The sequence below is a fragment of the Mesotoga sp. Brook.08.YT.4.2.5.2. genome (genome assembly GCF_003351125.1).
Classification (GTDB): domain Bacteria; phylum Thermotogota; class Thermotogae; order Petrotogales; family Kosmotogaceae; genus Mesotoga.
This window is the reverse complement of sequence record NZ_JPGZ01000016.1, coordinates 1-57,671: the sequence shown is the minus strand read 5'-3', so window position 1 is coordinate 57,671 and position 57,671 is coordinate 1. Positions and strand designations below refer to the sequence as shown.

Genomic DNA, 57,671 nt, shown 5'->3' with positions numbered 1-57,671 from the left:
AACCATTAATTACTTAGACTGTTATAATTACTTCACAGGAGGTGCACAATGAATGCAGAAGGCGAGGGAATAAGTCCTGAAAAGATACTTGAGTCTGTGTTTGATCTGGTCAGGAACTTCACAAAGTTCTTTTCTTTCACCATAGAGGCCGAAGAGATGAAGACAATCGAGCTCTATATCCTTTTGTTTGTTGCGCTCAAAGGGCCCCGGAGCATGTCCTCACTTGCGAAGGAGTACTCGATGACAAAGAGCAATATCACCGTTCTTGTGGACGATATGGAGAACAAGGGCTATCTTGCCCGTGTCCGTTCTGAAGAAGATAGACGGGTGATAATGATTACACTAACCGAGCGTGGCAAGGCTTTCTTTGAAAGCTTTTTGGCGAACTTTTCCAAGTTGATCTCCACGTTCATAAAGAAAGTTGGTTCCGAAGACCTTGCGATAATCACCGAAGGGTTCGAAAGAATCACTCGGATCGTCATAGACGAAGAACTCGTGAATTCCGATGAAGGGAGCAGAGTTGATAAGTCATGATACTAGTAACCGGTTCTACGGGGCATGTAGGCAACCTTCTCGTCAGAGAGCTTGTCAACCACGGTGAAAGTGTGAGGGCTGCTGCTCTGCCCGGTGAAGACACCTCGATGATCGAGCAGGAGGGAGTGGAGATACTCCATGGCGATATACGCGACAGGGAGTTTGTGGTCAGAGCCTGTGAAGGAATCGATACAGTCTATCATCTTGCCGCGCTCATATCCATAATGCCCAACATGAAGAAACAGGTGAGAAGCGTCAACGTAGGCGGCACGGAAAACGTGATTCACGCGTGCAAGGTTCAGCGGGTGAGAAGGATGATCTATACAAGCTCTATTCATGCCTTCACCGAGCTGGAGCCGGGAAGCACAATAGATGAAAACGTGCCGTTCAATCCGGCCCGCACTAGCGGGGTCTACGGGAAATCCAAGGCCGAGGCCGTGCTGAGCGTACTAACTGCAGCCAGGGAAGGTCTGGACGCAGTCGTGCTCTGCCCTACGGGAATCATAGGACCTTTCGACTACAAGCTTTCCGAAATGGGAAACATGATAAGGCTCTTCGCAAGCGGTAAGTTGAGAGTCGGGATCGATGGCTCTTTCGACTTCGTCGATGTCCGCGATGTGGTGAGTTCGGAGATCGCAGCTTCGAAAGTGGCAAAGCCTGGCGAGGTCTACATTCTCGGCGGAGAGTGCGTAACGATACAGGAGCTTACGGACATGCTGCACCATATAACCGGTAGAAAGAAAACCTACACCTTCTTGAAAAGTACTAGCGCTTACGTCCTTTCGGCCCTGAGCACACTGTATTACATGATCTCGAAGACCAAAGCCTGTTTCACCCCTTATACAGTACACACACTCACCAGAAACTACAAATATTCTCACGAGAAAGCTACGAAAGTATTGGGCCACAATCCCAGAAAGGTCCCGGAATCGTTAAGGGACGCCGTCGAATGGCTATCCGAGTACGGCACGATAAAACTGCGGTGAAAGCTCAATTCGGCAGGTCAGATGTAGATCATCCCACCTGGCAAACTCCAGTCTTATCTATTATTCAATGCACGAGAACCCATTCTTGAAAAGAAGAAAAAGCTTCTGAATATCTTTCTCTGATTCCTTTTCGTCTATCCTGTTGAGCTGAACCAAAGCACCCCTGAATGAGACGTTCATCCGACGCTGTGCGCCCAGGTTCTTGGTCTGAGGGGATGTAAGAGGCAGAGGGAAGAGGTTGGAAGAGCGGGAAGATCTTGATCTTCTTACCTCTAACCTCATTCCTGTCGCCTCTATAGGGTTTAGAGAGCGCGCGATACGGGCCAGATGAGACCCCTCAGAATCCCTGAACAGGAACCCCAAACAGAAGCATATTGGGGCAGGCTCTACTGGATGACAAGGTGAAGGGCTTCCTGAACATCCACAGTTATATTGGGAGGCTTCCTGAACATCCATTATAATGAGGTTATCAGCCGACGACCCTCATTGTCTTGTTCCAAACGCAATTGGCAAGTTCTATAGAATCTCCGTGAGGCGATACCATTCAGGATCTGAAAATATGCAAAAATTGCGAAGAAGCCTTTACTTAATTATGATCAAGTCTAACTAAGCTCTTCGCTACATCGAATAGCTCTTTGCTTTTTACTTTCAGAGATTGCTTGACTTCTTTCCAGGTAAGGACTGCTCCTAATGGATCTGGGGAGTCCTCTACATCATTGAAAAAGGCTACAGCCCTTACTATATGGTACAGATCGACTTCTCTACCATACTTCTTGACAAAAGCTTGAAGAACTCTTTCCGAAGACTCTCTCTTCAGGATTTCTGCGAGATCAAAGTAGTCCTTTTTCTCTGCTCTTGCGGCGATAGCGCTAAGCTTCATGGCGGCGATATCGATTACCGAAGCCACATCCAGAGACCCATACTTGTTGAAAGGTTCAATTAGTGCATAATGGTATTCAAAAAAGCTTGCTCGAACACCGTCAATTTCAGCTTCAAGGGTCCCTGTCTGAACCCTTACTTTCTCCACCAAAACACCAAACTGCTTCAAATACTCCAGCAATACTTCTGGCCAATAAGGCTGAGCTGTAAAGAAATCCAGATCGAAACTCACACGGTGTTCATAGTACATCGCCAGAGCCGTGCCCCCTGCAAGATAAAAATCAGTGAGTTTACTCTCAAGAATATTTAGAAGATTCAGCGTCTTTGATGAGAGTTTTCCGCTTCTAAGCATCTAATTATCTCCGATCTAGGAATATTCAGAATAAGGCTCCAGAAATTTGCGGTCGCCCTGCCGATTATTCTGCTTCTTCTAACTACCCCCGCGATCTCGGCTGAGTCATATTCAGAGAGAAGATTGACAACATCCTCCATCGTTCCGTACTCCAGAACCCTGGAGATGATGAAGAACTTGTCCTTCTCCTTATCAAGTTCTCTAACATTTACATCCCAGAAACATGTATTCCGCAAGTTTAGAGCCATATACTTCACCAAATCAATTCTATCATTTCAAGCTTCACAAACCTTCCAACTTCCCTGTAAACCTCCTGCTGTGGAGATCTCTCACAACCGCCATCTCGTAGAGCCTGCCCTGATGTATGCGCCTGTTCAGGGTACCTGCATGGGATGTCGCATGTAAGAAGCGCTATACACTAACAACAAGAACGCGCTGAGCGCTGAAAGGCCCGCTTGAAAAAACGCTGCTTGCTGCTCAAAACAACGTTGTCGGTCATCGGTCCACCGTCCATCGAGAAGACCGATGTCTGACAATCTCTATGCCCTATTTCTGCAACATGCATCTGGAGCATGGACCCGTCCTTGGAAGAGCGGGAGAAAAGCAGTTCTTAGTTCAGACGCTGTGCGTCCAGGTTCTTCGCAAAGAGAGAAGTTCATTATTCTGGTGCTTTGCACAAAAAGTTCTTCGTTCCGACACTTCGTGTCCAAGTTCCTGGTACGAACCGGATCTCGGGTATTGGGTCTCGGGTCTCGTAAGGGCATTGAGAGACGTCCGTCGTCCAACGTCCAAGAGCATGGACCCGTCCTTGGAAAAGCGTTACGAGGCGAGGCCGACTTCGTCGGTAAGTGATGCTGCTGCACAGGAAGTGATGCGCCGAAAGATCACCGGCGAAAGTGATGCTGACGCTTACGCGCCAGGAGGCAAAAAGCGTTAGTCTGCTTACGCAGGACGAAAGGCTGGCGAAGATCAAAGAGACGCTGAGCGCTGAACGCTGGGTAGACCATGGACCCGCTGGGAAGATCAAAGAGACGCTGAAGGCCGTACGCTGGGTAGAGCAAAGCAGCAGGAAGAAAGGTCAACGGTCCACCGTTCTCCGAAGGGAGAGAGCAGTTGCAAGTTCCAAGGTGCAAGTTGCAAGAATTAAAAGAACGGTTATCCTCTTTCGGGGGTGCCTTATCCGAGAAGACCGGAGCCGGAGAGCGAGAAGACGCTTTGAGTTTGAGATGAAGCTCCGCTTCGAGAGAAACCATTCAAAACTATGAATAGCAAAGAGAAGGGAGATCCGCATAGGAGATCTGAATGGGTGCCTGAAACAGAATGCCTGAACAGGCAGTTTTCAGAACAGACTCTACGGGATGACTGTCTTTTCTTACTTCAAGTCATCCTCGTGGTCCAGGCCAGGATCTCGATCTTTGAAACAGTTGCAAGTGACAAGTTGCGAGTTGAATAAGAAACGGTTATCAGTTATCGGTTCGCCGTTCTCCGATAGTATCAAAAGATCGTTCCGGCGCGTTGCGCCCAAGTTCCTCGTTCAGGAGCTAGGAGCTTTGTTCTTGTTTCATAAGAGCGGGAAGGTACGAGATAAAGAGAGAGAAAGAGACAGAGGGGAGAGTTCTCGTCTTCTCGTGAGCGAAGCGAACGGCTCGACATTGCTCTTTCTCGATTGATCTTATCGGAGGACGGGTCCTTGCTCTTGGACGGCTGACGGAGGACTTCTCATCAAAGCGTACAGTGGCTCTTCCAGCGATCAGCGGGTTCACCGTTTTTAAGCGTGCAGCGGATCTTCAGGGCGAGATTTCGTACACGAACACTACGGATGACAGTGTTTATAGTTCGGGAGAGCGAAACATGTCAGAGATAGAAAAAGGCGGGCTACTTCGCCCGCCGGATCGGTTTAGTGTTGAGATTTATTTCTCTCTTGCTTATACAGCCTCTACAAAGTCGCTTTCGAACTGACTGGTGTAAAGCTCGGCGTAGAACCCACCACGTGCAAGAAGTTCTTTGTGGGTTCCCTGTTCGACGATGTCGCCTTCGTTCATGACGAGTATGAGGTCGGCATCTCTTATTGTTGATAGTCTGTGGGCAATCATGAAGCTTGTCCTGTTTTTCATAAGGTTTTTCATGGCTTGCTGTATCAGGGCTTCCGTTCTTGTGTCGACTGAACTTGTTGCTTCGTCGAGTATGAGGACCTTTGGATCTGCCAGGATTGCCCGGGCTATCGTTATCAGCTGCTTCTGGCCTTGCGAGATGTTGCTCTGCTCTTCGTTCAGCACGAGGTTGTAGCCTTCGGGGAGGGTGTGAATGAATGACTCGACATGAGCAGCCTTAGCCGCTGCCAGTACTTCTTCATCTGTTGCGTCAAGCCTTCCGTATTTTATGTTGTCCCAGATGCTGGCGTTGTAGAGCCAGGTGTCCTGGAGCACCATTCCAAAGTTTTCTCTCAGGTCGTGCCGGGTGTAGTCTTTTATGTTGTGGCCGTCCAGGAGTATTTCTCCGGAGGTGACATCGTAAAAGCGCATCAGGAGTTTGACGATTGTCGTTTTTCCCGCTCCCGTGGGTCCGACGATGGCTATATTGTGTCCCTTGTCTACCTCGCAGGAGAAGTTTTTTATGATTGTCTTTTCCGGGACGTATCCGAATCTGACATTTCTGAACTCAACGTGGCCGTGATGATCAACCCCTTTGACGGGGTTCGTTGTCTCTGGTATTTCCTCTTCCTCTTCCAGAAATTCAAAGACTCTCTCTGCTGCCGCAGCCGTCTGCTGGAAGACGTTCATGATATTGGCGATCTGAGCGATAGGCTGAGTGAACGACCTCACATACTGTATGAAGGCCTGGATGTCACCGACCGTGATCATATTTCTGACGGCAAACCAGCCACCCATTATGGTTATGAGGACGTATCCGAGATTGCCCACAAAGGTCATGATAGGCATCATCATACCGGAGAGAAACTGGGATTTCCAGGCGGAGTCGTACAGTTCAGCGTTCAGTTTGTCGAAGGTTTCTATGCTTTTCTCTTCTCCGTTGAAGGCCTTTACGACGACGTGACCACCGTACATCTCCTCTACGTGGCCGTTTACCTTTCCGAGATACTCTTGCTGCTTCTTGAAGTATCTCTGAGACAGCTTAACCACAAAGGCGATGAGTCCCATCGAGACAGGCAGTATTAGCAAGGCTATCAGCGTGAGCTGCCAGCTTATCGTGAACATCATTATGGTGACCCCGACTACTGTCGTGATGGACGTTATGATCTGGCTCAAACTCTGGTTTAGCGTTCTGCTTATGGTGTCGACGTCGTTGGTTACCCTTGACAGGACATCTCCCTGGGAGCTCTTGTCGAAGTATTTGAGGGGAAGCCTGTTTATCTTATGGGAGATTTCCTCCCTGAATTTGTATGTGACCTTCGCAGATATGCCCGACATTATCCATCCCTGGATATACATAAACAGAGCGCTAAGTGCGTACAGTCCGAGAAGAATAAACATGGTTCTAGCTATCGAGTCGAAGTTTATTCCTTCGCCAGTTCCGGTGATCTTGGCCATTATTCCTTCGAAGACTTCCGTTGTCACCGTGCCGAGTATCTTTGGCCCCATGATGGAGAAAAGAGCGCCGGCCGCTGCGAAACAGAACACTATGATTATCAGGATCTGGTACTTCTTAAGGTATTGAACGAGTTTTTTCAGCGTTCCTCTGAAGTCTTTGGCTTTCTCTCCCGCACGCATCATGCCGGGGCCCATCGGACCTCCGCCGCGACCTCGATGACCTCTACCCTTTTCTCTGTTATCACTACTCATGCTAATTCTGCCTCTGAAAGCTGTGATTGTGCGATCTCTCTGTATATCTGACAGCTTTTCATCAGTTCGCGGTGCTTGCCGATTCCAACAAGGTTGCCCTCGTCAAGAACAAGTATCTGATCGGCGTTTTTTATCGTCGCAATTCTCTGGCCGACTATTATCATCGTGCTATCTCCCGTTTCCTGCTTCAGTCTTCTTCTCAGCGCAGCGTCTGTCTTGAAGTCAAGTGCAGAGAAGCTGTCATCGAAGAGGAGTATTTTCGGTTTCTTCAGCAGCGCCCTAGCTATGGAAAGCCTCTGCTTCTGCCCTCCAGATACGTTCGCGCCACCCTGGGAAATGGCTGCGTCATATCCTTCTTCTCTCGCGGTTATGAATTCGTCGGCCTGGGCGATTTCGACAGCCCTTTCAATTTCTTCTTCAGAGGCCGTCTCATTGGCATATCTCAGGTTGGATTCTATGGTTCCGCTGAAGAGTACACCCTTCTGGGGGACGTAGCCTATCTTTTCTCTCAGTTCATGCTGGTTCACTTCCCGGATGTCTATTCCGTCAACAAGCACCTGGCCGCCGCAGACATCGTAGAACCTCGGTATCATGTTCAGCAAAGTCGACTTTCCCGAGCCGGTCGAGCCTATAATCGCCGTCGTCTGTCCGGGAAGGGCTGTGAAGCTTATGTCGTTCAGGATATTTTTCTCGGCTCCCGGGAAACGGTAGCAGACGTTTTTGAACTCGACAGTTCCCTTGAAATCACTGCCGAATTTCTTCGGGTTCTTGGGGTCTTTTATCTGGGGATCAACCTCTAGGATTTCAGAGACTCTACCTGCCGAAACGGAGGCCCTTGGGATCATGATGAACATCATCGTCAACATGAGGAAGGCGAAGATGATCAACATGGCGTATTGTATATAGGCCATCATGTCTCCAACCTGCATCGTCGAAGCCTCTATCTGGTGCGCGCCCACCCAGACGATGAGGAGCATGGTCCCGTTCATAACAAACATCATCGCCGGCATCATCACTACCATCACCCGGTTTACGAATAGGTTGGTTCTTGTGAAGTCCTTGTTCGCGGAGTCGAATCTCTCTTCTTCAAACTTCTGGGTGTTGAAGGCTCTGACGACCATGAGGCCGGAGAGGTGTTCCCTTGTAACGAGATTCAGCCTATCGATAAGCTTCTGCATCTTCTTGAATTTTGGAAGGGCTATGACGAACACGATTCCCACAAGGCCTAGCATTATGATGACGGCGAGCGCTATGATCCAGGACATGGAGGTGCTCTTCTCGAGAGCCCTCATGACTCCTCCGACACCAATGATTGGGGCGTAGAATGCCATTCTAATTATGAGAACAATCACGAGCTGTATCTGGGTAATATCATTTGTCGTTCTAGTTATGAGCGAAGCCGTAGAGAATCTTGCAAATTCAGAGTTCGAGAAGTTTTCGACTTTCTCGAAAACGTCTCTTCTCATCGATCTCGCCGAGGCGGCAGCTATCTTCGAGGCGATGAAGGCGACCATGATGGTACTCAGCGCGCTAAGCAAGGTCACGAGAACCATGACTAAACCGGTGCGGAGCACATAGCCGCTCTGCAACTTTTCGGTGTCCACGCCAAGCTCCTCGTAGATTTCCTTCACGGAAAGTGCACCCGACTGGTTGACGATGTTTTCACCCATGACTTCGACCATGCTGTCAACCTGACTTAGCATTTCGAGCCTCTGGGCCTCCGGCATGAGCCGCAGCAGCAGGAAGACGTTTGCACCTTCGGGGATGTTGAAGCCGTCCGGGGGCGAAAAGGTCCCAGCTGCCCCGGTCATGCCGTTCTTGATTCCAGAATACGCCATGAGGGCTTTGCCGAAGAGCAGATTGAGAGCCTGTCGGTCTTCAATCTCTTCACTTTTCAGGACGTAAACATCTTTGCTCTCCAGCAAAGGGTACTTCTTGAGGTTTTCTTCATAAGTCGCCGAGTCTTTGTTTATAAGATCGTAGTAGCTCAGGACTTGTTGCCTCTCTTCTCCGCTCATGAAAAGCGAGACATTATCGAAGGCCTCTTTGCTTATGGCCTCAGGAATAGCGTCTTCGATACCGCCCTGCTGAATACCGACGTTTACGATATTCGACATGTAATCTGGAAGGGCCAATTCTGCCATTGCCTGAACAAAGAGCAGCGCCACCGCAACGATGATGAAGACAGTATAGGGTTTAAGGTATCTTATAAGTTTGAGCATCAGCTTAGTCCTCTTTCTTCGGATTCTTGCGATTCTTCGAGTATCCTCTCCAGCTTCTCAAGCCCTTGCATGATAGAATCAAGGTCTTCTTCAGTTGCCGTAGACAATGTCCTTCTCATCTTAAGGGCAAAGGCATTGAGCTGTTTCTTCACGGGTTTGCAATACTCTTCCGCAAGACTTATCATAACTATTCGCCTGTCCTCTTCGCTTCTCTTTCTTTTGACGATCTTCTTTTCGACGAGTCTGTCGATTATCCCCGACACCGTGCTGTTTGAGAGATCTAGCTCCCTGCTTATATCGCTCATCTTCATATCGCCGTATTGGTTGAGCACTCTCATAACAAGGATCTGGGATTGGGTTACGTGCATCTTCTTGAAATCCCTTTCGAAATTCTGCTTTATGAGAGACACGATCCGCTTGATCGCTGTCAGCATCTCTTCTATTCTTGAGCTTTCTTCCAACAGAACCACCTTCTTCTTACATTATCAGAACTTTCGCGTCCGAATACTCAGAGTCCGAATATTTCGTATGCGAAATATATTGTACTGCAATAAACGGCCAGTGTCTACGAAGAAAGAAAGAAAGTTCGTAAACTTTGCGAGAACATGAGCGGTTTTTTCAGCTACGCGATCTCTCGTGCCGAGGCAAAACGGGTCTCGGGGTTGGGGTCTAGGGTCTGGCAAGAGCTGAAAGCGCGGGAAGAACCGTCCCTCGTACTTCGTCCAAGAGCATGGACCCGTCCTTGGAAAAGCGAAAAAAGAGCAGTTCTTAGTTCCGACGCTGTGCGTCCAGGTTCTTGGTCAGAGGGGATGTAAGAGGCCAGAGGAAAGAGGTTCGAAGAGCGAAGAGATCTTGATCTTCTTACCTCTAACCTCATTCCTGTCGCCTCTATAGAGCGCGCGCGATACGCGCGAGATGAGACCCCACAGAATCCCTGAACAGGAACCCCCAAAGGGGCATATTGGGGCAGGCTTTCAGGGCGGGCTCTACGGGATGACATGAGGGGGAAGAATTTCGGGCGAAACGAATTTGGTGCTTCTTTTCTTGCTCTTACAACAACCAAGAACCTCTCTTACTAGGAGCTCTACGAGCTCTACGGCGATGAAAGTTTTTTCTGACTTTCAGTCATTCTGGCGTGAACCTGGCCAGAATCTCGTTCTTTAAAACAGTTGCAAGAGACAAGTTGCGAGTTGAATAAGAAACGGTTATCCGTTATCGGTTCGCCGTTCTCCGACAAGAATGAAAAGATCGGTAAAGGCGTGACTAGGGTCTTGGCTTTTCACAGCGTACAACGAGTTTTCTGCTCTTAAGCGTTCAGCGGTTCTTTCCAGCGAACAGCGGGTCTTCGTTGTTGAGCGCGCAGCGGATCTATGACTCGAGATCCCGATCAGTTGCATATCGGGATGACAGCCGTTTTCTTATGTGATTCTGACATGATACCGGTCAGGATCTCGGTTCTCTCGTGAGCGCAGCGACCGTCTCTAACAGCTCTTTCTCGATGCTTCTTATTGGTCTCGCAAAGCCGAAACTGGTCTGTGCGAACAGACAGGCTTAATAATCGTCTCCTGCCGAAGGCAGCATTGCGACCTGGCGTGGTCTTTGCCAGCCTTGCGTCCGTCGATGTTCTTCGGCGCCTTGCGTCCCGCCGAATGCGGCATTGCGTCTTCTTTCACCAGTGACTGGTTCTTCTCTCTTCTCGTGAGCGCAGCGATCCTCTCGAAAGCGCTCTTTCTCGATTGACCTTTTCGGTGAACGGGTTTATGATCTGGGACGGTCAACAGAGAAGAGCATCTCACAGCGTTCAGTGACCAGAGAAGAACGTATCTTTCATAGTACAGTGTGTCGCTTCGAATAAAAGAAGTAGGTAGTATTTATGTTTCGTTGGATTCACGGCAAACGACATCTTCGCTCTCTTTTTCTCTTAAGGTCAGCTTCTCTCTGCGTATGAAACCTAGTTATGGTAACTGCGCAAGAACTTGACTCACCTCTTGCTCACCTAACCCTGCATCGTTCTTTTGCGTCTAACTGAGCATTTTGCAGATATTCGATCTAGAGTGCCCCTCTTTGGTTTTGAGGAGAGATTTCCACGTTTTTCGAGTTGGATAACAGAATGTATAATGTTAACGTTAACTGTTAACGTTAACACGATCAAGGAGGGTAAGTAGTGAAGAGAGCCACCTTACGAGAAGTAGCACAGAAGGCGGGCACATCAATGATGACTGTATCTAGAGTGATTAACTCTAGGGATTCAGTGAGCGATGAAACAAAGTCCAAAGTACTAAGTGCAATACAGGAGCTTGGGTACGAGCCTCACAAAGATGCGCGAATTCTCAGGGGTGGAAAAACTGGGAGAATCGGGATTGTGGTCTCCGATATTAGAAACCCCTTTTATTCGCAGGTAGTTGGGGACCTCGAGGACCTTGCAGAAGAGAATAACATGGCAGTCATTGTGTCGGACACGAGCAAGAGACTTGACCAGGAGAAGAAGGCATTGAAGTCTCTTCTCGATATCAAGGTTGACGCCATTGTAGTTGCTCCTGAAGGATATGAGAGTTCTCATCTTATAGATGTAATCAGTTCGGGAACTGATGTGGTGTCCTTTGGAGTTCATTTTGAGCATGATTTGATTTCCGAGGTCTCTATCGATGAGATCGCCGGTGCTGCAAAGGCGGGCTCCTATCTCAGGAGTGCCGGAATCAGTGATGTCGTGTTGATCATGGGGAATCCGAGAAAGTTCACTACTAGAGGCAGAATGGAGGGTTTTTTGAGGGGCTTTGGAGACGTACGACAAGAGAGAGTGTTGTATCTTGAAGTTGATTGGAAAGCTTCTTACGGAACAGTGAAGGAACTGCCCAAGCTTCCCGAAGCCTTTTTCTGCTACAACGACATGATGGCAATGGGTGTCATTAGGGCTATAGAGGAAAGAGGAGCTGAAGTCGGAAAAGACGTCAAAGTAATTGGATATGACGATGTGTATATGGCAGAAATAGCAGGCATAACAACTTTAAGAATTCCGATTCGCAGCATGGTGGAGGAAGCCTTCAAAACAATACTGAGTGAAGATGTTAGAAAAAGAGTTTTCACCCCGGAATTCATACTGCGCAAGAGCGCATAAATAGGAGGTGGCGAAATGAAAAGAGTCTTATTGGCTGTTCTTTTTGTTTCAATTGCTTTGGTTGGTTTGGGAGTCCAGAAACTCGTTGTTAATTCCTACATGTCAGACCCGGAACCGAAGAGGGTATTTGAGGAACTGGTAGAACAGTTTGAGTCTATGTACCCAGACTATGAAGTGACTGTCAACACATTTGCTCATGAAGACTTCAAAGTTCTCCTCAGAACGTGGCTTACTTCATCCAATCCACCAGACGTTGTAACTTGGTTTGCAGGTGAGAGAATGAGATACTTCGCCAGCAAGGATCTCCTCGAACCAATTGGTGATATCTTTGAAGATGGCTTTGAAGCAGATTTTCCAAAGGCATTTGTGAGCGCTTCCAGCTACGAAGACGAGATCTACTTTCTGCCGCAATCGTGGTACTGGTGGGGTGTGTATTATAGGAAATCTGTTTTCGAAGAACTTGGAATTACCGTACCTGTCACTTGGAAGCAATTCCTTGACGTTTGCGAGACTCTCAAGACAAACAACATGATCCCGATAACTATAGGAACAAAGTATCTCTGGACTGCAGCAGGGGTCTTTGATTATCTAAACATGAGAGTAAACGGAATCGAATACGCACTTAAGCTCACAAATGGAGAAATCCCATATACGGATGACGGAATGAAGGCGGTTTTTGCATACTGGAAACAGCTTGTAGATAATGGGTATTTCATAAAGGATGCAACGTCCTACACATGGCAGGAAGCTGCCAACTATCTTTTCACCGGTGAAGCAGGTATGTATCTGATGGGACAGTTCATAAAGGATGTTGCTCCAGCCGGCGTGAAGGAGGATCTTGACTTCTTCAGGTTCCCTGTAATTGACGGAAATATCGGCTTGTTTGAGGATACACCAATCGATGGCTTCATGATGCCAGCCAATGCCAAGAACAAAGAAGCAGGAAAGACATTCCTCAAATTTATCGCTTCGAAGGAAGCGCAAGAATACTTTGCTACAGAACTGGGAAGACTAGCTGCAAACAAGCATGTTCCTGCGCCGGACGACCATTCCAAGAAAGGCCTGGAAATGATACTTTCATCTGATGGAGTAATGCAGTTCTATGATCGAGATACCGATCCAGAGATGGCTAATGCCGGAATGAATGGCTTTGTTGAGTTCATGACCTTCCCTTCCAGACTCGACACAATCCTGAAGAATCTCGAAAACGAACGAAACAGAATCTACAAGTAAGAATTACATGAAGGGCGGTTTGTGAAGAGCCGCCCTTCATGTCCTTATTATTTACGATAAGTCAGGAAGTACGTCATCGTTCTTGAAAACTGACATGATTATTCGCATGCTGTCAGTGGCATCAGATAATGTTGTCTTGATCTGTACTTAGGGCTGGCGGACAGTGGTGCTTGTGAAAACGACTTAGCTACTGTCAAGAGATCAGAAAAGTTACTAGATCTTGACTTCAAGACATCTAGGTGTTTCTCTGAGCACTTCTCTTTGCTTAACTGCACAGTCACGCAAGCAGACAGGACTCAGTTGCGGGGGAAACATGGAAAGTAGGGTCTTGAAACAGAGAGGACACGCATTGGGAATCGTAAGTTGGATAATAGGCTTCAAGAGAAGGATATGAGCAAAGATTACCTTGGTTTGGAGGAAACAATGAAAAGCAGAAGATGGGTTCCTTGGGCTTTTTTAGCCCTTCCTCTCACAATGTATTCTATATGGGTCATTTATCCCTTGATCAGTACGCTTCTTCTCAGTTTTACCAACTGGGACGGGGTCTCAATGTCTATGGAAATAATTGGCCTGGACAACTTCAGAGAGTTGTTCAGGGACCCATATTTCATTGTTTCCCTAGTAAACAACATTAAGTGGCTGATTGGATTTGCTTTGATATGCGTACCTGCCGGGCTCGGAATTGCTATTTTGCTCGACCAAGGCTTTAGAGGAAATAAGGTGTACAAGACACTGATCTACCTCCCTATGACACTTTCGTTCGTTGTGATTGGACAAATCTGGTCCTGGATTCTCGAACCAAGAAGCGGCGTTTTGAACAGTTTTTTGGCCTTGCTCGGATTCAAAGGTGTTTCATGGTTGAGCGATCCCTCCATAGTAACTTACTCATTGATAATGGCAGCGTCTTGGAGGCAGATTTCTTATGCTATGGTTCTCTTTCTTGCCGGGCTTAAGGGTGTTCCGAAGGAACTGGTCGAAGCTGCCACGGTCGATGGCGCTGGTCCTTGGAAGAGATTCTGGAACGTCGTGCTTCCGATGCTTAAGCCTGCAACCATAGTGGCTGTCACAGTAAGCGTTATCGATTCGCTCAGAGCCTTCGATATCGTCTATGTTCTGACTCGCGGAGGGCCCTTCTATTCTTCGTCTGTCATGGCAAATTACATGTATATTAAGACATTCAACAATTACAGGATGGGCTATGGATCATCTATTGCTACTGTCCAGTTCCTTATCACCCTGGTGTTCATAGTGGTTTATATGCGGAACGTGTTGAAAAGGGAGGTCGAAAACGAATGAAGAGGACCCTTTTCTACATATTCGCCACCCTCCTCGTTCTTGTCTGGCTAATGCCTTTTGTCATAACTGCTTTTACTTCATTGAAGAGCATGGATGAACTCATGTTAGGAAGAAGATGGTGGGAACCGCCAAAAGAAGTTCGGCTTGAGAACTATGCAACTGCCTGGAATGACGCGAATATGGGTAGGTATTTCCTGAATACATTCATAATTACCGTGCCTTCAGTTCTTGGCGCTCTATTCCTTTCTAGTCTGGGCGCATTCGCGCTGGCATGGTACGATTTCAAGCTTTCCAAAACTATCTTGATGATCTTTGTCGGCGGTATGTTGATTCCTTTTCAGATGCTTTTGATACCCGTGTATCGTATGTCGATGTCTTTCGGAATCTACGATAGCTATATCGGTGTAATTCTCTTTCATATTGCGTTTCAGCTTGGGTTCTGCACGTTCTTCCTGAGAAACTTCATGAAGACAATACCTGAAAGCATATTCGACGCCGCGATGATTGACGGAGCGGGTCACTTCTTGATCTACAGAAGAATTGTCTTGCCTCTCGTGGTACCTGCTATGGCAGCTCTGGGAATTCTCGAGTTTACATGGATCTGGAACGATTATCTTTGGTCTCTGATACTTATACAAAGTGATAGATTTAAGCCTGTAACCTTGGGTCTTGTCAATCTTCAAGGTCAGTGGGTTACGAGCTGGAATGTGATGGCTGCAGGGTCTATAATTGCAGCAGTTGTTCCTCTGGTAGTTTTTCTTCTTTTCCAGAGGTACTTCATAGAAGGACTTACAGTTGGGAGTGTTAAAGGATGAAATGGTTTGGAGCGGCTTATTATCCAGAGCACTGGCCTCGCGAGCGCTGGAAAGAAGATGTAAAAGTGATGAGGGAAATGGGAATGAACGTGGTACGTATAGGAGAGTTCTCCTGGAGCATAATCGAAAGGGAACGAGGCAAAATAGACTTTTCTGTCCTTGACGAAGTTATTGATCTTCTCGATTCAGAAGGGATAAAAGTTATAATGGGGACTCCCACCTGCACGCCTCCACCCTGGCTGATAAAGGAGTTTCCCGAGATACTTCAGAGGGATGTCAACGGATTGTTGATCGCAAGCGGCAGTCGCAGGCATTACTGTTTCAACTCGACCATCTATCGCAAGGAAACGGCAAGGATTGTTGAGGCTTTTGCAGACCACTTTGGTAGAGACCCCAGGATAGTCGCATGGCAAATCGATAACGAATACGGATGTCATAATTCCACGGTCTGCTACTGCGAGAACTGTGCCACTTCATTCAGACATTGGCTTAAGAGAAAGTATGGTTCCATCGAGAACCTCAACAGAGCCTGGGGGACAGTCTTCTGGAGTCAGACATTCAATAAATGGGAAGAGATAGACCCGCCCAGAAGAACCCTTACATCTCCAAATCCTTCGTTGGTACTAGATTATAGGAGGTTTTCTTCTGACTCTGCGATTAATTACCATAATCTGCAGAGAGAGATCATTGAGCCAAAGAGCGAGGCTCCAATAACTCACAATCTTATGGTCAATTTCACAGAGATCGACTATAAGAAGCTTTCAGATTCCATCGACTTCGTATCTTGGGACAATTACATAGCGGAGGATTATGATCCGGATCTCCAGGCGCTTAACCATGACCTAATGCGTTCTCTCAAGAAGAAGCCTTTTCTCGTAATGGAGCAGCAACCCGGAAGGGTAAATTGGCGTTCCGTGAACACTTGGCACAGTGCTGATCAGCTTTCTTTTTGGGTGAAGCAGTCTTTCGCCCATGGAGCATTTGGTTCACTGATTTTCAGGTTCAGGCAATTGCCGTTCGGTTCGGAGCAGTTTCACACAGGCCTAATCGACTATGACGGCGATCCAACTGAACGCGCAAAAGCCTTTTCAGAAGTAATAGCCGGACTGGCAGACTGGAGCGTGGTCGTTCCGCAGAGAGAAGCGGCTGTTTACATTGATTATGAGAATTTCTGGATAAACGAGACAGACAATCTTAACAATAGATTTGATCTCTTGCTCGATGCGATTTTGCCAGTTTACAAGGCAATCAGGAGTCTCGGTTACAACGTTGATTTCGTTTTTCCAGGTGACTCTTTGGACGGGTATTCATTTGCTTTCGTTCCTTCGAGTTTCAAGCTTGAAAGCAGTTTTGTCGACCAGCTGAAGATATTCAAGGGGAGAGTCTTCTTCACTGCTATGAGTGACCAAAAAGATTGTCACAACTTCATAAAGAAAAGCAAAGACAGCTTTCTTAACGAACTTATTGGTATAAGGGTCATTGATGCAGGTGGTATAGAAGAGACTGTGAGCATATCTTTCGCTGGCCAGATTTTCTCCTGCTCTTATGTTGCTGAAAGAATCCTCCCTGCGGATGACTGCGAGATACTGGGAGTTTACTTGGACGGCCCATATAAGGGCAGTTCAGCCCTAATAAAGCGTGAAAACAAGTACTACTTAAGCTCTATCCCGGACACCGAGTTTCTTGAAAGACTGCTTGTCGAAGCAGGGGTAGAGAAGAGAGTGGAGCAATCGGGGAGGATCATTAAGGATGGATCGCAGACAATTCTTTTGAATCCCTTTTCGCACGTTACAATGATAAAACTAAACGGGAAGGAGCATATCCTCAGGGAACACGAGGTCAGGAAACTCTGATCATTATAAAACACGCTCTCAAAGATTAAGTGATAAGCAATCCTTTCAAGTGACAACTTGGGACCAGATTGTTTTCGTGCTTCTCAGGTATTATCGTTAAGAAGGAGGTAAAATCGGCGGTAGAGGACGATGGCACTCTCACCGTTCACCTGAACTTAGTCGAAGGGCTGCGAGAAAACGGTTTCGATGTAATCACCAGCGCGGGCGAGCCTGAAGAGAACAAGATCGGCAGCAACTGCGGCCTCTTTATTCGCAGACCTCTTCAGGGCTCAAAGGGTAACCCTGAGATATATTCTTCAGTTAAGTCCAACACCAATTCACAGAAATCGTGAATCCCTTAGCATTAACGGGAATACAGCACTTCTGCTAGCAACGCTATTATGACGTTTGGCTGGTCTGAATCTCGATCTCTGATGCAAATGATTTTTGCCAGTCCTCCGATCTTTGACTGCAGCGAAGAAGCTAACGGTATGCCAGAAAAGCGCACCCCCTGAAACTCAGTTACTCTTTCTTACTTCCGATGCTTTTGAAAGCTTGCTTGATATGATAGCAAAAACCCTTCTTCTCAGGTGTTGAGTGGTATCTTGCAACGTGAGAACTTAACAGCGCGGAAAGTGAGTCAATGCTTCTTGAGAGTTTTTCGATTCTCTGCTCCATCTCTTCAAGTTTCTTTGAGTCCAATTCGTCACCCTCTCTTATTGTTTCAATTGCTTCTTTAAGAGATAGTCCTTTGCTGTGAATCGCATCGAGCCTTGAGACTAACTCAGGACTTTCAAGCGGAAAGTGTTTTTCGCCCTCAATAGTCTTGGATAAGCAGATACCTGATTTCTCCAATTTATCCAGGTACTCTTCCGTTCTGTCAACAGGCAACCCGGATCTTTCGCTCACCTTCTGGAGAGTCAAGAAGTTGATGTCAGCAGGATGACCTTCATTGCCTATTCCTTCCTTGATAGACTCATCTTCACTTCTCTTCACATCGGCCATATTGGCATCATTAGATGCTTGTGAAGCGCTCTCGTGCTCGAAGATAATCTTCTTGATCCGCTCCTCCGGGAATTCAGTGCCGATTACTCCTTTGAGTCTCTCGTAGAGAGCAATCATTCCCAGCAAGTCTGTCTTAAGTGTTTCATCTCCTGGTACCATTCCCTTCTCATACTTCTTTCCGTAAATGTGACCCAACTCGTAAGCGACTCCCAGTTCTCAATCTGTTCCCAGGGTTATGCTATCGTAGTCGAAGCTCTCTTCCTGCCCCAGCACTTTTCTATAGGCTTCCGCCGCTATAGAAATCTTTTGCTTTGACTCTGCGCCGAACGTTTCCTTAAAGAATAACCAGCCTTGATTCAGCGAGAGATAGACGGCCGACATGTCTGCAGTAAAAATGTACATCACGAAATAACCCTCTGTAGGAGATTCTGTTATGTCTTTGTCGAAAACACCTATCCAGGGAATCTCTGCCCACTGCCCCTGTCCGGGGGACGCAGATACCTTGAACCTATCAGGATACTCCGAGTCCACCATTTCCTGAACCATGGCGCTAACATCACTTCTCAGAAAGTGTGCAAGCTTGTTCTGTGCAAACTCTTTGTGCTTTTCGATGAGATACTTATTGAGGATTCGGTTGATAGCTTCCCGCGTAAGCCCTCCTTACGATAACTGCCCACGCATGGAACAATAACGTTTGAAGAGACTATCCGGCTAACTAGAGCCTACACCACAACTGTTCCGATTCCTAATGAAAATTGGACTCCCTAGAACAACCTCCCTATGGGAGTAAACGCTTTCCTTTGTTCCCCCCCTAATAGTGTCCTAACTACAAGGGTAGGTAATTCCGGGGGAAGTTGCAATGGCTCTTGCATTAACAGGGAATTTTCCCTGCAATTGCAGGGAATCACTCTCTGCAATTACCGGTACTTATATTCTGCAGCAAACAAATTCCAAAGAGCTTGAGAGGCGGAGCAATCATCCGAGGGCTGAAGATCAATATCCAATGGATTAAAAAGAAGTGTTCCCTCGAAAAAGAGATTCGTGAGACCTCTGGAGGAAGCTTCCTCCCAATATGAGCATAAGAACTACTGTTCACTTCAGTGATCTCTAGTCGGTAGAAAAGCGCTTTCCTATTTAAGGATAGACTCTGCTTAACTGAGAAGGTTGATTTAGCAGGGCTGGGGTAGATCAATTAATCCAGCGATTTGTTTTTTTTCACATTTCTTCATCTCTTTGCATAACGCTGGAAAACGAACGATGATTAATTTATTGTGTTCTACTACACATGCTAGAGGTGGTATATGGATAGAGAGACAGTAAAGGTGACCCTCCTGGCGGAGGCACTGGAGATGAGCAGGAATTCCTATATTGAATATCGTACTCTCGAAGGGCTTGAGTCGTTCTTTGAAAGAAGCACAGCAATCGAGCTTGCGAAGGGACTTAAGGATGGATTCTTTCTGGACATGCCCCTGGAAAAGATAATGAGCAACGGATTCTTCAGGGGTTATCTTGCCGGTCTTATGCTTTCAGACAAGACTACTTCACATGTTGTCAAGGAGCAGATAGCCGACATCCTTCTCGAAGATCTTCTTCGCACCCTGAATGAGGCAGAGGAAACTTCACCCGGTCAAGAAGAGAATTATCAGTCAACAAGAGACTTGAAGAAGAGATTCTTTTCCCTATTCGAAGAGAAAGACCGCGAAGAATCTAGAGGACTTGTAAGAGAGAATCTCTCGCTTTTCAGACATTTCGTGAATAGTGAGCATTATATTCCTATTTACCTTTGGGGTAATGAATTGACGACTTTCATTTGCGAAAACTTAGATGCTGAGCAGTTCGAGGGCTCCTTAAAGGAAGACCTGAGAAAGATTGTTCCTTCTGTACTGGCATCATACTCGATGCCCGATACTATGGGTTCGTCAGTAGGACTTAGATTACCGTCTGTTGAGAGTTATTTGAGCTCGCAGTTCCCGATTCTGGCTATGATAAGGAATCGAAAACTGAATCTGGATCAGGTGACTGAGTTCATCAAGAGCCTGTCTCACATTATGTTTGGGGATATCTTGTTGGCGCCGGTTAGCATGGCAGCAGGTGGAAAGACTGAAGAAAAAGCAAGGGCGAAACTGATTATCAATAAGATGTTCGCTTCGATGAGTGATTCTGAACTCGGTATTATGTTGAATTCCTCCAGCTACGAGTCGAGAGACGGTTTTCTTTACGAAGTTGTCGTGTGCAATGATTTCAGCAAACTTTTCGATAGACTGAAGAACATTTGGAAAGGGATAGAAAAGAAGGCTTCCCTGTTCTCCAATATGGCTATTGCAAGCGCTCTCCTGGACAAGGATGAGGCTACTGATTGTGTGGGAGAGTATGTCGCATATCTGAAGACGCTGGAGCCAACAATCCCAGTTGTACGATCGGGACTCTTGTTATGCATGAAATACGACTTTGAAGACGAGGAGCTCTTCAGCAAGAAGTTTTCTGAGATAACAGATGAGAAACCAGATCCGCCTTTGATCCTATCTCTTCTTCGGGATTCTTTCGGTGATCTTGATGTGATCTATAAACATATGGCAGACGAGTATTCTCATAGAACGGCGATTGATGGTGTAATTTCGAACTTGAAATCGATTAAGGAACCTAATTTCATTTCGTTCGAGAAGACCGGCAGTCTTGAGTATTCAAGAGTGCCAATGTATACGCTGATAAACTCAGCGATAAGTCAGAACGATATCGATCATGCATTCGATACCATGGTAGCTTACTGCAAGAAGTACCGGTTCAACTTCGAGTTCATGAATACACTTCTCTTCCTTTCCACAAGAGAAAATGACGAACTGAAGAAGCTCCTTCACGTTGTGGGCGAGCTCGCTTTGAACGTCCTTCACGATATCGTTGAAAAGGATAAGTGGGCATCACTTATAGAGAACGAAGAGAGTCCATCCAACACCGAACTCCTGCAAGTCATCGAACATTATGTGGATAGCTTGATCGACCGGAAGGATTACGGGGAAGCACTGAGGGTTATCGAAGAAGTCTTCCCCCTTGTCGGCCCGGATGATTACGACTACCTCTTGGCGAGCAAATTACTTGTGTGCTGGAGAATGAAAATGTTCGATGAATTAGCCAAAACAATGGAGTTTAAGAACCACAGTGGCCATCCGAAGGCTCTTGCAGTATTGGCGCTGAAGAACTATGCCTACAGGGAGCTAGACATAGCGGAACAGATTCTTCTGAACATTCTTCGCCACTGCCCTGACTTTATCAAGTATCTTCTGGAGGAAGAAGGAAACGATAAGAAGGACTTCGAGAAAGCAGAAAGAGGCAACCTCACTAGTCAGAAAAGAGTCGATTCGCTGACTCTTGCAGAAGAGTTCAGAGGGGACTGGCTCAACCTGAGGGGAGGAAAGGAATGGCTTAAAAAAGTGCAGAAGGTTTTTGATGAAGTGAGGAGTAGTAATACGCCGAGGAACCTTGACTCTTCTAGCTGCTAATGACTTAAAACAATGGAGTTCCCGAAAGTGCCATCCAAAAAGAGGGAAGCGATGAGCAAATCTCATTGCCCGTCGCAGCTGAACCTGCCTCAGCTGAAAGCGAGACTGGCCTTTGCGAAGTAAAGACTGGCCACCGAAGGTGACTGGCTTGTCATTATTGTCACGTTAACACAAGCGAATAATGGAGTCCTCAGAAGAGGCATCATGGATTGCTGTAGATCTTTTCTCCCGGCTTCAGCGAATGAACTAGCCAGACATTTCCTCCTATCACGCAGTTGTCTCCGACTACGGTATTCCCTCCAAGGACCGTAGCTCCTGCGTATATGACGACGTGATTACCAATATCGGGATGGCGTTTTATCCCTTTGATCGGATTGCCGTTTTCGTCGAGTTCGAAGCTCTTGGCCCCAAGCGTGACTCCTTGATAAATCTTGACATGGTGTCCTATCGTGCAGGTTTCTCCTATTACAACACCGGTGCCGTGATCTATGAAGAAGTGCGTCCCTATTGTCGCACCGGGATGAATATCTATTCCAGTCTTCTGATGAGCATATTCTGTCATTATTCTGGGAATCAGCGGGACCTCAAGCTTGTAAAGAATGTGGGCAAGCCTGTACGTGCTTATCGCCTCGTAGGCCGGATAAGCAATCATGATTTCTTCAATCGACTGAGCCGCAGGATCTCCTTCGAACGCGGCTCTCACGTCTTTAACAAGAGCCACAGCAATCGATGGTAACTCAGCCAGAAATTCCTTGACAACTCTCTCTGCTCCTTTTTCTCCCAGTTCAGGCCGAATCTCCATAATCATTTCCCCTAGAATATTCAAAGCCTCCGATAGTATCTCTTGGCCGTCAACGATTTGCGTATGTGAAAGCTGCGGACAGAAGGTTTTTCTAACAAGATGAATTAGCTCTATCGTCTTAAGCTTAATATGCCCAAGCGAGTACGACTTCGATGAGCAATGAGTCTTGGCAATTTCCTCGTATACTCCACTTATTCTGAGTGATATCTCACTAAAATCACTATTCACGTAGACTGTCTCCCTTCAGGTTCGGTTACTGAGTCTCTTCCGTTCAAGTATAGTCGAATCAAGCCAAGATATCATTGCCCTATTTGAAAGCGCTGTCGTCGGCTGTCTTCTCAAACTTGTCACTGGTTAACGGGAGGCTAGAGATTAGTCTGCATGTTTTTTCTTCTTTACAAGATTGTTAGAAGATGAGTTTGCATGAGCCTTTTGCTCGCGCTGTCAATTGGGTAGGATGAAAGTGGGGATGCGATGTATTTTGCCTTCTTTAGATCCTTCGACCTTCTTATCAGTCATTTCCAATCCTTCAAGGGGGTTTTTACGTGAAAAAGAATAGACGCAGAGCGGAAATACTCATGGCATTACTGAACAGGTTCTGACTGTATCTCTCTAGTAAAAAGAGGCCGATTGTTCGAGAAAGAGTGAAGCTGCTCATCAAGCGTAGACAATTGATCATCTGAAGGACCCTTGTAGTGACTCATACTTCTATGACGAACGAAGCGTTCTTCGCATGAGAATAATTCTATAGAGACTATGAAGGAGATTTGTGGATCGTTATTCCACGAAATTCCTGCCTTCTGTGGAGTCATACTCCGCGAACTCTTAGCGCAGCGGTTGTCCTGTAAATCCTTCGCTTTTGTGTGGCGGTTGACTTATAATCTTTCATCGCAATCATTCGGCAAACGGCGCCAGGTTGTTTGGTGAGCATGAATATCGGCTCAGGGAGATGGAGTTCTTGAACAAAACCAGTCTAGAAAGGGTGAAAGTCGAAACAAGTGAGCTGGATAGGCGTGTGAAAAACTACTCTGAGAGAGCCGATGACGGCACCGTAAATGTCAAGGTGGAAGACAAATCATTTGGAAAGCATGATGCTGAAAAGCTTATCGAATTACTTGAAGAGAGGACCAGGTACCTTCCATTGAGAAGAGGCTTAAGTGTTTCAATCGAAGGAACTGAATCAGAGATGAAAGAGTTTTTTCCGAGGGTCAGAGATTCTCTTGTTCCGCTAGTCTACTACATTGATCTTGATCTGAAAAGACTGGCAAGATTAAGTGTCATTCTTATTGTAGTCGGCATGCTGGCCATGGGCATTGCTTCGATTCTTACGGAATTATCATTTAACGCGTACGCTCTTCACGAAATTCTGGTCATTGCGAGTTGGGTTTTCATCTGGGCTGCCGTTGAAACCTTCTTCTTCGAAAGAAGAAAGTTGAAGAACAGAAAACACCATTTTCAACGGATCTACTCAGCAGAGTTTACAACGGCTAATCAAAGGGGAAGTACCGCAACTCTAGATTAGCTTCAGCAGTAATACGTTATCGCTAGGAGGCGAATTCAGTGGCTAAGAAAATGCCAGTTGTTTACTGGGAAATCAACGCACTAGATGGGGAGTCACTTTCGGAATTCTATGAGGAAGTTTTCGAATGGGAAACAGAAGTTAGCGATACGAAATTCCATTCATTCAAGAGCGGAGACCCTAAAGGAATAAACGGAGGCATATTCACGGGCAAAGGGACTCTTCCGACTCACAGGGCTCTATATATCGAAGTCGAGGATATGGATGAGATCATTGAAAGAGTCAAAAATCAGGGACAGGAAATACTCCAGGGGCCGTTCGAATCTGGGAATAATATCCTTGCATTCTTTACAGATCCAGAAGGCCATATGATCGGCCTGATACAGAGGAAGTAGGGGAAAGCACGATAGTTGCTGCGACACCGGCTTGTATAATATTTGTTTTGCTCGTTTTCTTTAAAGATTTTAGTACAAGAATTGAGCCTGTAGAGGTAGAGACAGATCACTTAAGGCCGCCGTCATTGCGAAGCCGTCGATGATAATCGAGAATAAGTATATTGAGGGGATCTGAATAATGGAGTCTGTTGTCCCCTAAAATAGGAGGAAAGCCATGAAAACGTGTCTTATCTTTCTCTTGCTGTTTTTCTTCTCTGTTCTCAGCTTTGCTAACTCAGTCTATTCTGCGGAGCTGCAAAGCAATTCTCTTGCCGAGCTAAACAAGGCGTACAACATGGCGATAGATAATCTTGCAAAAAAAGCAGGGATACTGGCATCCGGAGCAGATCACTTCGTGTCTGCTCTCTATTCAAACGACCCCCTATTGCTCCGCTTCAGGGAAGAAGTCGCAGTATCTACTACGAACATAAACGATGCAAGAAGCAAGGGTGTTTCCGATGAAGAGATGTCCAGTCTCTTACTGGCTTATCAGCAGGCGAAGCTGAGAGAGAACAAGCAGCTTATGGCTATTGCCGAGTCTTCGCTGTACAGCTCCATGGACTATGCTCTGGCAGAAGGCTTAAAGGGCTCTATTGAAACTGCTCATAAAGTGATTTCAGACTTTCTTGCCAACTGGAAGACAATCCTAGAGCCTATATTGAAAGGCGATTTCAAGGGAGTATTCAAGAATGCAATTCTGCAGCTTATCGACTCAACATACAAGATTACTTTCATAGACTACGTGAAAAGCAGTTGCGGCGCCACAGACAAGATCGCAACTTTCTGGTGGAAGTCTTACTTCGTCGATCCGTTTTCAATTTCCGAAGAAAAGAAGTTCATGGATGAAATCCTGACAAGTGCTTCGGACGAGCTCAAAGAAAAGCTGAAGGAGAAGCTGACGGAAAGGGTGAAGCTTGAGATTCTTAAGAAGGGAGAGGCTTTAACCGAAGAAGCTATTGAGGGAATGGTGAAGGAGAAGGCCGAAGGTATTCTAAAGAATATTGTTGAAACGCCTTCTCTTGTTGTCGAGCTCTTCACAAAGTACTACAATGTCGTCTACTTCCAGCTGATGTTTAACAGGCTGGCAGTAAACGAGGTTGCTTTTCTAAAGGAAATCAGAAGAGTTGTCGGTAACGACAGTTCAGAGATAGATAAGTGCTACTTCGACAAAGCTTACTTCCTGGCAACACGCCGAGCAAAGAATGCAGGCAAGACAGACCCAGTTACCGAAAAAATGAAAGATTCGAAGATTGAGGAAAGCGATGGAAAAACCCTTCCGAACGAGGTTCTCAATAAGGTTCCAGAAGTTGTGGAGAAAGAGGATCCGTTCATAGAGCTGACCGTTGTTCAAACAATCGAGGCCGAAATTATCGAGATGGCCTCTCGATTTACGGCTGATAGTATTCCCTCTCCCGATCATTCCACTGCTGTGATTGAAGAGTTGTTCTACAGATTGAATAGGGATGAAATTACTCTTTTGCTTTTCAATCAGGAGATTCACAGTGTTGCAGCTCAGTACGCAGCCGCTTCTGCGAGATCTGGTGCAAACCTGAAGGCAGAATTGGATTCGCAGAGAGAGAAAGGCCAAATAAGCGAGAGTGAATACATTGACCGAAACAAGGAAATCGAAAGAGAGGCTTCAAAGCAAAATGAGAAGTTGAGTTCGACTATTGCAGGCTTTCGTGAGGAGATCGAGAATGCAAGGTTCAAATTCAGAGAAGAGTTCTACACTCTTTTCCACACAGTTGATTTAAAGGAAGAGATTATCAAGATAAACTCCGAGATGACCGATGAGATCAGAGGGTTTCTCCAGGTTTATTTGCAAAAGACCAGCATCCATCTTGGAAACACATATTTCCCAAGTTTCAATGACTTGATCAAGGCTTTCAGTAATCAAGAAAATGGATTTGGGAATGATTTCTTGAAGAGACTTCGCTCCGATTCGCCCGAGATTGTCCTTCTTGAAAGCGGTTGGATTCTTGAAGGTCTTTACGCGATTTGGACAAAAGAAAGAGAACTCACAAATGACCTTCTAGACAGAGCAATTGAAATAGACACGGAGCTTGATAATTTGTTCATCAGTGTGCCGAAGTTTCACTATTCAGACGGCTCTGGACTCCATGAGTTTTCTCGGGAAGTCAGTGCTTTCGATTCTTACAGAATCGCCCTTTTGAACAGGAATCAGTCTCTTCAAGAAAATGGCTCCTCCCTTTCTGAGTGGAGCTATCTCCTGGATGAAAAGAATAGCAAGACTTACAAATATCTTGAGGCTTATCTCGTACTTCAGCGCGAAAAGCTGGAGATTTTCAAGATTCTATCAGCTATGGTGAGAAGAGATTTCATTGAGCTTGAAGAGAACTACCTTGAAAAATGGACCGAGAGAATACAGAGCATGGTTCAGACAATTGCCGACCTGTGGTCCGAAGAGATCACGGCTGACCTGGCTCAAAACAAACTGAGAGAAGCTGCGGCAATTACAGATTCCGTCGATGAGTTGTATGCTTACTGGGTCGAGCTTAGGGACGAGCTATTCCTCCTGAAGAGAGAGATGGAGTATATACAACGCCACGGAGTTCCTTCACTGGACATCCCTAATGAGAGCTCGGAAGGCGAACTCTTGAGAAACCTGATCTCCAGAAATGAAGAACTCAAGCTCGTCGCGAGCCTCAGAATTTCAGATTTTGAGTCGGCCGATCTAGAAGACGCAAGATATGATCTGAAATCGAGAGTGGAAGCTTTCACCGAGATGATTCTCGATTTTGAAGCCAATCCGAATAGTACGATTGCAGGCAGTCCAGCTTACAGCATACGTTACTCGATACAGAACGCCTCAATTCAGAAGTCAGGAATCGCCTTCCCTCTCACTCTAGATGACCCTCTTGTAATTGGCCTTGCAGCAGGGGATCTCAATAGCTCCTTGGGACTCTGCGAAGAATTCATGGATTTCCTGGAAATGGTTGAAAAAAGAAAAGCAGCTTCTGAAGCAGCTGAGGAGTACCTCAATCAACGTTTAGATAGTATTGAAGCATCTCTGGCAAAAGTCGAAAGTGAAGGCAATTTTGTAACTGCGGAGGGAAAGAAAGAACTAATCGACTCCCTTGACAAGGCCGTCGAGGAGGCAACAGAGGTCTTCAGAAGCTATGGTTTCATGTACACGAGATGGTCAAATCAAAGAGAGCTTCAGCTGAGAGACAGAGTCGATAACCTTGTTATAAAAAATCAAAGCGACTCAGCTCACCTTGGAGGACCTGCTGAGGTATTTGAAGTTGTGGAAAGACCGACTGACATGATAAGAGGAGAGTTGATCTGGCTTGATGTGACATCGAATGGCTATCCCTCTCAAAGGTTTAGACTGTCCGCCGATAGAAATAGGCTAATGATAGAGATGAGGCCGGGTAGTGATCCTTCTACGAGATTCAGGATACTCGATCTTTCGACAGGTGAATTCGAGATCTTTCCTCTTCCGGCTGAGGCATTGGAGATTGTTTCAACTGAACGGTATAGATTCGACTGGGACTCGGATGGAAGACTCTTGATTTTTTCTTATGCTGGAAATGTCATCGTCATTGGTGCTTCGGGAGACTTTGAGGAGTTTTCTTACAACGCGATCGAAGGAACGGAGTTCTTCGATCATGATTACTCCGGAAGGTATGGACTGTTTCGCGAACCGAGAGGGCAATTGTATGTGCTCGACAACGAGGTACAATCCAGAATGCTGATCGGAATAACATACTCGACTTATACTCTGCAATGGCTTCAAGGAGAGGGGACGGTTTTCTTTGTGGATGAGAATAATGAAATAGAATTATTCAGCACATCGAACGAAACTGCCTCTAAGCCGGGAACTGTCTTTACCGCTTCTTCTTGCGCGGTCCTCCCCGGTGGCGAATGGCTCGTTTATGGAGATGCCTTCGAATTGAAGGCAATGAGACTGGATGGATCAGAAACAATCCGGTTGCTTGAAGTTTCTGAATCGAGTGAAATTCTTATCGCAGGGACGTTTCCTTTACGAGGAAATTCTTTCCTTCTCTTGTGGATGAAGCACGGAGAAGAATTCGACTACGCCGTTCAAGTTTGCAGCACATACTGATTGCCAAGGTTACGAGAATGCTCTTGATGCCTCAGGATTTTTCGCAATCTATTCTTGCCAAGAGATTCATTTGCATTAGAAGGAAATGCGGACGTGGTAAATGAAATAACTCTGCCTTAGTAAAGCATGAGAGCCACGACAACTGGACTATAGAGTGGCAGCTGCTCAAATAACCTGAAAGAAAGATATTTGTCTTATCGTCTTTTTTCTGGGGGTGTATACTGAAATTGAAACCAAATCCTTATGTGAGGGGTGACTGTATTGAAAGTTACGAGGAGAGCTTCTCTGGCCGTAGTTCTGGTCTTGCTTCTTGGCACCATGCTTCTGGCGGCCGGAACCGAGTACACTGTTGTAAAGGGAGACACTCTATGGGAGATTGCAGAGGCCTATGATGTCGACTGGAAGGAAATCGCCGAGCTCAACGGAATCACTGATGAGTTTGCACTGCAGGTGGGAACGGTATTGAAGATTCCTGCGGCGTATACGGAAATATCGGTCATGATTCCCAATATCGATCATGATATTCCCGCCGTTATCTGCATCCCTGAAGGCGATGGACCATTTCCTATAGTCGTCATGCTTCATGGAACCGGCTCTGACAAGAGCGAAGCCGGCGGAGGCTACCTACTTGCAGCTCCTGCTCTGGCAGAGGCAGGTATTGCCAGTGTCCGCTTCGACTTCATTGGAAACGGCGAGAGTACCGCAGACTATATCGACTACAACTTCACATCGGCTGTGGACGATACAAACATCGCCTTCGCTTACGCAGCAAGTCTTCCGAGAATAGACGGCCATCGAGCAGGAATAATGGGTTGGAGCCAGGGAGGAACAATCGCTTTGCTCGCTGCAGGACAGAATCCGGCTTACAAATCGGTGCTTTGCTGGGCAGGTGCTCCGGACCTATCAGGAGTTGGAAGCTTGGAGGCATATGAGATAGCAAAGCAAAATGGTTACTATGAACTCACTTTTGAATGGAGAACTCCTCTTAAACTCGGGCTTCAGTGGTTCGATGAAGTTTATGGCACTGACGTGTTACAGGTCTTCTCTAACTCCACAGCGCCAGTACTAGCAATCAATGGTGCTCTAGATACAGTAGTTGATCCTGTAAATGCTCAGAGAATTGTCGATGCATCAAGAAGCAATGAGTCAGAAGTTCTTCTTATAGAAGGCGCGGACCATACGTTCAACATTTTCACGGGGGACACGACAGCCTTTGATCAGTTGATCGGGGCCACCGTAGATTGGTTCGTCAAAACACTTTAGAGATCGCCTGAAAAATAGAGACTCCATTTTTTGGGAACAAGAGCAGTTCCTCGTTCCGACGCCTCGCGTCCAGGTTCTTGGTCATCAGTTCCAAGTTACAAGTTGCAAGTCGCAGGAACGGTTATCCGTTATCGGTTCACCGTTCTCCGAGCAGAGCTTCAAGACCTATCAAGCTCTTTGGATGATGATCTTAGGTCCTCCCTTGAGGGAGGAGGGCCACGAGGTGGCGGAGGGTGTCTGTTTCAAAGAAGAGCTTGGAGAGCACGAGATGAGGAGAGAGGACAAGAAATAGTCTAGAGGGTTCTCGTCTTCTTGTTGGCTCATCGAACGTCTCGACAGTGCTCTTTCTCGATTGATCTTATCGGAGGACGGCGGACCGTTGACAGACAACGTTGTTTTGAACAGCGCTCAGCGGTTCACCGTTTTTAATCGTATAGCGGATCTTCAGGGCGAGATCCCGTGCAGGTGCATCACGGGATGATCCTAACAAATCCATTTCAGGGTACGCTATACGGGATGACATGAGGGGGAAGAATTTCGGGCGAAACGAATTTGGTGCTTCTTTTCTTGCTCTTACAACAACCAAGAACCTCTCTTACTAGGAGCTTTACGGCGATGAAAGTTTTTTCTGACTTTCAGTCATTTTGGCGTGTACCGGCCAGAACCTCGATCTTTGAAACAATTGCAAGAGACAAGTTGCGAGTTGAATAAGAAACGGTTATCCGTTATCGGTTCGCCGTTCTCCGACAAGAATGAAAAGAGCGGTAAAGGCGTGACTAGGGTCTTGGCTTTTCACAGCGTACAAAGGGTTTTCTGCTCTTAAGCGTCCAGCGGAATTTCTGGCGCAGCGAGCGTCTCTACTGGCTCTTTCTCGATGCTTCTTATTGGTCTCGCAAAGCCGAAACTGGTCTGTGCGAACAGACAGGCTTCAAAATCGCCTCCTGCCGAAGGCAGCCTTGCGTCCGTCGATGTTCTTTCGGCGCCTTGCGTCCCGCCGAAGGCGGCATTGCGTCTAATTTCAGCAGTGACTGACTTTTCACTCGCCTTCTCCGTGAGCGTAGCGAACGTCTCGAAAGTGATCTTTCTCGATTGATCTTTTCAATGAACGGATCCATGCTCTTGGATGGCTTACGGCGGACGTTTCCTCAAAGCGTTCAGCGGCTCTTTACATCCTGTATCGAGTAAAACACGCGCAATTCTGTAGTAATCATGACTATTAAGTTTCAGTATGCAACAAAATATAGCTGCTACTTGATTGCACAATAATCGGTTATTCATGGATATTTGGGCTTCTAGTTTATTCTCGATGGCTGATTCCCTCACGATGGATTTGGTTTTTCTCTTCTTCTCATATAAAGTTAGTTGTGTGCTAGTCTCGCTATGAAACAAAATACTTCTCTTTGCTTATTTGATGAAGCCTACAGTTTTCGACTGAATAGTGCGCGATTCAAGGAGGTGCTTCCAATGGCAAGAACTATGTTAGTTTTGGTGGCTGTCTTATTGGTCTTCTCGTCGGCTTTCGCTTTGATCGAAGCGGAGCTTCTATCTGTGAACACTTCTGGTGTGGACAGAATGCCGTGGGTCTTCGAAAACACGATTTATTTCGCTACCCAGGGCTACAACATCTACCAGGCAACCTGGAATGACGGAAACTGCGGTGAGCCTGAACCGGTGAAGGGAGCTATAAACTCTTCTCAGAACGAGATCAGTCCATGCGTAATTAGAAACAACGATGGCGAACTCGTGATGTACTTCGGTCGATATACTGGTTCAGACAGGGATTACGATTTCTTCAGGTCGGTTTTCGATAAAGAAATGGGCGAATGGGGAGAACCCGAGGTTGTCCTGGAACTGAGCACAGAGACTCAAGACTGGAAGATATGGGTAAATAGCGATGAAACAAAGGCCTACGTCACCACAAAGGGTGCCTTTGGTGGACTAGAACCAACAGGCGTGAGAGACATCTGGGTTTCCGAGAAGGAAAACGGCAAATGGTCTACCCCGACAAGAGTAAATGAAGTCAGTTCAAGTGGCAATGAATGGTCTGTATTCGTCGACCCTGAAGGAAAGATCTGGTTTGATTCATCAAGAGACGATTCCATAGGGGGCTACGACATCTATTTCTACGATCCCTCTACGGGTGAAATTGGTCATCCCGAGATGATGATCAATTCTTTCTACGATGAAAGAAGTTTGTGGACAGATGGCACAATAATAGTGTTCTCGACTGTTGACAGACCCAATGGTATGGGCAGCTACGATCTTTTCATTGCCAAACTAGAATAGAACCTGTCTCTTTTTGCCGAGCCTGTTCATTGTCTTTGATGGTGAGCAGGCTTTGATTCCGATTTCGAGAGGTGATGGCTTTGCATAGTTTGTCCAAGGCGGAAAAGGATGTCTTTTATGAACTCTGGAGGAATGAAGGCGGATTGTCAAGAAAATCCATAGCCAAAGCAACGAATTTGAGCAAAGCTACTATTTCGCGACTCACTCAGCAACTCATTGAAAAGGGCTTTGTTCTGGATAGCCCTCCGGTGCCGTCCACACACAAGGGAAGACCGTATTCGGTGCTGAATGTGAATAACGGAGAGTTGCTTGTCGGCGGAGTTCACATACATTCCAAAACGATGAACATAGTCTTGGGCGATTTGTCAGGCAGAGTTAAGCACGCAAGATCTCTGGATCATTCAAGATATGATGTTCTGGACAAACTGTACGAAATACCTAAGATTATTCGGAACAGCTTCGATGAGAGTATCTCTGCGGTTCTCGTTTTCAGCATCGTGACTCCGGGGATCGTGGATGAATCGACAGGCAATGTCGTGAAGAGCTTCTACACGCAGAGTGAAACGGTAAATCTTAAGAAGCTAAGCGATGAGTGGAAAACAACACTTGAGATAGAGAATGACGCTAACGCCCTGCTGGTTTCAGAAATGCTTCTGGGCTCTATTCCCTTAAGAGACGCATTATATATAGACAGGGAGTTCGGAGCTTCTCTCGTGCTTAACGGAAGGATTTTCAGAGGTCCACATGGCGGAGCAGGAGAATTCGGCCATCTTCAGGTAGACCCTTCCGGTCCCGAATGCTGGTGCGGCAAAAAGGGCTGTGTTGCTGCCTTTTTCGATCCCAAAAACCTTCACGACAGATTCTCCGGGTTGGTGCCGAACGGAAGTCTGAAAATGGACGATCGTTCCTTCTTGCGGTTTCTCAATGAACTATATTCGGAGAACAGCAACGAAGAATACGTGAGAGCCTTTCAACAACTACTTGACAAACTTGCAGCAGCTATCGCAAATGTTGTCGACTTGCTCGGGCTTGAAACGATAGTGCTCAACAGCCGCAATCCTTTCTTCTCCGACAAAGCGGTTGATTATCTTAGAAAGAAAGTGTTCGATATGTCGCTGGGCCACACCGAGCTCGAAATGATGATTCTTAAGGTTACAGAACAGAAGCTTTTGAGAACACCCCTCGCTGTTTCAGTAGGGAGAATACTGGGAGTCTTTTAGGAGGTGCGTTTTATGAGAAAGAGAGTTATGATACTTTTTGTTGCCTCGTTGCTCTTGATTACTTCTGCAATGGCAAAAACAACTATCGTCCACTGGATGCACCATTCACCGAGCAGAGCGATGATTATCATGGAAATGGCTTCAGAGTTCATGAAGGAAAACCCCGATGTAGAAATCAAGGTTCAGACAATACCATATTCAGAGTATAAGACTAAGCTACTTGCTGCTCTGGCAGCGGGAAGTGGGCCAGATGTCGCACAGATTCCAGCCACGGCGATGGAGGAGTTCTTCGGTTATGGATTGATTCAACCAATAAATGCAAGTGTCGCCACGGCGGAAGAGATGAGAGAGAAGTGCATAGAAGCGGCTATTGACAAGCTGATTATCGATGGTCAGCTGTACGGCTTTCCGACAGATGTTCAGACAATTGTTCTCTTCTACAATCCATATCTCTTCGAACAGGCGGGTCTTGACCCCTATAGCCCTCCTCAAAACTGGACCGAACTCCTTGAGTACGCAAAACAGCTGACGATTTGGGAAGGAAACAAGATGGTTCAATCAGGGCTGGGAATTGAAGGCTACGAACCGGTTATTGAGAGTTTCATGAGGCAGGCAGGCGCAACATTCTGGGCAAGCGATGAAGAAAAGAAAGTCGCATACGAAGATGCTCAGCTTGAAGGCCTGAAATTCTTGACTGATGCAGTGCTGAAACATGAAGTATATGTACCGGAATTTGGTTCGAGGTGGACGGGATTCAGACAGATAAAAGAAGCTATGGTGTTCGGACATGGAGCAATGGTCGGTTCTTTCCAGGTCGGCGGGCATCCCGATCTCGAATTCAGAACCGCACTCCCTCCGGCGCACCCCGAGACAGGAAGCAGAAGCTCGGTTTTGACAAGCTGGGCTCTTGTTCTCATGAGCGATTGCAGAACTCCGGAGATCGCTTCGAAGTGGCTTGCTTTTATAAGCTCGCCCGAAGCCCAGAAACTGTGGTTCAAAGATACAGGAGAACTCCCTTCTTATTATAGCGTGATCAATGATCCCGAGTTTGCAGATGATCCTTTGTTGAGCCCGATTCTGGATTCACTGAATTATGCTGTGCCAACGTTCTCTGCCGGTTGGGGAAATCCGGCGGCTCTTCTTAGGGAAACGGCGTACAACAGCATAATCAACAAAGGGGCCGATCCTGAGGAAGCGCTCAAGAAGGCGATAAACGAAATCAACCAGTATCTCGAAGAGACCTTTGGAATATTCTGATCCTAAACCGGGGTCTAGCGGCAAGCCTGATTCGGAGGTCTTTCAATGGTAGAGCTATCAGATAATTCACTGAGTAAAATTTTAATAGCTGCAGGGTTGTTACTAATAATTCTCTCTTTCTTCCTGCCCTACGCATCGGGAGAAGTTGTGTATAGGGTTGCTGACTTCTCTTTTTGGGGTGCGTTTAACCTCCTGCCCGTCTATATTGTCCTGGTCTGCCTTTTTGCACTGTTCCTTGCGATAGGGAAGATCTCATTTCTTCTTGGAACAGCTGTCTCTTTGCTGGTGCTGAACATCACGATCATCTTCATGAGAACTGAATGGCAGGAGGTTCTAAGATCAAAGTTCTTCCTCGATTTCCTGGGCATTGCCGGTTACGGATGGTGGATCTCTTTGATCGGCAGCGTTGTGGTTCTCGTTGCCGTCGTAAGACTGATTCCGGATAAGAAGAGGGCTCCGTATCTCTTCATTCTGCCGTCCCTGTTTGGAGTCTGCTTTCTTACTTTCTTCCCGGCAATGTTCGCTTTCTTTATCTCGTTTCACAGGTGGAATATCCTCGTGCCGAACAAACCATTCGTGGGGCTTGCGAACTTCAGGAAGGCCTTTACAGACGAGTATTTTCTGAGATCGCTCTGGATAAGCTTTAAGTATGCTCTTGGCGTTATACCCGTGAAAATCGTAATTTCCTTTTTCTTTGCTCTCCTCATATACTCTATCCCGAAGTTCAAGAGCGTATTCAGAGTGATATACTTTCTTCCGGCCGTGACATCGGTTGTTGCGATAAGCGTTATCTGGACATGGATATATCATCCGTATTACGGAGTAGCGAATTATCTCATAGGACTCTTCGGGGCGGAGCCGATAAACTGGCTGGGCAATCCCGAAATAGCCATCTGGTCAGTTGTGTTTGTTTCAGTCTGGAGGTCCGTTGGATACAGCATAATAATCTTCCTGGCCGGGCTGAACAACATACCTAGTATCATTCTGGAAGCCTCGGATATCGACGGAGCAACGCGTTGGCAGAAGGTCAAGAACATCATAATCCCGCTCATGAAGCCCTCTCTTGTTTTTGTGTTCATAACTTCGACGATCGGCGCGATTCAGGTTTTCACGGAGATATACATGATGACGGGAGGAAATGCAGATACGAAAACGGCTGTCTTCTACATCTGGCAGACGGGATTCAATAAGCTACAGATGGGCTATGCTAGTTCAATGTCAATCGTTCTGTTTGCAATAATACTGGTGATTACTCTTGTTCAGATGAGGGTCACAAAGATTTTCAAGGAGGAGTGACCTTGAGATCGAAGAGGAAGAGCAACATAATTGTATATTCTATTTCATATACTCTCTTGATAGCATTTTCAATAATAATGATTATGCCCTTTGTATGGATGATCTTGTCTACATTCAAAGATCAAAGTGAGCTTATGAGATTCCCCCCTAAGTTCCTGCCTGACAGATTCACCCTAAAGAATTACGCCGAAGTATTCAGTTCCGTTCCTTTTTTGAGGTATTACTTGAACAGCATTCTAATAACTACCGTTGCGGTCACTCTCACATTGCTCACATCCAGCCTCGCCGGCTTTGCCTTTGCAAAATACAGGTTCAGAGGAAGAAACTCGATTTTCAAGACTCTGCTCGGCGCGATGATGATTCCTTTTCCTGTTACCATAATCCCGCTGTATATCATGATCTACAATCTGGGGCTCGTAGACACCTACTTGGCTCTGATTATAACGGGTTCAGTAAGCATCTTCGGCGTATTTCTCATGAGGCAATTCATTGTCACTATTCCCGACGACTTGATAGATGCGGCCAGGATAGACGGATGCTCCGAGTTTCAGATCTTTAGAATCATCGTGATTCCAAACATAAGAGCACCACTGTCTGCGCTGGCGATCTTCTCTTTTATGGCGACCTGGAACGCTTTCCTGTGGCCTCTTCTGGTTGTTAACAACGATGAACACAGGACTGTTCAACTCGGAGTACAGTATTTCACCCAGCGTTACGGGGATTTGATGCACCTTCAGATCACGGCCGCCGCAATGGCCGTTATACCGATAGTGGTGCTGTATCTCAAATTGCAGAAGCAATTCATCGAGGGTATTACGATGACCGGTTTGAAGGGCTAGTAGGGGTGGTAATATGAAAAAGCTCTCGACTCTCTTTATGCTTTTAGTATTCTTTTCTTCTGTTTTTCTCTCGCTGGAAAGCAGTAGACCTGAGAATATCGTCATCCTGATTTGTGACGGGATGGGTTTTAACCATCTATACATATCGGAACTGGTAACTGGAGAAGTCATGGGAAGCCACAGTCCCGTAGTCGGTATCGGCAGAAATGAGGCTCTAGATAATCTTGTAACCGACTCGGCTGCCGCCGCAACCGCGTTTTTTTCCGGTGTGAAGACACTGACGGGGTATCTTGGCATGAATGCATTAGGAGAAGAAGTGAAGACGCTGGCGGATATCCTGAAAGACAAGGGTTGGTGGCTCGGCCTGGTTACAAACACACGTTACTACGACGCCACTCCGGCAGCCCTTTACGCTCATGCGCAAAGGAAGGAAACGGATGTAATTACAGACTTTCTAATGGAAAGTCCCCTCGATTTGTTCTTTGCCGGTGGTCTTGAAGAGCTGGGAATCAATCCCTTTACTCAGAAACCGACGCCAAGAAGCAGAATACACGAACTCATAGACAGCGGCTACAGGGTTCTTGGACTGAATTTCGAGGAGATTGGATCTCCGGATTCCGAAATGCTGAAGGGAACCGTTGCCCTTGTAACCATGGGAGACAAAAGCTTTGAGAATGAATTGATTCCCGGTGAGCCCACTCTCTTGGAAATGGTCGAAAGGGCTTTAGCTGTATTCATGCAGGAAGAGAGAAACAAGCTACTCGTCATTGAGGCCGGCAGAATTGACGATGCTTCTCATGTCAACGATTCAGAGGCCGTGCTGGCCGAACTGGCTGCCTTCAGGGACGTACTCTCTTATTTGCTTTCACAGCTCTCTTTGGAAAGCGATCTATTGATCGTGCTTTCAGACCACGAGACCGGAGGAGTCGCGGTGCCTTATGGCAAACCCGATGGTGACTTTTCCTTGAGCTGGTCGAGTAACGACCACACTGCTGCCTATGTGCCTATAATTGCCTACGGCAAAGGATCGCATGTCTTCACGGGATTTTACCATTTGAAGGAGATTCCTCGAAAGATCTGCGGACTATTGGATGTGATTATATGCGCAGAATAGTTTTTTGCTTTATGTTTTCAATATTCCTTGGAGGGACTCTGATGGGAACATCTCTGACTGTCATGACCTACAACATAAGGCACGGATTGGGAATAGACGGTGTCCTGGATTTTTCCAGAGTTGTCGAGACCATAAGGGAAGTAGATCCAGATATTCTTATTCTCAATGAAGTCGATCAGGAAAATCCGAGGAGCGCAGGACTGAGACAGGCAGAGATTATTGCCAAGGAACTCAACATGAGCTACTTCTTCAGTCTGGCGGAGGGCAGGAGCAACTACGGCAACGCTGTTCTCAGTAAATTCCCGATAACGGCCGAATTTGGTTTTGTGCTCCCGAGACCAGAATGGATGCTTGCCGTGGATAGAGGTTGTTCCGCAATCGTCACAGAGATCGAGGGCCGGGAAGTCCTGGTGATGGGCACGCATCTCGGTCTCGGCGGGATCATGGAAATCCAGACGGAACTCAGAAAGATTCTCGAGGTGTATCTTGAGCACGAAGAGATTCCGGCGATTATTGCCGGCGATCTCAACGCCGAGTGGTATGATCTGCAGTACGGTGTCCCCGAGTTTTTTAACCACTTCAATTCGGTGAATCATGCGCTTGACAAGAGTCTTCATACGATACCGGCAGATAGACCGGGCCGGCAGATTGATTATATCTTCGTGAATCACTATTTCGAGATCGTCGATGCGTTCACTGTAGCTTCATACGCTTCGGATCATCTGCCCGTCGTTTCGAGGCTGGTCCTGAAATGAAGAATATCCCTCTCCTCTTCGTTACTATCGATTCGCTTGGTCCGGAGGTGTTGAAGAAGGCCAGGACTCCTTTCCTGGATAGTGTTGCCAAGACTGGTTCCGTGGTGAGGAATATGAGATCGTGTTTTCCTACACTTACCACACCCATGATGAGCACCATATTGACGGGTGTATATCCCGAAAAACACGGCATATACTCCAACACTATCCTGAACAGAGAAGAGATGAGAGTGGAGGGTAGACTCAGAGATCTCAAAAGAGCGCCAATAACCGACTGTTTATACGAAAACAACTACACCATCCTCTCGATACAGCATTTCATGCTTCAGGGAAGAAAGGGAGTGAAGCATGTCCAGGTTGACGGAAACAGAAGCAATGCAATACGGAAGGCGCTAACAAAGGAGAGTAAAGAAAAGAAGTATGACGCTATCTTCTGCCTCTATCAGTCTCTGGATAGTGCGGGGCATAGATACGGACCTCTTCACCACAAGACGATAAGAGAATTGGAAGAGATAGATGGCGAGTTGAAGCTTTTAGCCGACTTTCTTGAAGAGACATTTGGAGAATTCGTTATAGTCATTAGTTCCGATCACTCCATGTCATTGGCCGAAAATCCTACGGATCTTGATCTAGGTGAAGTTATTGCCAGGATCGGTCTCGAAGCCGAACTTGGTAAGGAAGGAAAGAGGGTTTCTAAAGAGACTGACATTCTTATGCTCAAATACCCAACCGTAAACATCTACACTCTGACGGAAAAAGCAATGAATAGGACAGCTCTGCTCGTGGATGCTCTGAGGAAAATCAGCGTAACAGATAGAGTCTATACAAAAGAAGAAATGAAGAAGTTGCACAACCCCGAGTATGCTGACATCGCCTTCTGTTTGAAAAGAGGATATTCAAACTCATTGAAGTCGAGAAGGCCCGGGTCTTTTTTCGGATATCACGGAACTTTCCACGAGGAGCCCTCCGTGTTCATGTTTAGAGATATTCACAAGACAAAGAACTGTGTAGAGAGAGGTACTCTAGTCGACATTACGCCAACAACCCTCGATTTACTTAACATAAAATCATCTGTCGATTTCGATGGAATTTCACTGAAGAAATGAGGTTTGAAAATTGAATCTGACAAAACTTGATTATCATCTGCACACAAGCTATTCAGACGGAGAGATGACTTTTTCCCGGCTTCTTGAAGCTTTGGAAGGCAATGTAAGTGTATGTGGCGTGACTGATCACTTTGAGTTAAACCATCCATCCAGCATAGAATTCACAAAAGACTATCTTGAGGCCTTCGGAGCATTCAAAGAAAGCGCCAGGAGGCTCGGCATCTCCGCTCATCTCGGCGTGGAAACCGGGCTCGGGAAGAGCGGCATACTACTCCCTTTTATGATGGGCGAAATAGAGTACATCATTGCGAGTCTTCACAGAGTTCCGCTAGAGGGAACAAACAGTGAAGATTACTGGCAAGCTTACAAAGGTATCATTGCCGAAAATGCACGAAGAGGAGGCTTTCAGATTCTTGGGCACGTCGAGGGCTATCTCCCGCTTCTACCTCTTCTTGATCACGATCCGGGATTCGACAAGAAGAGGGAGATTGAACGGCAGATCATTCACAAGTACTTCACGTTTGACTGGTACTCGCGATTGGCAAAGGATCTCGAGGCAAACGATATTGCACTCGAAATACATGAGCCATCAAAAACGCCGCGATTAGAAGTTCTGGATATTATGAAACGATCGGGAGTTGCTTTCTCCTACGGAACAGATTCCCACATACCTGAGCAGGTTTCCAAGAGGAGCTATCTGAAAAGAGTCATCCAGGAACTCGATCTGAAGGAAAGTGATTTTCTCGATATCGAGACGATTAACTTGAAAATATAGAGTATTTCGGGAGGAACTTGTATGACAAACGTTGGGATTATCGGTTGTGGAATGATGGGAAAGGTTCATTCCATTGCGTACAGCAGCCTGCAAGACGTCAATGTGAAAGCAGTAGCGAGTCTCTCAAGGGAACAGACTCTGGAATGTGCAAGACTCACCTCTTCAAAAGCATCCACTGTGGAGGAGATACTCACCGATGACGAAATAGAGGTAGTCAGTATCTGTACACCTACGGATACACACAGGGATCTTGTGGTGGAAGCAGCAAGAAACAGGAAGCATGTTTTCTGCGAAAAACCAATAGCTCGTACTCTCAAAGACGCTCTAGAAATGGTTGAGGTTTGCAAGCAAAACAGCGTTCTGCTGGGTGTGAATCATGTAGTGAGATTCTTTGACTCTTACTCTAGGGCAAAGAGCCTTATGGAAGACGGAGCGATAGGCACGGTGGTCATGGCAAGGATGTATCGCGGTGGTGTCTTTCCAAAGCACGGCTGGAACAATTGGTTCGACGAACTCGCTAGAAGCGGCGGAGTTCTTCTTGATCTTTCCATTCACGACTTCGACTTCTTGAGAACGGTCCTGGGAAAAGTAGAGTCCATAACCGCAAGAAGCGTGAAAAACACTCCTTCTCATCCAGGCAGAAACAGAGACCATGCCATAGCTGTCGTCAAATTCGCAAACGGTTCGCTGGCACATGTCGAGGGCAGCTGGGCAGAGCCGGAAAACGCTCCTTCGAAATTCACAACTTCTTTCGAATTCGTGGGTAGAGATGGAATGATAACCTACGACAGCGATGAGGATTTCACTATTAGGGTGCAGACTGCGTCTAAGGATCTCCCGTCTTTCTCAAAGAGCACCCCCACAGCCAATGATCCTTATGGATTACACATACAGAAGTTCATAGAAGCGGTGAAAGAAGAAAGAAAGGTTCCCGTTGATGGTAATGAGGCTATTGAGGCGTTGAAGATCTCGCTGGCCGCCAACCGATCTGCAGAAAGCGGGAGACCTGTGAAGCTCCTGGAGGTGGTGTAGGTGTTCAGGATTGGGGTTCTTGGAATAGCCCACACGCACGGATACAGCTATATAAGGCAGATTCAGTCTCTCTCAGAAACAAGCATTACGGGTGTATTTGATCAAGATTCTTCTAGAAGCGCAAAGACCTCGAATCTCTTCGGCATAGAACGCTTTGACGATCCTCTGAAGCTAATTGAAAACTCGGATGGGGTCGTAGTTACTTCCGAAAACTCATTCCATAAGCAATATGCGGAGCTTGCAATGATTAATGGCAAACACGTGCTGTGTGAAAAACCCATTGCCACAACTGAAGAAGACGCGAGATCGATGCTGCAGACGGCGAGAGAAAACAACGTCGTCCTTCAGATGGCCTTCCCCGTTAGATACGCTCCGTCGATTCAGCAGGCAAAGAAGGAAATAGAAACCGGCAGGCTCGGCAGAATCCTCTCGGTCTCGGCTACAAATCATGGAAGAATGCCCGGAGGATGGTTCGTGGATGAGAAGCTTTCCGGCGGAGGGGCGGTTATGGATCATACCGTTCACGTTGTGGATATTATCCGCTGGCTACTAGATGTTGAGATTGAAGAGGTATCGGCCGAATACGCCAGACTCATCTACGACATCCCAGTTGAAGACTGTGGCCTCCTCCTGCTAGGTCTTTCTAACGATTCCTTCATGAGTCTCGACTGCAGCTGGTCAAGACCTGAAGCCTATCCTTACTGGGGAGATGTCACTCTCAATCTTGTCGGTACAGACGGTTCGCTCAAGATAAGCGCCTTTGATGCGAAGCTGAGAGTCTTCTCAAACAAGAGAGGAGTCTTCTGGGAGAATTTCGGAGACAGTTTCGACAGAGCGCTGGTTAAGGAATTCGTTGATTCTGTAGTCGAGAAAAGAGAGCCTTTGACCTCAGGAGAAGATGGGCTTGAAGCTCTAAGAGTGGCTCTAGCAGCATATGAAAGCGGAAGAACACATGAACCTATTCAAGTTAATCATTAGCAGCACCCCATTATGAAAGACGACTAAAGGTGGTGAAAACTTTGAAAGGTAAACGAACATTGCTCGTTTTGGCAATCGCACTCATGAGCATCATGACTTTTGGTCAGATAAAAGTGCAGATGTTGCCATTTTGCTCGAGTGGAATAGAGAGGATGCCGTGGCTTCACGACGACATTCTTTACTTCGCCGGGACAAACTACGATATCTACTACACAACGCTTGAAAACGGAGAATGGGCTGAACCACAGTGGCTTCCGGGCGATATCAATACATCGGAGTACGAGATTAACCCCTGTGTGATAGAAAATGACGGAGTGTTGGTTATGTATTTTGGTAGATACTCGGCCGATACTGACTATGATTTCTACAGATCGGTATTTGATGAAGAAAAGGGTGGCTGGGAAGAAGGAACTCTAGTTGCTGAACTCAGCACGGATAAGAAGGAATGGGATATATGGGTGAACTCAGACGAGACTATCGCATATTTCACGTCGGGAGGCACCTTCAACGGAAAGGAGCCTATCGGAGGAAGAGATATTTGGAGATCTGAATCAATCGACGGGAAATGGTCATCGCCAGAGAATCTCAGCTTTCTTAACACCGGCGGCGATGAATGGTCGGTATTCCTTGCTCCTGACGGTTCTATATGGTTTGATTCGGCAAGGGATGACTCAATCGGAGGCTACGATATTTATCGCTGGGACCCTTACACCAGGAGTATAGAGCATCCTAGAGAGCAAATGAATACATTTCTCGACGAAAGAAGTCTGTGGACCGATGGACAGATACTGTATTTTTCGGGATTGAACAGACCTGATGGTGCGGGCAGCTACGACATCTTCACATTATTATCTCCTCAAGAAAGGCAAGTGAAAAAAGAAGCTATTGCCGAAAGCACAGACCCGATAACCGTTACTATCAATGATATTCGACAGAGATCCGAAGGTAGGTACTTGTTTCTAGACAACATCGTTGAGGTTGAAGGGATAGCAATGGTTAGTTCAGGCCTCTGGCACGACTCGGCTAATTACTTCGCTCTGACGGACAAGAGCGCCGGTATCCTCATCTATGCTCAAGGTTTCAAGGAGCCGCTCGTAGAAAAAGGTGATCTTGTACGAGTAAAGGGAACACTCACCACGGTCGGCTATACAACAGATGTAAACAGCCTTGTCATAAGACCAGCCTCTCCTGATGATATTGAGATAATCAGAAAAGGAGAGACATTGCCGGATCCTGCGATCATATTTACAGATTCTGCAAAGAGCCAGCTTAGAAATCTCGAAGGTTCGTTGGTGATGATTTTCGGGAAGATAAGCGCCTACGACAATGAAACAATCACCAGGGGATTCTGGTTGACTGGACCGTCAGACCGTGATTTCGACAGCGTATCTTCTGGAATGAGAGTGAAGTTCTATGACTATGCCGGCATAGACATATCTGCTCTTGGCGATGGAAGCTTCGTTGCAGTACAGGGAGTCCTGATCCAGGATAATGAAGGGGAGTTCTATGTCAGACCCACCATTGACGAAGATATTCGTGAACAGACAGAAAACAGGATCTTGTTCTTAACTACAATTACAAGAAAGGACCTACTCACTCCGACAGAGGAAGAACCTGAAACCACAAAGAAAGAAGAGACGAGAGATCTCGTACTTCCTGAGAACGTGGAAGCCATAACTCAGCTGTCATCGTCCGATAATGATTTCTTTTCTTCTAACATTGCTGGGGCGTCAAATGGAAAACAGGTTTTTGCTAGCCTATACAAGGAAAAGGGAACAAGAACCAAAAACTATCCGCCTGCAATCTATGAACTCGTTCAGGGAAACGTGTCAAGCAAGATACCCTTCCCGGGGGAAGCCGAATTCCCTTACCTCAAGGACAATGTGCTGCTCTTTGCAGGAAGAATCTTGCCTGATGATCAAAACGCTGACTGGAAGATATATTCATATGACGCAGCAACCAAAGAAATCAGGACTCTGACATCGGAGTCATATGACCAGATTGAACCCGTAATCTCTCCCAAGAAGGACTTCTTGCTTTACTCGGAAAGAAGAGATGGCAAATGGTTTGTTGTGAAACAGGATTTGTCGTCCAGTGAGAGGACGACTGTCGCTGAGAATGCGAGGTCACCTACATTATCCCCTACAGGTAACGATCTTGCCTTCCAGCACTGGAACGGAAAAGACTGGGACATAGTGGCTTTCAATATGAGAACCGGTAAGACAACTGGAATTCTCAGCAGTTCATTCAACGAATTCTCTCCGGTATGGTCACCCCATGGTACAAAGCTTTCATTTGTTGCCGATTACAGAGGAGAAGTCGAAGTCTTCATCATGGATCTCTTCGACTATACGATTACTGCAGCAACGAAGGACATTTTCTTGACCACGAATCCATTCTGGCTCGATGAAAGTACACTGGGTTTCACAATGAAGACAAATCTCGGATGGAATATCGTTAAGACAAGCACCTCGCTGAAGGAAAAGCCTTCATCTGAGAGCATTTCTGCTGAAGAGAAATTCATCGTTTCTCCGCGATTCGCTTTCCCATATCTCAGTGATAATCGCATTCTTGAGGTAATAACAAAGGAAGGTTATTCACAGCAAAGAGCAAGACTAATGGGCAGAACGGGAAACGCATATGAATTATCGCAGATCGCTGAACACACGTACGTAATTCCAGATCGAATTACTGAAGGTCTTTATTCCCTCGAGGTTCTTGCAGCGAGTTCCGGGGTAGTTTACAGGCAGCTGGAAGAAAATGCTGTCAGAGTAGGGTCTCTTGATGAATCCTTTACCATCGTCCATCTTACCGATCCACATCTCGACCTGCTAAGCAAGCCGGAGAATATGCTCCTGTTCGAGAGACTGCTGAACGAGATCAGGGCAGAGAGCCCCGATCTCATGCTGATAACAGGCGATCTTTCCAGTTCCGCCCTTGCTTACACAACTGACTGGGAATTCATAAAGGAGAAGACCATTGAATATTGTGATTTTCCCGTGTTTATTGTTCCGGGTAATCACGATACACAAAGATCAGGCAGGATAAATGGGATGGAATTGTGGGAAGAGTTATTTGGGCCTTGTTACTACAGCTTCGAGTGGGGTTCATGGCACTTCTTGGGCCTAAATACGGCCGATTCAGAGTATGGATTTGTGAGCGGAGTAGTGTCTGAAGAACAAATGGAATGGATAACAGAAGAATTGAAGAGAATAGGAAGCGAGAAAATCATACTCTTTGGCCATCACAACTTCTACGATGACAGATGGATCTTTTTTGAGGAGACTGAACAGAGACGAGAGCTGCTTGATCTCTTCACTAGGAGCAACGTAGCATTGGCTCTTTTTGGTCATAGACATAGCGATGCGATCGATTATTCACTTAACACTCTTTCACTCACCACGAAGAGGGCAGTGGAAACTGACGGCAAACTGGCATACAGAAGAATAGTTGTAGAAGAAGGACTAATCATCGAACTTGTAGAAGTCGAGCCGAAGGGCTCGTCGATTTTCTAGCAGCTGCAAGTACTACAAGATGCAACTGAAAAGAATGAACGGTTATCCGTAATCGCTTAGCCATTCTCCAACGGAGCGAAAGCGAACCTAGAAAGCGAGAAGACGCTTTGAGTTTGAGATGAAGCTTCGCTTCGAGAAAGACCATATTCGAGACTACGAAGAACAAGGAGAGAAAGCAGATCCCTTGCAATTGCACTGAACAGGAGACCCCAAACAGGAGTATTTTGGGGCAGGCTTTCAGGGCGGGCTCTACGGGATGACCAAAGCGAGCGGATTTAGGAGCAGCTTTACGGGGATGAAAGCCATTTCTCACTTTCAGTAGCTGGCGTGTACCTGGCCAGGATCTCGATCTTTGAAACAGTTGCAAGTGACAAGTTGCGAGTTGAATAAGAAACGGTTATCCGTTATCGGTTCACCGTTCTCCGAGCAGAGCTTCAAGACCTATCAAGCTCTTTGGATGATGATCTTAGGTCCTCCTTGAGGGAGAAGGGCCACGAAGTGGCGGAGGTGTCTGTTTCAAAGAAGAGCATGGAGAGCACAAGAGGAGGAGAGAGTACGAGAAACAGGAGAGAGTTCTTGTCTTCTCGTGAGCGCAGTGAACGTCTCGACAGTGCTCTTTCCTTAAGAAAAAGGTTCTCGGGTTTGCTTTCAAAGTCGGCTCTAAACAGCGTCCAGCGGGGCCTTGATCTTAAGCGCATAGCGGCTCTTCACAGCGTTCAGCGGGGCCTTGATCTTAAGCGCATAGCGGCTCTTCACAGCGTTCAGCGGGTTCACCGCTTTTAAGCGTTCAGCGGTCTCGGTCTTCTCGGAGGACGGCAGACCGTTGACGTACAACGTTGTCTTCGTCAGCGCTCAGCGGGTCCTCATTCTTAAGCGTCCAACGGCTATTTTGCCCGCGAAGCGGAACTGGCCTTTGCGAAGCAAAGACTGGCCAGGCGAAGCCTGACTGGCCACCGAAGGTGACTGGCTTGCGTAAGCAGACTGGCTTTTCTCTCGCTTTCTTGTGAGCGCAGCGAATGTCTCGACAATGCTCTTTCTCGATTGATCTTATCGGAGGACGGGTCCTTGCTCTTGGACGGCTGACGGAGGACTTCTCATCAAATCGTTCAGCGGATCTATGACTCGAGATCCCAATCAGTTGCCCTGAACAGGATCACGTCAGAGCAGGCTCTACGGGATGACAGCCGTTTTTTATGTGATTCTGACATAATAACGGTCAGGATCTCGGTTCTCTCGTGAGCGCAGCGACCGTCTCTACCAGCTCTTTCTCGATGCTTCTTATTGGTCTCGCAAAGCCGAAACTGGTCTGTGCGAACAGACAGGCTTCAAAATCGCCTCCTGCCGAAGGCAGCCTTGCGTCCCCGGATGCTTCTCCGGGCATTGCGACCTGGCGAAGCCAGCCTTGCGTCCGCCGATGTTCTTTCGGCGCCTTGCGTCTAATTCCAGCAGTGACTGACTTTTCACTCGCCTTCTCCGTGAGCGTAGCGAACGTCTCGAAAGTGTTTTTTCTCAATTGAGTCGTCGGACGCCAGATGTTATTTCCCTTGTAAGGCTCACGAAGAACGGTTCTTCACAGCTTCACATTTGTGAAGAGTTCTTCTATACTTTGGCGTCTGCGGATAAGTTTGACATAATCACCATCGACGAGTACTTCTGCGGGCAGCGGCATACCATTGTAATTGTTTGCCATAGAAAAGCCGTAGGCACCGGCGTTTTCGAATACGATTGCCGTACCTGGTATAGGCACTTCGAGCTTCCGGCCTCTTGCAAGTATGTCGCCGCTTTCGCAAAGAGGACCGACAACATCGGCAGTTGCCGTCTTCTTGGTGCCGGAGAGGACTATAACGCCGTGATGAGCATCATATAAGGCAGGTCTTATCAGTGCATTCATCCCTGCATCGGTAACGATAAAGATTTTTTCCGAGGGTTTAACACTCACTACTGAAGTCACGAGGTATCCTGCCGGACCGATGATGAATCTACCCAGCTCTGAAATCAGTTTCCCATTGAAGTCAGAGAACATTCCCGAGACGGCCGCCCGCAACTTTTCTATATCAAGCTCTTCGCCTTCATAGTTAATACCCCAGCCCCCGCCGAGATCGATGTGCTTGAAACCGAATTGCTTAGCACATTCGAGAACTTTGGAATAGGCGTCAACAAATGGTTCTACTTCGGTGATTTGAGATCCAATGTGAAGATGTAGGCCATCGATCCTGTCGGCCACCGTCTCGACCTTTTCGATTGGAACTCCGAATTTGTGGGCTTTGAGTCCTGTCGAGATATGTGGGTGAGTGTGCGCGTCAACATCCGGATTGACTCTTAGAAGCTTCACGACATCTATCCCATCCCATAGAGGCAGTTCCTGCAGCGAGTCGACGCAGACAGTGTCAACACCCTGATTTGTGAAATGCACAATATCTCCATGGGTCTTTCCGTTACCATTCCAGAGAATTCGCTTCATGCCGGCCATTTTCGATGCGAGGAGCTCACCTCTTGAAACAACATCCGCACCAATGCCTTCTTCTGCCATTATCTTTAGAAGAGCGGGATTGCTGTTTGCCTTCAACGCAAAGACTATCTCTGCATCCAGCCCCTCGAAAACCCTCTTTGCTTTGTCGATTCTCTTTCTTATCTTTTCTGCATCGTATACATATAGCGGCGTACCGAATTCACCAGCAAGCTTCTGAAAATCAATCATCTCAACCTCCAAAATTCAGCCTTTCCGTTATCTCATCAATCTCTTCAGACCTGATATTAAGCGCTGGCAAAAACCTTACGCTCCCTCCAGTTACATTGAGCAAGACCTTTCTTTCAAAGGCAAGGCCTTTCACCCCGTTAGGGTTTTCGGTCGTGACTCCTATCATTAGACCCTTACCTCGAACTCCCCTGGCCCAAGGAAGACTCTTGAGGTTTTGCATAAGACGCGCTCCATTTATTCTAACACTTTCGAGAAGGGCTGAATTCATTCTAGACACAACTGAGAGCCCTGCTGCAAGGCTGAGAGGGTTCGGAGCAAATGTTGAGCCGTGATCTCCGAGAGAAAACGGTGATAGCTTTCTGAAGACAGTTGCGCCAAGAGGCAGGCCGCCTCCAACGGCTTTTCCCAGTATTACAATATCCGGTTCCAATCCGTAATTCCGATAGCCAAAGTATTCGCCTGTTCTACAAAGGCCTGACTGAATCTCATCGGCGACCACTAGAAAGCCCTTCTCCTTCCTGAGTACTTCAATCGTTTCGATCAGTTCGGAAGGATACAAGTAGACTCCGCTGTTTCCCTGTATCGATTCTACAAAGACGGCGGCGATTTCATTTTCCTTGACCGATTCAGAAAATGCCTCCGCATTCTTGGGAAGAAAGAGGACGTCGGGGAGAAGCGGTTCGAAAGGCCTTCGCAGTATTTCACTATGTGTCAAAGAGAGAGCGCCGATGGTTCGCCCATGAAAGTTACCTTCAAAGGAAATCATTTTCCCCTTTCTCAACTTCCTTACAGCTTTGATCGCAGCTTCTGTGGCCTCGGTGCCGGAGTTTGAAAAATACACCTCGCCGCTGGAGTTGACAAATTTCAGGAGACTCTCACTAAGCTTTTCGGCATCATCGTCGAGAAAGTAGTTTGATGTGTGAGAATACCTTCCCATCTTCCTGGAGACTGCTTCAATCGTTGCTTCATCCGTATGACCGAAAGCGAGTACTCCTATTCCTGCAAATGTGTCGATGAACTCGCCCCTGTCAGTATTGATTCTTATTCCGTGTGCACTCTTTATCTCGAGAGGAAATGGTGAGTATACGTTTGAAAGCATTGTACTCAGCTCACAATTCGAACTCGTCAAGCAACGCCTTCAGGGCTGTGCTTGCCTGTAATTTCGGTACGAGAACGGAGATCTTTATTTCAGACGTAGTAGTCGCGATTATCCTGACCCCAGCCTTCTGGAGTGCAAGGAAGAAACGGGCGGCTACCCCTGCGCTCGATTTCATGCCGACGCCAACCGTAGATATCTTCGCAACATCTTCATCTATTGCGAGTTCCCAGTTGTCGATATCTACAAGGACGTTTTCTATAGTCCTCTTTATCGCCGCCGGACTGGCCGAGAGAACAGTAAATACAAGGTGTATATGTTCGTTGTCATTCACAATAGATATCATGTCAACGTTGAAATTCGAACCTGCAACGGCCTGAAAGATCTTGCTGACAACATCCGTATTTCCGGGCAATTTGTTTATCGTTATCTTCAGCTGGTTTGTGTCTATCGTAGCACCCGTTACGACAGGCTGTTCCAGCCATTCGGGAAGCCTGCTCACTACTCTGGTTCCTCCTTCTTCGTTGAATGACGACAGGCAAAGGATCTCAACGTTGTACTTCTTTGCTATCTCCACCGATCTCGAGTGAAGGACTCTTGCCCCTAGAGCCGCCATTTCCAGCATTTCGTCATATGTAATGAATTGGAGCTTTCTCGCATCTTTGTGAACCTTGGGATCGCAGGTATAGACTCCGGCGACATCGCTGAATATCTCACATGAGACCCCAGCCTTTGCAGCAATCGCGACAGCAGAAGTATCCGATCCTCCCCGCCCGAGGGTAGTAAGATTCCCATCGCGATCGACACCTTGAAAACCTGTAACGACTATCACATCATAGTTCTCAAGTTCTGCATACATCTTTTCGAGGTTAAGATCTGCGATTCTTGCGTTGCTGAAATCTCCAACGGTGCTTATATCAAGCTGCATTGCGTTGTGCGAGATCGAACGGACACCCATACTAAGAAGAGCTATAGAAAGAAGCGCCGCCGAAACCTGTTCTCCTGTCGCAAGAAGCATCGCAAGCTCCCTCTCATCAGGGACAGGAGTCAGGCTTTCGGCTATGGAAATCAGATCATTGGTTGTCTTTCCCATAGCCGAAACAACAACGATCATCTTTTCGCCGTCATCTACTCGTTTCTTTATTCTTGTTGCAACGTTCATTATTCTCTCTGCATTGGCGACAGAAGAGCCTCCATACTTCTGGACAATCATCTAGCTCTCCCGAATCTCGCGCAGCTCTTTGACGAGGCTGGTTTTACTCGCAGTTTTCTCGTCGAACTGCTTTATCACCCTCGCCGGCATTCCGGCCACAACCGAACGCGGGGGTACATCTTTAGTCACAACCGCTCCCGCTGCAATCACCGAGTGCTCTCCTATCCTTATGCCTTCTAGAACGACCGCATTTGCTCCGACCAGTACGTTATCTTCTATGATTACAGGCGTAGCGCTTGGTGGCTCGACAATTCCGGCAATTACGGCACCGGCTCCTATATGACAGTTGGCACCGATTATCGCACGACCTCCGACAACTACGTTCATGTCTATCATTGTTTCACGACCGATGACAGCTCCAACGTTAATTACGGCTCCCATCATTATCACTGCGTTGTCTCCGATCTCGACCGTTTCTCGGATTATTGCACCTGGTTCTATCCTTGCACGATAATTTTCGAGTTCAGCCAGTGGAAGAGCAGAGTTTCTTGCCCTCACCTCGAGATAGTGAGAGGTTATCTTTTCGGAGTTCGTTTCAAGTATTTCTCTTATCTCTTTCAGGTCACCAAAGATGATGCCGAAATGCCTTCCTCCAATGAACGTGGTGTTTCCAGATCTGAAACCTTCGAGATCACCGCAAAGGTAGCAAACAGAAGGCGTCTTCTTCTTGGAGTCTTTTATCATTTTTATTATCGTTTCTGCATCCATCTGACAACCTCCTCATAGGAGTAGAAACCGTTTTCCCTCTCAGCGCAGAACATTGCAGCCTTCAGTGCACCTATAGCGAAGACTTTGCGAGAGATGACCCTGTGGCTTATCTCTATAACCTCTCCCTCGTTGGCAAAAAACACTGTGTGGTCTCCGGGGATGCCTCCCGTCCGTACAGAATGGATAGGCAGATCCCTCCCTACGGATTCCTTAAGCATGATAGCGGTACCGGAAGGAGCGTCTTTCTTCGCGCTGTGATGGACTTCAATTATCTCTGCTTCAAATTCCTCCAGCAGAGATGAATACTCTTTCAAGATCATTCTCAGTAGGTTTATACCGGTGGAGAAATTGAAACTCTGAACTACCGGGACCTTTTCTGCGAGCCTTCTAAGATCGACAATGTCTGACTGGTTTAGAGCAGTCGTTCCTGTAACGATTCCTGCACCGAATTGATAAGCCATCTCAATTGCGGTCTTCAAAGCTTCGCGATTCGAAAAATCTATTATGATTTCGGGTTCCCCGTGCCTGAATATACCGGTGTCACTAACCTCAAGAGCGAGGTCATGTCCTTTGAAAGTTTCAATGATCTCCTTTCCCATTCTTCCAGAAGAGCCGATTAGTCCATATCTCACAGCACACCACTCTCTTTCATAGCACGTTCCACAACCTTTCGATTCGTGTCGGACAACTCATTGAGAGGAAGGCGAAGTTCGTTTGCGCAATAACCCATTAGGCTTAGCGCATATTTGACGGGTATGGGGTTCGACTCCACAAACAATGCCTTCATGATCGGAAGTAGCTCGAGATGTAAGTCTTTGGCAGTCTTTAGGTCTTCAAGTAGAATGGATCGAATCATCGTTGAAGTCTTCCAGGGTGCGATGTTGGAGATTACCGATATTACACCGTCTCCACCGCTGCAACAGAGGTGAAAGGCCTGATCATCATTTCCCGACAAAACTTTGAACGTGGACTCCCTTTCCTTGAGACTTGAGATAAGATAATCCACCTGATACTGATCTCCGCTTGCTTCCTTTACTCCAACTATATTAGCGAACTCGAGGCACCTCAAGATAGTATCCGGAAGCATGCTGGCTCCGGTTCTTCCGGGAACGTTGTAGATGATTATCGGCCCCTGCACGCGCGTGGCGATCTCTCCGTAATGCCTGTAAAGACCTTCCTGAGTGGGCTTGTTGTAGTAGGGAACAACAACGAGCACACCATCGGCACCATCGTCGAACGCCTTCATCGACAGTTCGATACTCTTCGTAGTCGAATTCGTTCCGGTTCCTACGATAACAGGTATAAGCCCATTCGCTTCCTGCACCGCTATCTTTATCAGCTGAGAGCGTTCGGAATCACCTATCGTCGGAGATTCACCGGTTGTGCCAAGTACTACAAGCGCATCTACCTCGTTTTCCATTTGGAATTGAAGAAATCTTCTGAAGGCCTCGTAATCTACGTTACCGTTCTTAAAGGGCGTTATAACTGCAGTTCCAGTTCCTCTGAACATTTCTCTACACCTCCTCCCAGATATGCGGCACCGTCTCTGAAGGTTACAGTGAGAAGTCCTCCGTTGGCCTGCAAAGCGACCTTGTTATGGCCTGTCTTTCTCGAGTATACCCACGCAACTGAAGTAGCCCCGCTTCCGCAGGCACCCGTCTCTCTTTCGACACCTCGTTCAAAAGTGCGAACTCTTAGATTTCCGGCCTCGATAACGCTATATATGTTAACATTTGAATCATACAGATGTCTGAGTGGAAGAAGAGCACCCCAATCTATGGCTTCTGTGCTGCCTTCCATTACGAGATGAGGAACGCCCACAACTAATATCTCCCCGCGATACTTCTCCTCTTCAAAGGAACCAAGAAAGCGGGGTGGGGGCATCTTCACTGAGACCACGTCTTCCACCAGCCCTGAAATTACCCCTGCATGTGACGAGAATTCAACTGACCCAGAGTTTTCTTTCTCGTGAATGAAATGAACATAGGTTCTTGCTCCATTTCCACAAAAGGCGGCTCTAAGACCGTCACGGTTGAAGTAATCCATGAAGCCGCTTTCCACGAAGATCGCACCATCGCTCTCACCAACATACTTGAGAACGAGCAGACGCTTTTCCTCTTCACTTAAACTTATGTTTCTCGAATCGACTACGAGAAACTTGTTTCCAGTTGCCGAGTAATATGCCCCTTTCATGTCAAGCGCCTCCTATGTGGGTTTTCAGAATCCTAACGGCATTCGTAGCGGCTCCTACCCGGATGTTGTCCGCCACGTTCCAGAGTAGGAAACGATTGCTGTCGAAGCTTCTGAGTCTCGAAACATGGACGAGATCGGAGCCCGCTATTTCGAGCGGAGTGATATGCTCCTCGGAGTAAACTACATGATCAGAACGCTCGATAGTCTCGCGGAGTTCTGTAAGTGAAAATGGTCTGATAGTCTCGCAGAAAACTGATTCAGAATGGCCATGAATAACTGGTACCCTCACCGTTGTAGGCCAAACGGAAATCGAATCGTCTCCGAAGATCTTTCTCGTTTCATTAACCATCTTCACCTCTTCTGAAGAAAACCGGGAATCGAGCAGATCGCCGATCACCGGCACAACATTTCTGTGTATCTGTCTCACAAACACAGAAGGAGTGACTTCTCCTCGTTCCTGATCCTCCAACTCTGCGATTCCCTTGTTCCCCGCCCCCGAAACCGCCTGATATGTGGATACAACAATAGTCCTAATTCCGTAATTCTTATAAACCCCGCTTAGCGAAATAACCATCTGAATGGTTGAGCAGTTTGGATTGGCGATGATTCCCCTGTAGCCTTCGATAAGATGCCCATTGATCTCGGGTACAACAAGCGGAATCTCTTGATTTGCCCTGAAGGCCGAAGAATTGTCTATTACGACTGTTCCCTTTCTTGAGGCAATGGGAGCGAAGCTTTTCGAAACGGATGCCCCAGCCGAAAACAGAGCGTAATCATATCCTTTGTCAAATGAATCTTCGCGAAGCTCTTTGACCTCAAGTCTCGCACCTGCAAAATCTAGATTCTTTCCGGCGCTGCGTCTGGAAGCGAAGAGGTCGATCATTGCCGAAGCCAATCCCTCCTCCTCAAGTTTCTTCAACATCATTCGGCCCACTTCCCCGGTAGCGCCTACTATAGCGAGTCGCACTTAACCACCTCCTGAAAAAGAAAAAGTGCTCCCGAAGAAAACGGGAACACTTCAATGGTTTGAAATAATGTCTTATTCCAAACCCACCGGCTCTCCACGCAATCTTCGTGACAGTCATACAGGTCTTTCCTGTATGCCCAGAAGTCGGTCGCTGGGGCTTCCGCCTTCTTCGGCACCCTCGCCTTTCGATCCGTTCCAATCCCCTGATGAACGTCTACTGATCTTGGGTGCTCCTCCGTTGGGTAACTTCCGATTGATTATATCACGGTGCTCTCGAGACCAACTCGCCCTTTGAAAACATAAGGTTAATTGATCATCTCAATTGAACTTCGCTACTGAACCTCATCTAGCACCAGCTTACTGTAGCCGAGGAGCGCTGACGATATTCGGGCTGCTAGAAGCCTCCGGTTCCGCCTCCACCGCCTCCACCGCCAGAGCCACCGCCGCTGAATCCACCTCCTCCGCCGGAACCACTGCTTGAAGCAGAAGAGGCCGCCCTTGTTACTCCTGTGAAGGAGCTCACGGCATATGCTGTAACGGGATAGTACATGTATGGATGTCTGCTCTGTTCTCTCCAGACATCCTCAGGCACGATCTTGTTTAGATTCTTCCTTACGGTGTCCGCTATGCCGAGTGCGGTTGCGTACACCAGATACTCCTCCCAGAGGATTATTGACTCGGGTGGTTTCTCATTCAGGAGGGAGTAGTCTTCTAAATACTTCTTCAGACCAAGCCATCTTAGATAGAAGAGCCTTCCCTCTTTTGTCCATCTTCCGAAAACGTCTTTCGGCAGGAATATGATGACCCAGCTAACCGTCCAGATCACTCCGTAGAATGCGAGTGAAAAGAGACGCATGGGGGCAAGGTCAGGTTTTGAATAGAAAACAAGAAGGAGCACACATACAACGAGCATCAGGAATGAGTATCCGTTTACTATTGACTTGCCCTTCAAATCTATAAGATGCATTTTACGTACCGTATCGTTGACCTTGCTCTTGTATTTCGAGAATTCGCTTGTGAAAACACGCGCCTTGGACTGCTTCTTCGTCACTTCTTTTTTAACATCGTTGAAGTTAAAAACATCATCCTTGTCGTATTTATCAATGAATTTCAGGAAGGCCGCTTCGGTCGGTCTTAGTTTTGTGTCGTCTCGATTCTTTATTACAATTCCCTCTACCTTGTCTCCCTTCCCCTTCTGAAAATCGATGTATTCCTTTCTGTACAGCTCCATAATCGTGGAGCCAATTCCGTCGTTGTCGACAAACCCGGCTAAGTTCTTGACGGCAGCGTTGATTACGTCTGGAGCATCACCCGTCGGAAGCTCTCTCTCATACTCGGCGAAGTAGCCGATATCTATTTCCTTCCCATGCTTTCTATGAGTCCTAATAAGGACGAACGGAGTGAGCAAGCCGATTACAATCGGGATTATCCACTTTCCAAAGAGGACAACTAGACTAACTTCCCTTTCTGCTTCATCGATGAATTTCCTATCAAATGCTCCACCAAGAGCTATATTCCTCATATTCATTGCATTTGCTTGTTCCTTTGGAATGACTGCCCTAAACTCAACATACGTCATCGGTGGTATATTCGTTGCTTTCAGATCGAAAGTATTTCCACTACGATTGACTTCGACAGGCGGATGCGTGAAGAAGTCAAGAATATCTAGATTCTGAGGAAACACAATCTTCGCGGTAATCTCTCCTACCCAGCTTGCTGTATCTTCACCCCATACCTTTCTGAAAATCTGGGCAATGTCAGTGCCTATCTCCACGGCTCTTCGAATACTGTATTTGTAAGTGACGCTTACTCTCTCTTCTCCCTTGACTGGGGTAACGCTCGAAGAATTGTAAGGAACGAACCATACCCTAACTGATCGTGACGACTCGCTGCCCATAGACTCAATATACTTGATCTCTTTGCCAACAGCTGTTACCTCAATTGAGCTATACAGACTTCCGGCTCTGTCTGCAGGAAGCTCTCTATACACTCCTCTATAAGCTTTGTTGAACACGTAGTCTATGGTCTCCGTTACCGTAAGCAGACCGTTCTGATCAATCTCCATCAAGACATTTACTTTTTCTACCGACGTTATTGCTGAGAAAGACTCTCCAATTCCATCGCTGAAGATGAACACTGCTACTCCCCAGCTAATCAGGCCCAGAACAATTCCAGCAATGACTCTGACGACTATCTTCTTCACTTACTGCCACCTCCCCCTTATTGCATTTTACACTATCGTACCTAGAAAAAATGGAATGAGCCAGTCTGCTGGCGCAGGCAAAGAGCCGCTGATCGCTTAAGAACGGAGACCCGCTGTACGCTGTAAAGAGCCCAGGCCCAGAAAACCGTCTCGGGACGCAAGGCTGGGCTAAGAGCGGTTGTTGGTCGTACGTGGTTGGTGGTTGGTCAAGATCAAAGAGCTAGAACCCCTATCACGCAAAGAATGACGAAATCCAGTTTATCAGAACCAGCTCACTTCGTCATCCTCGTGCTTCTTGGCCAGGATCTCGATCTTTGAAACAGTTGCAAGTGACAAGTGCGAGTTGAATAAGAAAGGGTTATCCGTTATCGGTTCGCCGTTCTCCGAGCAGAGCTTCAAGACTTATCAAGCTCTTTGGATGATGATCTTAGGTCCTCGCTTGAGGGAGGAGGGCCACGAAGTGGCGGAGGTGTCTGTTTCAAAGAAGAGCATGGAGAGCACAAGAGGAGGAGAGAGTACGAGAAACAGGGGAGAGGGAGTTCTCGCCTTCTCGTGAGAGTATGTAAAAAAGATTGTGTAAACCCTCTAGAATGGAATAGAAGAATGGAGGGAAGAGAAGATGAAATTTGACAGAGAAAAGATCAAGTCGTTAATCGAGAAGAATGGATTCGAAAATGTCGGAGATGTTCAAGAGGTAATGAAGGAGTTGTTTGGTGACATTATTAAAGAAATGCTTGAAGGAGAGCTAG

Annotated in this window: 39 protein-coding genes, 1 pseudogene and 1 riboswitch; of the genes and pseudogenes, 24 read left to right on the top strand and 16 right to left on the bottom strand. The window is 46.9% G+C overall.

Translation table 11 applies throughout. The features are described from left to right. Positions 1-48 precede the first annotated feature (48 nt). Both Q502_RS05605 and Q502_RS05600 read left to right on the top strand, forming a co-directional pair. Positions 49-534, top strand: coding sequence for a MarR family winged helix-turn-helix transcriptional regulator (locus Q502_RS05605; RefSeq protein ID WP_099829998.1), 486 nt, complete (start codon positions 49-51; stop codon positions 532-534). Further along, positions 531-1,520 carry an NAD-dependent epimerase/dehydratase family protein gene (locus Q502_RS05600; RefSeq protein WP_099829999.1) on the top strand — a complete coding sequence of 330 codons (990 nt, stop codon included), beginning with the start codon at positions 531-533 and terminating at the stop codon, positions 1,518-1,520. The genes Q502_RS05605 and Q502_RS05600 overlap by 4 nt, the downstream gene beginning before the upstream one ends. 586 nt (positions 1,521-2,106) lie before the next feature. Here the strand turns inward: Q502_RS05600 and Q502_RS05590 are convergent. From Q502_RS05590 to Q502_RS05565, 5 genes are all read right to left on the bottom strand, one after another. Continuing rightward, positions 2,107-2,751 (bottom strand): nucleotidyl transferase AbiEii/AbiGii toxin family protein, encoded by a 645-nt coding sequence (locus Q502_RS05590; RefSeq protein WP_099830001.1) that lies wholly within the window; start codon positions 2,749-2,751, stop codon positions 2,107-2,109. Further along, complete coding sequence (locus Q502_RS05585; RefSeq protein ID WP_133117327.1) at positions 2,715-2,999, bottom strand: DUF6922 domain-containing protein; 285 nt, start codon at positions 2,997-2,999, stop codon at positions 2,715-2,717. Before Q502_RS05585 ends, Q502_RS05590 begins: the two co-directional genes overlap by 37 nt. A 1,677-nt stretch (positions 3,000-4,676) precedes the next feature. After that, on the bottom strand, positions 4,677-6,551 hold the full coding sequence (locus Q502_RS05575; RefSeq protein ID WP_099830006.1) for an ABC transporter ATP-binding protein: 1,875 nt from the start codon (positions 6,549-6,551) through the stop codon (positions 4,677-4,679). After that, the gene (locus tag Q502_RS05570; RefSeq protein ID WP_099830007.1) at positions 6,548-8,773 is read right to left on the bottom strand and encodes an ABC transporter ATP-binding protein; all 2,226 of its coding nucleotides are present in this window, start codon (positions 8,771-8,773) and stop codon (positions 6,548-6,550) included. Before Q502_RS05570 ends, Q502_RS05575 begins: the two co-directional genes overlap by 4 nt. Further along, positions 8,773-9,234 (bottom strand): MarR family winged helix-turn-helix transcriptional regulator, encoded by a 462-nt coding sequence (locus Q502_RS05565; RefSeq protein ID WP_099830008.1) that lies wholly within the window; start codon positions 9,232-9,234, stop codon positions 8,773-8,775. The genes Q502_RS05570 and Q502_RS05565 overlap by 1 nt, the downstream gene beginning before the upstream one ends. 1,703 nt (positions 9,235-10,937) lie before the next feature. Between Q502_RS05565 and Q502_RS05560 the strand changes: the two genes are divergently transcribed. The 5 genes from Q502_RS05560 to Q502_RS05540 all read left to right on the top strand — a co-directional run bounded on the left by Q502_RS05560 (position 10,938) and on the right by Q502_RS05540 (position 17,085). Continuing rightward, a complete protein-coding gene (locus Q502_RS05560; RefSeq protein WP_099830009.1) occupies positions 10,938-11,888 on the top strand; it encodes a LacI family DNA-binding transcriptional regulator in 951 nt (316 codons plus the stop codon). A 15-nt stretch (positions 11,889-11,903) separates the two neighbouring features. Next, a complete protein-coding gene (locus Q502_RS05555) occupies positions 11,904-13,121 on the top strand; it encodes an ABC transporter substrate-binding protein (protein WP_099830010.1) in 1,218 nt (405 codons plus the stop codon). Positions 13,122-13,544: 423 nt separating this feature from the next. Beyond that, a complete protein-coding gene (locus Q502_RS05550) occupies positions 13,545-14,417 on the top strand; it encodes a carbohydrate ABC transporter permease (protein WP_099830045.1) in 873 nt (290 codons plus the stop codon). Beyond that, positions 14,414-15,232 (top strand): carbohydrate ABC transporter permease, encoded by an 819-nt coding sequence (locus tag Q502_RS05545; RefSeq protein ID WP_099830011.1) that lies wholly within the window; start codon positions 14,414-14,416, stop codon positions 15,230-15,232. Before Q502_RS05550 ends, Q502_RS05545 begins: the two co-directional genes overlap by 4 nt. Next, positions 15,229-17,085, top strand: a complete 1,857-nt coding sequence (locus Q502_RS05540; RefSeq protein WP_099830012.1) for a beta-galactosidase — start codon at positions 15,229-15,231, stop codon at positions 17,083-17,085. Before Q502_RS05545 ends, Q502_RS05540 begins: the two co-directional genes overlap by 4 nt. 501 nt (positions 17,086-17,586) lie before the next feature. Here the strand turns inward: Q502_RS05540 and Q502_RS14590 are convergent. Further along, a pseudogene (locus Q502_RS14590) lies at positions 17,587-18,699 on the bottom strand (MrcB family domain-containing protein). A 671-nt stretch (positions 18,700-19,370) separates the two neighbouring features. On the opposite strand from Q502_RS14590, the gene Q502_RS05520 reads away from it, so the two are divergent. Next, positions 19,371-21,563 (top strand): hypothetical protein, encoded by a 2,193-nt coding sequence (locus tag Q502_RS05520; protein ID WP_099830016.1) that lies wholly within the window; start codon positions 19,371-19,373, stop codon positions 21,561-21,563. Between the two features lie 202 nt (positions 21,564-21,765). On the opposite strand, the gene Q502_RS05515 is transcribed toward Q502_RS05520, so the two are convergent. Next, the gene (locus Q502_RS05515) at positions 21,766-22,593 is read right to left on the bottom strand and encodes a serine O-acetyltransferase (protein ID WP_099830017.1); all 828 of its coding nucleotides are present in this window, start codon (positions 22,591-22,593) and stop codon (positions 21,766-21,768) included. Between the two features lie 730 nt (positions 22,594-23,323). Here Q502_RS05515 and Q502_RS05505 point away from each other — a divergent pair. From Q502_RS05505 to Q502_RS15030, 16 genes are all read left to right on the top strand, one after another. Then, a complete protein-coding gene (locus Q502_RS05505; RefSeq protein ID WP_099830019.1) occupies positions 23,324-23,887 on the top strand; it encodes a hypothetical protein in 564 nt (187 codons plus the stop codon). Positions 23,888-23,925: 38 nt separating this feature from the next. Continuing rightward, complete coding sequence (locus Q502_RS05500) at positions 23,926-24,279, top strand: VOC family protein (protein ID WP_099830020.1); 354 nt, start codon at positions 23,926-23,928, stop codon at positions 24,277-24,279. A gap of 214 nt (positions 24,280-24,493) precedes the next feature. Then, a complete protein-coding gene (locus Q502_RS05495) occupies positions 24,494-28,408 on the top strand; it encodes a hypothetical protein (RefSeq protein WP_099830021.1) in 3,915 nt (1,304 codons plus the stop codon). Between the two features lie 261 nt (positions 28,409-28,669). Beyond that, complete coding sequence (locus Q502_RS05490) at positions 28,670-29,671, top strand: alpha/beta fold hydrolase (protein WP_099830022.1); 1,002 nt, start codon at positions 28,670-28,672, stop codon at positions 29,669-29,671. A 1,464-nt stretch (positions 29,672-31,135) separates the two neighbouring features. Then, positions 31,136-31,957 (top strand): hypothetical protein, encoded by an 822-nt coding sequence (locus Q502_RS05475; protein WP_099830025.1) that lies wholly within the window; start codon positions 31,136-31,138, stop codon positions 31,955-31,957. Between the two features lie 80 nt (positions 31,958-32,037). Continuing rightward, positions 32,038-33,177 (top strand): ROK family transcriptional regulator, encoded by a 1,140-nt coding sequence (locus Q502_RS05470; protein WP_165775365.1) that lies wholly within the window; start codon positions 32,038-32,040, stop codon positions 33,175-33,177. 12 nt (positions 33,178-33,189) lie between these two features. Next, positions 33,190-34,434, top strand: coding sequence for an ABC transporter substrate-binding protein (locus Q502_RS05465; RefSeq protein WP_099830027.1), 1,245 nt, complete (start codon positions 33,190-33,192; stop codon positions 34,432-34,434). A 45-nt stretch (positions 34,435-34,479) separates the two neighbouring features. Next, complete coding sequence (locus tag Q502_RS05460; RefSeq protein WP_099830028.1) at positions 34,480-35,730, top strand: carbohydrate ABC transporter permease; 1,251 nt, start codon at positions 34,480-34,482, stop codon at positions 35,728-35,730. A 2-nt stretch (positions 35,731-35,732) separates the two neighbouring features. Further along, positions 35,733-36,569, top strand: a complete 837-nt coding sequence (locus tag Q502_RS05455) for a carbohydrate ABC transporter permease (protein ID WP_207759748.1) — start codon at positions 35,733-35,735, stop codon at positions 36,567-36,569. A gap of 13 nt (positions 36,570-36,582) precedes the next feature. Then, the gene (locus Q502_RS05450; protein WP_099830029.1) at positions 36,583-37,683 is read left to right on the top strand and encodes an alkaline phosphatase; all 1,101 of its coding nucleotides are present in this window, start codon (positions 36,583-36,585) and stop codon (positions 37,681-37,683) included. 41 nt (positions 37,684-37,724) lie between these two features. Next, the gene (locus tag Q502_RS05445) at positions 37,725-38,438 is read left to right on the top strand and encodes an endonuclease/exonuclease/phosphatase family protein (RefSeq protein ID WP_165775366.1); all 714 of its coding nucleotides are present in this window, start codon (positions 37,725-37,727) and stop codon (positions 38,436-38,438) included. Then, entirely contained in the window at positions 38,435-39,544 is a 1,110-nt protein-coding gene (locus Q502_RS05440) for an alkaline phosphatase family protein (RefSeq protein WP_099830031.1), read from the top strand. The genes Q502_RS05445 and Q502_RS05440 overlap by 4 nt, the downstream gene beginning before the upstream one ends. Positions 39,545-39,554: 10 nt before the next feature. After that, positions 39,555-40,319 carry a PHP domain-containing protein gene (locus tag Q502_RS05435; protein WP_099830032.1) on the top strand — a complete coding sequence of 255 codons (765 nt, stop codon included), beginning with the start codon at positions 39,555-39,557 and terminating at the stop codon, positions 40,317-40,319. A gap of 21 nt (positions 40,320-40,340) precedes the next feature. After that, a complete protein-coding gene (locus tag Q502_RS05430; protein ID WP_099830033.1) occupies positions 40,341-41,351 on the top strand; it encodes a Gfo/Idh/MocA family protein in 1,011 nt (336 codons plus the stop codon). Next, on the top strand, positions 41,352-42,329 hold the full coding sequence (locus tag Q502_RS05425) for a Gfo/Idh/MocA family protein (RefSeq protein ID WP_099830034.1): 978 nt from the start codon (positions 41,352-41,354) through the stop codon (positions 42,327-42,329). 2,654 nt (positions 42,330-44,983) lie between these two features. Further along, positions 44,984-45,844, top strand: a complete 861-nt coding sequence (locus Q502_RS15030) for a metallophosphoesterase (protein WP_374704105.1) — start codon at positions 44,984-44,986, stop codon at positions 45,842-45,844. Positions 45,845-47,414: 1,570 nt separating this feature from the next. On the opposite strand, the gene lysA is transcribed toward Q502_RS15030, so the two are convergent. From lysA to Q502_RS05365, 9 genes are all read right to left on the bottom strand, one after another. Then, the gene (lysA, locus tag Q502_RS05405) at positions 47,415-48,542 is read right to left on the bottom strand and encodes a diaminopimelate decarboxylase (RefSeq protein WP_099830038.1); all 1,128 of its coding nucleotides are present in this window, start codon (positions 48,540-48,542) and stop codon (positions 47,415-47,417) included. Between the two features lies 1 nt (position 48,543). After that, positions 48,544-49,671: an aspartate aminotransferase family protein gene (locus Q502_RS05400; RefSeq protein WP_258394238.1), complete on the bottom strand. Its 1,128-nt coding sequence runs from the start codon at positions 49,669-49,671 to the stop codon at positions 48,544-48,546. Beyond that, positions 49,652-50,851, bottom strand: a complete 1,200-nt coding sequence (locus Q502_RS05395) for an aspartate kinase (RefSeq protein WP_103134215.1) — start codon at positions 50,849-50,851, stop codon at positions 49,652-49,654. The genes Q502_RS05400 and Q502_RS05395 overlap by 20 nt, the downstream gene beginning before the upstream one ends. Beyond that, on the bottom strand, positions 50,852-51,559 hold the full coding sequence (gene dapD, locus Q502_RS05390) for a 2,3,4,5-tetrahydropyridine-2,6-dicarboxylate N-acetyltransferase (protein WP_102819347.1): 708 nt from the start codon (positions 51,557-51,559) through the stop codon (positions 50,852-50,854). Then, entirely contained in the window at positions 51,541-52,191 is a 651-nt protein-coding gene (locus Q502_RS05385; RefSeq protein ID WP_099830040.1) for a 4-hydroxy-tetrahydrodipicolinate reductase, read from the bottom strand. The genes dapD and Q502_RS05385 overlap by 19 nt, the downstream gene beginning before the upstream one ends. Further along, positions 52,188-53,069, bottom strand: a complete 882-nt coding sequence (gene dapA, locus Q502_RS05380; protein WP_099830041.1) for a 4-hydroxy-tetrahydrodipicolinate synthase — start codon at positions 53,067-53,069, stop codon at positions 52,188-52,190. The genes Q502_RS05385 and dapA overlap by 4 nt, the downstream gene beginning before the upstream one ends. Continuing rightward, positions 53,039-53,752: a diaminopimelate epimerase gene (locus Q502_RS05375; RefSeq protein WP_099830042.1), complete on the bottom strand. Its 714-nt coding sequence runs from the start codon at positions 53,750-53,752 to the stop codon at positions 53,039-53,041. Before Q502_RS05375 ends, dapA begins: the two co-directional genes overlap by 31 nt. 1 nt (position 53,753) lies before the next feature. Continuing rightward, complete coding sequence (locus Q502_RS05370; protein ID WP_099830043.1) at positions 53,754-54,719, bottom strand: aspartate-semialdehyde dehydrogenase; 966 nt, start codon at positions 54,717-54,719, stop codon at positions 53,754-53,756. Between the two features lie 79 nt (positions 54,720-54,798). Further along, positions 54,799-54,965: riboswitch (Lysine riboswitch) on the bottom strand. Between the two features lie 148 nt (positions 54,966-55,113). After that, positions 55,114-56,922 carry a DUF2207 domain-containing protein gene (locus Q502_RS05365; protein WP_099830044.1) on the bottom strand — a complete coding sequence of 603 codons (1,809 nt, stop codon included), beginning with the start codon at positions 56,920-56,922 and terminating at the stop codon, positions 55,114-55,116. Positions 56,923-57,671 lie beyond the last annotated feature (749 nt).

Bases quoted from the DNA above. Each gene is read 5' to 3' on its own strand.
- Q502_RS05600 (WP_099829999.1), top strand. From the start codon at position 531: ATGATACTAGTAACCGGTTCTACGGGGCATGTAGGCAACCTTCTCGTC.
- Q502_RS05605 (WP_099829998.1), top strand. From the start codon at position 49: ATGAATGCAGAAGGCGAGGGAATAAGTCCTGAAAAGATACTTGAGTCT.
- Q502_RS05550 (WP_099830045.1), top strand. From the start codon at position 13,545: ATGAAAAGCAGAAGATGGGTTCCTTGGGCTTTTTTAGCCCTTCCTCTC.
- Q502_RS05575 (WP_099830006.1), bottom strand. From the start codon at position 6,551: ATGAGTAGTGATAACAGAGAAAAGGGTAGAGGTCATCGAGGTCGCGGC.
- Q502_RS05495 (WP_099830021.1), top strand. From the start codon at position 24,494: ATGAAAACGTGTCTTATCTTTCTCTTGCTGTTTTTCTTCTCTGTTCTC.
- Q502_RS05395 (WP_103134215.1), bottom strand. From the start codon at position 50,851: ATGATTGTCCAGAAGTATGGAGGCTCTTCTGTCGCCAATGCAGAGAGA.
- Q502_RS05440 (WP_099830031.1), top strand. From the start codon at position 38,435: ATGAAGAATATCCCTCTCCTCTTCGTTACTATCGATTCGCTTGGTCCG.
- Q502_RS05590 (WP_099830001.1), bottom strand. From the start codon at position 2,751: ATGCTTAGAAGCGGAAAACTCTCATCAAAGACGCTGAATCTTCTAAAT.
- Q502_RS05460 (WP_099830028.1), top strand. From the start codon at position 34,480: ATGGTAGAGCTATCAGATAATTCACTGAGTAAAATTTTAATAGCTGCA.
- Q502_RS05545 (WP_099830011.1), top strand. From the start codon at position 14,414: ATGAAGAGGACCCTTTTCTACATATTCGCCACCCTCCTCGTTCTTGTC.
- Q502_RS05450 (WP_099830029.1), top strand. From the start codon at position 36,583: ATGAAAAAGCTCTCGACTCTCTTTATGCTTTTAGTATTCTTTTCTTCT.
- Q502_RS05430 (WP_099830033.1), top strand. From the start codon at position 40,341: ATGACAAACGTTGGGATTATCGGTTGTGGAATGATGGGAAAGGTTCAT.
- Q502_RS05520 (WP_099830016.1), top strand. From the start codon at position 19,371: ATGGATAGAGAGACAGTAAAGGTGACCCTCCTGGCGGAGGCACTGGAG.
- dapD (WP_102819347.1), bottom strand. From the start codon at position 51,559: ATGGATGCAGAAACGATAATAAAAATGATAAAAGACTCCAAGAAGAAG.
- Q502_RS05445 (WP_165775366.1), top strand. From the start codon at position 37,725: ATGGGAACATCTCTGACTGTCATGACCTACAACATAAGGCACGGATTG.
- Q502_RS05465 (WP_099830027.1), top strand. From the start codon at position 33,190: ATGAGAAAGAGAGTTATGATACTTTTTGTTGCCTCGTTGCTCTTGATT.
- Q502_RS05570 (WP_099830007.1), bottom strand. From the start codon at position 8,773: ATGCTCAAACTTATAAGATACCTTAAACCCTATACTGTCTTCATCATC.
- lysA (WP_099830038.1), bottom strand. From the start codon at position 48,542: ATGATTGATTTTCAGAAGCTTGCTGGTGAATTCGGTACGCCGCTATAT.
- Q502_RS05540 (WP_099830012.1), top strand. From the start codon at position 15,229: ATGAAATGGTTTGGAGCGGCTTATTATCCAGAGCACTGGCCTCGCGAG.
- Q502_RS05375 (WP_099830042.1), bottom strand. From the start codon at position 53,752: ATGAAAGGGGCATATTACTCGGCAACTGGAAACAAGTTTCTCGTAGTC.
- Q502_RS05475 (WP_099830025.1), top strand. From the start codon at position 31,136: ATGGCAAGAACTATGTTAGTTTTGGTGGCTGTCTTATTGGTCTTCTCG.
- Q502_RS05585 (WP_133117327.1), bottom strand. From the start codon at position 2,999: ATGGCTCTAAACTTGCGGAATACATGTTTCTGGGATGTAAATGTTAGA.
- dapA (WP_099830041.1), bottom strand. From the start codon at position 53,069: ATGTTCAGAGGAACTGGAACTGCAGTTATAACGCCCTTTAAGAACGGT.
- Q502_RS05555 (WP_099830010.1), top strand. From the start codon at position 11,904: ATGAAAAGAGTCTTATTGGCTGTTCTTTTTGTTTCAATTGCTTTGGTT.